Source organism: Xanthomonas sp. Leaf148 (genome assembly GCF_001423585.1).
Lineage (GTDB): Bacteria > Pseudomonadota > Gammaproteobacteria > Xanthomonadales > Xanthomonadaceae > Xanthomonas.
The window spans coordinates 173,015-229,870 of the sequence record NZ_LMOP01000013.1 but is presented as its reverse complement, the minus strand read 5'-3'; the positions used below and the strand labels follow the sequence as shown (position 1 = coordinate 229,870).

51 protein-coding genes, 1 other RNA gene and 1 riboswitch (2 of these 53 only partly in view) are annotated in these 56,856 nt (G+C 64.1%); of the genes, 13 read left to right on the top strand and 39 right to left on the bottom strand.

What is annotated here, in order from left to right; translation table 11 throughout:
* From ASF90_RS20350 to rpoN, 6 genes are all read right to left on the bottom strand, one after another.
* Positions 1–833 carry the 5' portion of a ketoacyl-ACP synthase III gene (locus ASF90_RS20350; protein ID WP_055854481.1) on the bottom strand. The gene continues 208 nt to the left of window position 1, outside the view, so only the first 833 of its 1,041 coding nucleotides appear in the window; its start codon is at positions 831–833; its stop codon lies beyond the left edge, outside the window.
* Positions 834–838: 5 nt separating this feature from the next.
* The gene (locus ASF90_RS20345; RefSeq protein WP_055854478.1) at positions 839–1,063 is read right to left on the bottom strand and encodes an acyl carrier protein; all 225 of its coding nucleotides are present in this window, start codon (positions 1,061–1,063) and stop codon (positions 839–841) included.
* A gap of 64 nt (positions 1,064–1,127) precedes the next feature.
* Entirely contained in the window at positions 1,128–2,237 is a 1,110-nt protein-coding gene (locus tag ASF90_RS20340) for a DegT/DnrJ/EryC1/StrS family aminotransferase (RefSeq protein WP_055854477.1), read from the bottom strand.
* A 117-nt stretch (positions 2,238–2,354) separates the two neighbouring features.
* The gene (locus tag ASF90_RS20335) at positions 2,355–3,839 is read right to left on the bottom strand and encodes a sigma-54 dependent transcriptional regulator (protein WP_055854474.1); all 1,485 of its coding nucleotides are present in this window, start codon (positions 3,837–3,839) and stop codon (positions 2,355–2,357) included.
* The gene (locus ASF90_RS20330) at positions 3,832–4,215 is read right to left on the bottom strand and encodes a response regulator transcription factor (protein WP_005997154.1); all 384 of its coding nucleotides are present in this window, start codon (positions 4,213–4,215) and stop codon (positions 3,832–3,834) included. The genes ASF90_RS20335 and ASF90_RS20330 overlap by 8 nt, the downstream gene beginning before the upstream one ends.
* Before the next feature lie 8 nt (positions 4,216–4,223).
* Complete coding sequence (gene rpoN / locus ASF90_RS20325; RefSeq protein WP_055854472.1) at positions 4,224–5,627, bottom strand: RNA polymerase factor sigma-54; 1,404 nt, start codon at positions 5,625–5,627, stop codon at positions 4,224–4,226.
* Between the two features lie 98 nt (positions 5,628–5,725).
* On the opposite strand from rpoN, the gene ASF90_RS23705 reads away from it, so the two are divergent.
* A complete protein-coding gene (locus ASF90_RS23705; RefSeq protein ID WP_156364991.1) occupies positions 5,726–5,899 on the top strand; it encodes a hypothetical protein in 174 nt (57 codons plus the stop codon).
* On the opposite strand, the gene ASF90_RS20320 is transcribed toward ASF90_RS23705, so the two are convergent.
* The 18 genes from ASF90_RS20320 to ASF90_RS20235 form a co-directional block, all read right to left on the bottom strand.
* Entirely contained in the window at positions 5,881–6,513 is a 633-nt protein-coding gene (locus tag ASF90_RS20320; protein WP_055854470.1) for a response regulator transcription factor, read from the bottom strand. The genes ASF90_RS23705 and ASF90_RS20320 overlap by 19 nt on opposite strands.
* 70 nt (positions 6,514–6,583) lie before the next feature.
* Positions 6,584–7,150, bottom strand: a complete 567-nt coding sequence (locus ASF90_RS20315) for a PilZ domain-containing protein (RefSeq protein ID WP_055854467.1) — start codon at positions 7,148–7,150, stop codon at positions 6,584–6,586.
* Complete coding sequence (locus tag ASF90_RS20310; RefSeq protein WP_055854464.1) at positions 7,150–7,443, bottom strand: hypothetical protein; 294 nt, start codon at positions 7,441–7,443, stop codon at positions 7,150–7,152. The genes ASF90_RS20315 and ASF90_RS20310 overlap by 1 nt, the downstream gene beginning before the upstream one ends.
* A gap of 8 nt (positions 7,444–7,451) precedes the next feature.
* Positions 7,452–7,865, bottom strand: a complete 414-nt coding sequence (gene fliS, locus ASF90_RS20305; RefSeq protein WP_055854461.1) for a flagellar export chaperone FliS — start codon at positions 7,863–7,865, stop codon at positions 7,452–7,454.
* 150 nt (positions 7,866–8,015) lie between these two features.
* A complete protein-coding gene (gene fliD / locus ASF90_RS20300) occupies positions 8,016–9,341 on the bottom strand; it encodes a flagellar filament capping protein FliD (RefSeq protein WP_055854459.1) in 1,326 nt (441 codons plus the stop codon).
* Between the two features lie 236 nt (positions 9,342–9,577).
* Positions 9,578–10,777 (bottom strand): flagellin, encoded by a 1,200-nt coding sequence (locus ASF90_RS20295; RefSeq protein WP_055854457.1) that lies wholly within the window; start codon positions 10,775–10,777, stop codon positions 9,578–9,580.
* Between the two features lie 318 nt (positions 10,778–11,095).
* The gene (gene flgL, locus ASF90_RS20290; RefSeq protein ID WP_055854455.1) at positions 11,096–12,301 is read right to left on the bottom strand and encodes a flagellar hook-associated protein FlgL; all 1,206 of its coding nucleotides are present in this window, start codon (positions 12,299–12,301) and stop codon (positions 11,096–11,098) included.
* Positions 12,301–14,175, bottom strand: coding sequence for a flagellar hook-associated protein FlgK (gene flgK / locus ASF90_RS20285; protein WP_055854453.1), 1,875 nt, complete (start codon positions 14,173–14,175; stop codon positions 12,301–12,303). Before flgK ends, flgL begins: the two co-directional genes overlap by 1 nt.
* Before the next feature lie 11 nt (positions 14,176–14,186).
* Positions 14,187–15,377: a flagellar assembly peptidoglycan hydrolase FlgJ gene (flgJ, locus tag ASF90_RS20280; RefSeq protein ID WP_055854449.1), complete on the bottom strand. Its 1,191-nt coding sequence runs from the start codon at positions 15,375–15,377 to the stop codon at positions 14,187–14,189.
* 1 nt (position 15,378) lies between these two features.
* Entirely contained in the window at positions 15,379–16,497 is a 1,119-nt protein-coding gene (locus tag ASF90_RS20275) for a flagellar basal body P-ring protein FlgI (protein ID WP_055854446.1), read from the bottom strand.
* Positions 16,498–16,507: 10 nt separating this feature from the next.
* Positions 16,508–17,200, bottom strand: a complete 693-nt coding sequence (gene flgH, locus ASF90_RS20270) for a flagellar basal body L-ring protein FlgH (protein WP_055854443.1) — start codon at positions 17,198–17,200, stop codon at positions 16,508–16,510.
* 38 nt (positions 17,201–17,238) lie between these two features.
* A complete protein-coding gene (flgG, locus tag ASF90_RS20265) occupies positions 17,239–18,024 on the bottom strand; it encodes a flagellar basal-body rod protein FlgG (RefSeq protein ID WP_006452262.1) in 786 nt (261 codons plus the stop codon).
* Between the two features lie 1,009 nt (positions 18,025–19,033).
* Positions 19,034–19,789: a flagellar basal-body rod protein FlgF gene (flgF, locus tag ASF90_RS20260; RefSeq protein ID WP_055854442.1), complete on the bottom strand. Its 756-nt coding sequence runs from the start codon at positions 19,787–19,789 to the stop codon at positions 19,034–19,036.
* Positions 19,790–19,933: 144 nt separating this feature from the next.
* Positions 19,934–21,157 carry a flagellar hook protein FlgE gene (flgE, locus tag ASF90_RS20255; protein ID WP_055854439.1) on the bottom strand — a complete coding sequence of 408 codons (1,224 nt, stop codon included), beginning with the start codon at positions 21,155–21,157 and terminating at the stop codon, positions 19,934–19,936.
* Positions 21,158–21,188: 31 nt separating this feature from the next.
* Entirely contained in the window at positions 21,189–21,860 is a 672-nt protein-coding gene (locus tag ASF90_RS20250) for a flagellar hook capping FlgD N-terminal domain-containing protein (RefSeq protein ID WP_055854436.1), read from the bottom strand.
* A 37-nt stretch (positions 21,861–21,897) separates the two neighbouring features.
* Positions 21,898–22,305, bottom strand: coding sequence for a flagellar basal body rod protein FlgC (flgC, locus tag ASF90_RS20245; protein ID WP_005914451.1), 408 nt, complete (start codon positions 22,303–22,305; stop codon positions 21,898–21,900).
* 3 nt (positions 22,306–22,308) lie between these two features.
* Positions 22,309–22,710, bottom strand: coding sequence for a flagellar basal body rod protein FlgB (gene flgB / locus ASF90_RS20240; protein WP_055854433.1), 402 nt, complete (start codon positions 22,708–22,710; stop codon positions 22,309–22,311).
* A gap of 594 nt (positions 22,711–23,304) precedes the next feature.
* Positions 23,305–24,249, bottom strand: a complete 945-nt coding sequence (locus ASF90_RS20235) for a chemotaxis protein CheV (protein ID WP_016901727.1) — start codon at positions 24,247–24,249, stop codon at positions 23,305–23,307.
* Between the two features lie 300 nt (positions 24,250–24,549).
* On the opposite strand from ASF90_RS20235, the gene flgA reads away from it, so the two are divergent.
* From flgA to ASF90_RS20220, 3 genes are all read left to right on the top strand, one after another.
* Complete coding sequence (flgA, locus tag ASF90_RS20230) at positions 24,550–25,194, top strand: flagellar basal body P-ring formation chaperone FlgA (RefSeq protein WP_055854430.1); 645 nt, start codon at positions 24,550–24,552, stop codon at positions 25,192–25,194.
* A 66-nt stretch (positions 25,195–25,260) separates the two neighbouring features.
* Positions 25,261–25,572: a flagellar biosynthesis anti-sigma factor FlgM gene (gene flgM / locus ASF90_RS20225; RefSeq protein ID WP_055854427.1), complete on the top strand. Its 312-nt coding sequence runs from the start codon at positions 25,261–25,263 to the stop codon at positions 25,570–25,572.
* 15 nt (positions 25,573–25,587) lie between these two features.
* The gene (locus ASF90_RS20220; protein ID WP_055854424.1) at positions 25,588–25,920 is read left to right on the top strand and encodes a flagella protein; all 333 of its coding nucleotides are present in this window, start codon (positions 25,588–25,590) and stop codon (positions 25,918–25,920) included.
* 228 nt (positions 25,921–26,148) lie between these two features.
* On the opposite strand, the gene ASF90_RS23060 is transcribed toward ASF90_RS20220, so the two are convergent.
* Positions 26,149–26,224, bottom strand: a non-coding RNA gene (locus ASF90_RS23060) — sX9 sRNA.
* A 132-nt stretch (positions 26,225–26,356) separates the two neighbouring features.
* On the opposite strand from ASF90_RS23060, the gene ASF90_RS20215 reads away from it, so the two are divergent.
* Positions 26,357–27,583, top strand: coding sequence for an ATP-binding protein (locus ASF90_RS20215; RefSeq protein ID WP_055854422.1), 1,227 nt, complete (start codon positions 26,357–26,359; stop codon positions 27,581–27,583).
* A gap of 135 nt (positions 27,584–27,718) precedes the next feature.
* On the opposite strand, the gene ASF90_RS20210 is transcribed toward ASF90_RS20215, so the two are convergent.
* Both ASF90_RS20210 and ASF90_RS20205 read right to left on the bottom strand, forming a co-directional pair.
* Positions 27,719–29,440 (bottom strand): EAL domain-containing protein, encoded by a 1,722-nt coding sequence (locus ASF90_RS20210; RefSeq protein WP_046964054.1) that lies wholly within the window; start codon positions 29,438–29,440, stop codon positions 27,719–27,721.
* Positions 29,441–29,443: 3 nt separating this feature from the next.
* Complete coding sequence (locus ASF90_RS20205; protein ID WP_055854419.1) at positions 29,444–31,576, bottom strand: PAS domain S-box protein; 2,133 nt, start codon at positions 31,574–31,576, stop codon at positions 29,444–29,446.
* Between the two features lie 119 nt (positions 31,577–31,695).
* Here ASF90_RS20205 and ASF90_RS20200 point away from each other — a divergent pair, with 119 nt between their 5' ends.
* Positions 31,696–34,482, top strand: coding sequence for an EAL domain-containing protein (locus ASF90_RS20200; protein WP_193552593.1), 2,787 nt, complete (start codon positions 31,696–31,698; stop codon positions 34,480–34,482).
* A gap of 452 nt (positions 34,483–34,934) precedes the next feature.
* Here ASF90_RS20200 and ASF90_RS24395 read toward each other — a convergent pair whose 3' ends face one another.
* The 6 genes from ASF90_RS24395 to ASF90_RS20170 all read right to left on the bottom strand — a co-directional run bounded on the left by ASF90_RS24395 (position 34,935) and on the right by ASF90_RS20170 (position 39,852).
* A complete protein-coding gene (locus tag ASF90_RS24395; protein WP_236699319.1) occupies positions 34,935–35,639 on the bottom strand; it encodes a hypothetical protein in 705 nt (234 codons plus the stop codon).
* Between the two features lie 295 nt (positions 35,640–35,934).
* A complete protein-coding gene (locus ASF90_RS20190; RefSeq protein ID WP_055854412.1) occupies positions 35,935–36,222 on the bottom strand; it encodes a hypothetical protein in 288 nt (95 codons plus the stop codon).
* A gap of 86 nt (positions 36,223–36,308) precedes the next feature.
* A complete protein-coding gene (locus tag ASF90_RS20185; RefSeq protein ID WP_055854408.1) occupies positions 36,309–37,499 on the bottom strand; it encodes a methyl-accepting chemotaxis protein in 1,191 nt (396 codons plus the stop codon).
* 147 nt (positions 37,500–37,646) lie between these two features.
* Positions 37,647–38,261 carry a high frequency lysogenization protein HflD gene (hflD, locus tag ASF90_RS20180; RefSeq protein WP_055854405.1) on the bottom strand — a complete coding sequence of 205 codons (615 nt, stop codon included), beginning with the start codon at positions 38,259–38,261 and terminating at the stop codon, positions 37,647–37,649.
* Entirely contained in the window at positions 38,261–39,397 is a 1,137-nt protein-coding gene (gene mnmA / locus ASF90_RS20175; RefSeq protein WP_055854403.1) for a tRNA 2-thiouridine(34) synthase MnmA, read from the bottom strand. Before mnmA ends, hflD begins: the two co-directional genes overlap by 1 nt.
* Positions 39,394–39,852, bottom strand: a complete 459-nt coding sequence (locus ASF90_RS20170) for an NUDIX hydrolase (RefSeq protein WP_055854395.1) — start codon at positions 39,850–39,852, stop codon at positions 39,394–39,396. Before ASF90_RS20170 ends, mnmA begins: the two co-directional genes overlap by 4 nt.
* 250 nt (positions 39,853–40,102) lie before the next feature.
* On the opposite strand from ASF90_RS20170, the gene clpS reads away from it, so the two are divergent.
* On the top strand, positions 40,103–40,423 hold the full coding sequence (gene clpS, locus ASF90_RS20165) for an ATP-dependent Clp protease adapter ClpS (RefSeq protein WP_016901748.1): 321 nt from the start codon (positions 40,103–40,105) through the stop codon (positions 40,421–40,423).
* Between the two features lie 142 nt (positions 40,424–40,565).
* Positions 40,566–42,848: an ATP-dependent Clp protease ATP-binding subunit ClpA gene (gene clpA, locus ASF90_RS20160; protein WP_055854392.1), complete on the top strand. Its 2,283-nt coding sequence runs from the start codon at positions 40,566–40,568 to the stop codon at positions 42,846–42,848.
* 394 nt (positions 42,849–43,242) lie between these two features.
* On the opposite strand, the gene infA is transcribed toward clpA, so the two are convergent.
* The 4 genes from infA to trxB form a co-directional block, all read right to left on the bottom strand.
* Positions 43,243–43,461, bottom strand: coding sequence for a translation initiation factor IF-1 (gene infA / locus ASF90_RS20155; protein WP_002813418.1), 219 nt, complete (start codon positions 43,459–43,461; stop codon positions 43,243–43,245).
* A gap of 79 nt (positions 43,462–43,540) precedes the next feature.
* Positions 43,541–44,290 carry a leucyl/phenylalanyl-tRNA--protein transferase gene (aat, locus tag ASF90_RS20150; RefSeq protein WP_055854391.1) on the bottom strand — a complete coding sequence of 250 codons (750 nt, stop codon included), beginning with the start codon at positions 44,288–44,290 and terminating at the stop codon, positions 43,541–43,543.
* Between the two features lie 43 nt (positions 44,291–44,333).
* On the bottom strand, positions 44,334–45,452 hold the full coding sequence (locus tag ASF90_RS20145) for a GNAT family N-acetyltransferase (RefSeq protein WP_055854388.1): 1,119 nt from the start codon (positions 45,450–45,452) through the stop codon (positions 44,334–44,336).
* Positions 45,453–45,509: 57 nt separating this feature from the next.
* On the bottom strand, positions 45,510–46,478 hold the full coding sequence (gene trxB / locus ASF90_RS20140) for a thioredoxin-disulfide reductase (RefSeq protein ID WP_055854385.1): 969 nt from the start codon (positions 46,476–46,478) through the stop codon (positions 45,510–45,512).
* Between the two features lie 284 nt (positions 46,479–46,762).
* Here trxB and ASF90_RS20135 point away from each other — a divergent pair, with 284 nt between their 5' ends.
* The 5 genes from ASF90_RS20135 (at position 46,763) to crcB (ending at position 54,325) form a co-directional block, all read left to right on the top strand.
* The gene (locus ASF90_RS20135) at positions 46,763–49,117 is read left to right on the top strand and encodes a DNA translocase FtsK (RefSeq protein WP_055854382.1); all 2,355 of its coding nucleotides are present in this window, start codon (positions 46,763–46,765) and stop codon (positions 49,115–49,117) included.
* Between the two features lie 336 nt (positions 49,118–49,453).
* Positions 49,454–51,379 carry a DUF3857 and transglutaminase domain-containing protein gene (locus ASF90_RS20130; RefSeq protein WP_055854378.1) on the top strand — a complete coding sequence of 642 codons (1,926 nt, stop codon included), beginning with the start codon at positions 49,454–49,456 and terminating at the stop codon, positions 51,377–51,379.
* 57 nt (positions 51,380–51,436) lie between these two features.
* Positions 51,437–52,108, top strand: a complete 672-nt coding sequence (lolA, locus tag ASF90_RS20125) for an outer membrane lipoprotein chaperone LolA (protein WP_055854377.1) — start codon at positions 51,437–51,439, stop codon at positions 52,106–52,108.
* Between the two features lie 341 nt (positions 52,109–52,449).
* Positions 52,450–53,739, top strand: a complete 1,290-nt coding sequence (locus ASF90_RS20120; protein ID WP_193552616.1) for a replication-associated recombination protein A — start codon at positions 52,450–52,452, stop codon at positions 53,737–53,739.
* 2 nt (positions 53,740–53,741) lie between these two features.
* Positions 53,742–53,810, top strand: a riboswitch (Fluoride riboswitch).
* Positions 53,811–53,923: 113 nt separating this feature from the next.
* Positions 53,924–54,325 carry a fluoride efflux transporter CrcB gene (gene crcB, locus ASF90_RS20115; protein WP_055854372.1) on the top strand — a complete coding sequence of 134 codons (402 nt, stop codon included), beginning with the start codon at positions 53,924–53,926 and terminating at the stop codon, positions 54,323–54,325.
* 335 nt (positions 54,326–54,660) lie between these two features.
* On the opposite strand, the gene ASF90_RS20110 is transcribed toward crcB, so the two are convergent.
* Together ASF90_RS20110 and ASF90_RS20105 are read right to left on the bottom strand one after the other, a co-directional pair.
* Positions 54,661–55,866, bottom strand: a complete 1,206-nt coding sequence (locus ASF90_RS20110; protein WP_055854369.1) for an acetyl-CoA C-acyltransferase — start codon at positions 55,864–55,866, stop codon at positions 54,661–54,663.
* Positions 55,867–56,025: 159 nt separating this feature from the next.
* Positions 56,026–56,856, bottom strand: the 3' portion of a protein-coding gene (locus tag ASF90_RS20105; protein ID WP_055854366.1) for a 3-hydroxyacyl-CoA dehydrogenase/enoyl-CoA hydratase family protein. The gene runs 1,542 nt beyond the window's last position; the window shows 831 of its 2,373 coding nt (coding positions 1,543–2,373); the start codon falls outside the window, past its right edge — the gene reads right to left on this strand; it ends in the stop codon at positions 56,026–56,028.

Genomic DNA, 56,856 nt, shown 5'->3' with positions numbered 1-56,856 from the left:
AGGCCGAGCTTCTTGCGAATGGTCTCGTTGATCATCCGGTTGGCTTGATGGAACACAAAGTAATCGATCTCATCCTTGGAAACGCCGGTGTAGTCGAGCAGCTTCTGCACCGCCGGTGGAATACGTTGAGTGGAGAAGCTCAACACCGCCACGCCATCCAGGATCAGGTCGGTTGCGCGGCGCCAGGGGCCATCGGGTTCTTCGCGGAACGGAATCAGGTGCTGCATGGCAACCGGTTCGCGTTGACCACCCACCGGCAGGATGATCGCCTTATAGCCGCTGCCATCGCTGTTGAGGTCGAAATACATTGGCGGCGCATCGGCACTGAACTCCAGCGCGGTGGCGGTGCCGGAGTCGGAGAAGATCGGGTCTTCCAGGTTCGCGCTACGGTCGCCCACCAGCAGCAGGCCCTTTTTGACGCCGCCGGCAGCGATCATCGAGCCGAGCAGGTTGATGCCGAACGGGTAGGCCGAGCAGCCCAGGTTGACGTCGAACGCCACCGTGGCATGCGATAGGCCGAGCCGGCCCTGCAGGATGATGGCGGTGGCCGGAATCGGATAGTCCGGCGATTGCGTCACCACGATCAGTGCGTCGATCTCTTCGCGCTTCCACTGCAGCTTGTCCAGCAGCACTTCCGTCGCATCGAAGGCCAGGTCCGAAAAGCACTGCCACTCCGAGGCCATGCGGCGCGTCTCGATGCCGATGTTGCGCACCAGCCGCTCGCGTTCGGAGCGGATCTGCGGCCGGCAGTCGGTGAGATTGGACACGACCCGCTTGGGCACGCAGGTCGCCATGCCGGCAAAGCGGACGTTGTGCAGCGTGGAGGTCGGCATGGTGCTTACGCCTCGGTGAGTTTGTAGAGATCGCCCACGGTGACGGCGGTGGTGAGATGTTCGCCGGTGATGGTCTTGCCGTACTCCATGTCGAACATGACGATCACGCCCAGCGCGGCCAGCGAATCCCACTCCGGCAATTCCAGCAGCACGGTCTCCAGCGTGACCTCCACCGGTTCCTGGAAGTCGGTGGCGGAGAGGAAGTTCTCGATAAATGTTGCCTGGGTCATGCGATCTCGCCTGGTTGCCTGTTGAAGAGATGGAAGTCTGAAATGCAGGTGCAGCGTGTTGCGATCATGTTGCCTGTGCGCCGGCGATCAGGTCGGCGATGGTGTCGACCTGATCGCTATGCAAGCCGGGAAAAATCGGCAGGCACAACACCTGTGCGGCCACCGAGCGCGCCACCGGTAACCACGCCGGTGCCGACGAGGGCAGGGCGCGATACATCGGGAAGTCGCTGATCAACGGATAGAAGTAACGCCGTACCAGGATGCCGTGTTCGCGCATCAACTGATACAACGCATCGCGCGACAGCGGGTAGTCGTCCTGCACCAGGATCGGAAAATACGCGTGATTGGCGCTGGAATGCTGCGGCGATGCCACGCAGCGGATGCCGCGCACTGCGCTCAGCCGCTGCCGGTACTGCGCGTCGATGGCGCCGCGTTGCGCAATGGCCTCGTCGATGTGCTTGAGTTGCAGCAGGCCGAACGCGGCGCTGATCTCATTCATCTTGCCGTTGATGCCCGGTGCGACCACCGTGGTTTCGTCGACGAAGCCGAAATTTTTCAGATGCCCGATGCGTTGATAGGTTCTCTCATCAGGGCACACGATGGCGCCGCCTTCGAAAGTGTTGAACACCTTGGTGGCATGAAAGCTCAACACGCTCAGGTCGCCGTGACGCAGGATCGAACCGCCGGCATCGCGCACGCCGAACGCATGCGCCGCGTCGTAGATCACCTTGAGGTTGTAGATGTCGGCGATGCGCGTGATCGCAGTGGTGTCGCACGCGGTGCCATAGCAGTGCACCGGCATGATCGCGGTGGTCTGCGGGGTAATGGCCGCCTCGATCTTGGACGGGTCCATGTTGAGCGTCACCGGGTCGATATCCACGAACACCGGGGTGATGCTCTTCCACAGCAACGAGTGCGCCGTGGCCACGAAGGAGTAGGGCGTGGTGATGACTTCGCCGGTGATGCGCAGCGCCTGCAAGGCGGTGATTAATGCCGTGGTGCCGTTGGTCAACAGGGCCAGATGCGGCACGCCCAGGTAGTCGCACAGCGCCTGCTCGAGCGCACGGTGCATCTCGCCGCCGTTGCTGAGGATGCGACTGGTCCAGATCCGTTCCAGATACGGCAGAAAGTCTTCCAGCGGCGGCAGCAGCGGACTGGTGACGGGGATGGGCATCAATGCCTCGCTGGGACGGGTGAATGTCGGGATTCCGCCGCAACCGGTGGCTGCGGACGGACTGATCCTGTTGAAGCAAGCGCTATGCCAGAGGGCGCTGGCGAAGCAGCGGCCCGCTCAGTTCGCCAGCTCGGTCTGCTCGCGGTCGATGCCGTACTTGCGCAGCTTCTCCACCAGCGTGGTGCGACGCAGGCCGAGCAACTGGGCCGCATGCGCAACCACGCCCTGAGTGCGTTCCAGGGCCTCGTTGATCAAGGCCAGCTCGATGGTGGCCATGTGGCCACGCAGGTCGATGCCATCGTCGGGCAGACTGGCGGCAGCGGCCGGTTCGGCATCGGCCGTCTTGGGCTGCAGCGTCACCACGTTGCTCGGCAGTGCGCCAGCGTCAGTGGGCGCCGCCACAAAGGCTGGTTCCGGCGGCAGCTCGACCGGAATGGACGATGCAAAATCGCCGCGATAGCGGGCCGGCAGGTCCTGCACGCGCACCAGCCCACCAGGATGCAGCACCGCCAGGCGCTCCACCAGGTTGGTCAGTTCGCGCACATTGCCCGGCCAGTCGTAGCTGCGCAGCGCCTGCAAGGCTTCATCGGCAAAGCGCACTTCGCCGCGCCCGGTACGCGCCAGCTGGCCGGCAATCGTCTGCACCAGGATGGCCAGATCGTCGACGCGCTCGCGCAACGCCGGCATTTCGATCGGGAACACGTTGAGGCGATAGAACAGATCCTCACGGAACTGCCCGTCGCTGATGCGCGTTTCCAGGTTGCGGTGGGTGGCGGCGATTACGCGCACGTTGCAGCGGATGGTCTGGCCACCGCCAACGCGCTCGAAACTGCGCTCCTGCAGCACGCGCAACAACTTCACCTGCATCGGCAAGCTCATGTCGCCGATTTCGTCCAGCAGCAACGTGCCGCCTTCGGCCATTTCGAAGCGGCCCTTGCGTGTGGTCAGCGCGCCGGTGAAGGCGCCTTTTTCGTGACCGAAGAGTTCGCTTTCGAGCAGATCCGGCGGGATCGCGCCGCAATTGATTGCGACAAACGGCCCGTCGCGGCGCGGCGAATGTTGATGGATGGCGCGGGCGACCACTTCCTTGCCGGTACCGGATTCGCCCAGCACCAGCACGGTGGTGTCGAACGCGGCCACCTGGTCGATCAACCGACGCAGGCGGGTGACCGCCTCGCTGTTGCCGGTCGGACCGGTGTCCTGCTGCACGCCGGCCTGATGCTCGGCATCCAGGCGCTTGAGGCTGGCGCGGCGCAGCAAGGCTTCCAGCTGTGCGTGGCGCAGGGGGGTGTCCAATGCCCAGACATTGGCTTCGTGCAGGCCGTGCGTCTGCGCAAACGTGATCGGGCTGCCTTCCATCAACAGCACCGGCGGCGGCAGCTTGGCATCGGCCAGCCAGTCGAAGAATTTGTCGGCCTGCGCGGCGTCCTGCGCCGAGCCCACCATCACCGCCATCCACTCATCGTGGCGGTGACGGCCAGGATTGATGTCGGCGCCGTCGGTGACCCAGCGGGGATTGAAGTCCATGAACTCGAGCAGCGACACGGTGCGCTCGGCGCGCACGGCGTCACTGTCGATCAACAGAATGCGGGACTCACTCATTCCTGGCTCCTTCCGTCAGGCCCTCCAGGATTGGCATGACTTCCTGGATATAGGACAGCTTGCTGACAAAATTGTCAGCACCCGCGCGAAGAGCGTGTTCACGATGCTCGGCATCGTCGAAGTGGCTCGCGATGACAATATACGGCGGATCGTCCTGCGTCTTGATCAGACGCGTTGCCTGCAGTCCGCCCATCTCGGGCATGGCCAGATCCATCAGCACGACATTGGGGCGCAGCGACTCAGAGCGCTCGATCGCTTCCAGTCCATTGGCGGCACTGCCCACGATGTTGAGCCACTCCACTTTGCGAAAATGACGCATCGCAGCGTTGATGAAGCCCTCGTGGTCGTCGACCAGCAGCACGGTGAGTTTGCTCATAGTAGTCCTTATCCCGCTCGCGCAAGCAGCGGTTTGTTATTACGGCGGCGCTCGCGGGCCGGGGCGATCTCGAGTTGTTCGCGGTATTTGGCCACGGTCCTTCGCGCAATATTAACGCCCTGGCGCGACAACAGGCCGGCGATGGCTTCGTCGGCCAGCGGGCGACCCACCGGCTCGCTCTCGATCAAACGACGTACCATGGCCTTGACCGCCTGGCCGGAGACGCTGGCGCCTTCCAGTCGCACGGCGAAGAAATGCTTGAGTTCGAAGGTGCCACGCGGGGTTTGCAGGTATTTGCCGGTGGTAATGCGCGAAATCGTCGATTCGTGCATGCCAATCTCGTCGGCGATTTCCTTCAATGTCAGCGGTGCCATCGCTTCTTCGCCGCGCGCCAGGAAGGCGGCCTGGCGTTCGACGATCGCACGCGTGGCGCGCAGCAGGGTTTCGTAGCGCATCGACAGCCCGCGGGTCAGCCAGCGCGCTTCCTGCAGCATGTCGCGCAGCGGCTGCGCGGCATCGCCGGCCTCGGCCAATGCGCGTTCGTGTACCGGGTTGATGCTGACGCGGTGCGTGGTGGCCGGATTCAACGCCACGCGCCAGCTGCCATCGGCATGCCAGGCGAGCACATCCGGAATCACGCTGGCGTTGCTTTCCTGCAGCAGGTCGTCGCCCGGGCGCGGTTGCAGCGACAGGATCAGCCGCACCGCTTCGCGCGCATCGTCCACTTCGGCATCGTGCGCACGCGCCAGCAGCGCGTAGTCGTGGCTGGCCAGCAGATCCAGATCGCCGGACAGGATGCGCGCAGCCAGATGACGAGCCGGGACGCGGCCGGGCAGGGCGTTCAACTGGGCTTGCAGGCACTCGCGCAGGTCGCAGGCGGCCAGCCCGGCCGGGTCGCCGTGCAGCAGGCGCTGACGGATCGCTTCCACTGCCTCAACGGTCATACCCAGGCGGGTGGCGCCAAGCTGCTGCAGCGTCGACAGCGCCTCGGTCAGATACCCCGCGTCATCGGTCTGCTCCAACCAGAACGCGGCGGCCCCCAAAGCGGCCTCGTCCAGGTCCAGCGCCAGTTCGCGCAGGATGCGCACATGCGGGTCGGTGGACTCGCCGGCGGCCACGCGCTGCATGCGGTCGTCGTCGCCATCGTTCCAACTGCTGCTCTGCACGTCCCACATCGTGCTTTCCGGCAGCTCATCGAACGCAGCGATATCGCCGGCGCCATCGTCGTTGGTGGTGGCCTCATCCCCGTTATCGGCCAGCTCTTCCAACTCCAGCAACGGATTTGTTTCCAGGGCACGACGGATTTCCAGTTCCAACTGCATGCCGTCCAATTGCAACAGACGGATCGACTGCAACAACTGCGGGGTGAGGTGCAGTTGCTGGCCAAGCTGGGCGGAAATGGTCGTCTTCATGGAAGCGCTTCCGAAGGGCGCTGCATGCAGCAGCGATGGAACGCATCTTGCAGGACAAAGCGACGGGTTTCTAATCAGGGAGTCAGGTGAGGTGACTCATGATTTTCCTGACAGTCTGTCAGGAACTCCCTGACATGAAGGGCGAGCTCAAGCGTGCCCGCCGGAATTCCGTCACTGTTTTCGTCGCGGCGGCCCTGTGCGGGCCGCGCCGGGTACTTCGAATGACCGATACGGCGATTGCGGCTGCAATCGCTCAGACCAGTTCGTTGTGATGCTTGGCGGCGAGCAGGACCAGGTCGTTGGCGCGACGACAGCCCAGCGATTCCATCATGCGCGCGCGATGGGTTTCGACCGTTTTGACGCTGATGCCCAGGTCGGCGGCAATTTCCTTGTTGCTCTGTCCGCGGCCGATCTCACGCAGGATTTCGCGCTGACGCGGGGACAGCGCGGCAATACCGACCGGTTTTTCGCGGCCCAGCATCGGCGCGATCATCTTGGACGAGATCTGCGGGCTCAAGAACACCTGGCCCGCAGCGGCGGCACGCAGCGCCAGTTCCAGCTCCAGCGGTGCGGCGTCCTTGACCACGAAACCGACCGCGCCGCGATCGAGCGCATCGCGCACGTGCACCGGGTCGTCGTGCATCGACATCATCACCACATGCGTGCGCGGCGCAGCGCGCAGCACGTCGGTCATGGCATCAAGACCGCTACGGCCGGGCAGGGACAGGTCCATCAGCACCAGATCCGGGCGATGCAGGGATGTCATATCCAGGGCTTGTTGCGCGTTGCTGGCCTCAGCGACGACATCGATGCCGGCGAAGGTTTGCAGCAGCCTGGACAGGCCTGCACGGACAAGGGTGTGATCGTCGACGATGATGACTCGCACGGCGCAGATGAGACCTTTTTTCGGTATGGGGCACCTTAGCCGACCCGGCGTCTGGCGCCAACTAGCGGGATCAGCGCTGGCGGCGGGCGTCGGCGATCTGACGGCGATGTAAACGAAACAAATGACGTTCCAGGGCGTCCTGCAAACCCGGCGACAGGGGCGCGAACCGCAGCCACAGCCACTGATCGTGACCATCGCTGGCGCTTGCCAGCACCTCGGCAGGAAGCTGTACCAATTCAGGAAGCCAGTCGGATGGCTGCAGGCAGACACTGCCCGCGGTGCCCGGCGCATGGCTGGTTGCGCAATTCAAGCGGATGCCGCGGACCGACCAATGCACCACATTCTGGATCAGGCCACTGTCGCCCTGGCGGACCAGGCGGCCGATCAGTGCCAGCATCAGATCGAGCTTGGCATCCATGCGTTGCACCAGCAGCGGCAGTTCGCCCCGGTCTTCGCTGGTTTCTTCGCTACGCAGGTCTTCGACCTGGCCTAGGCTGCGCAGCAGGGTTTCTGCGGCGCTGTGCGAGCCGGCGTCGGCACCGGCATGGAACCCGGCCGGCAGACGCAATTCGCAACTAAGCGTGTCGGCAAACAGCTCGGCATCGGCGGATGGCGCGAGTGTGCCGAGCGCGGTCATCAGATCCGGCCGACCCGGGCGTAGGCGAGGCTGGCCGACGACGAGGTGCGCTGCGCGCGGATCAGGTCCAGCAGCTTGCGGCGACGGTCGAGCATCATCCGCATCAAGTCCTGCTGCATCGTCTGCAAGGTCTGCAGCGCGTCGCGGTCCTGGCTTAGATCCACGTGCTGCGCATACTCGCGCAGGTGCAGGTCATGGCTGTCGAGCAGGAACGGCATCGCCTCGAAGTCCTCTTGCGCCATGGCGAGGCGGAGATCGGCGATTTCGGCTTGAAGGCTTTGCGCGTTATGCATGGCTGGACTCAGGAAACCGCAGCGAGGCCGCGTTGTTCGAGGGGGATGGAGTTCCACGCCGAGTCGATTTCGCTGAGCAACTCCAGCGCTTCGGTCAACGCAGTCTCGTCGTTGTGCAGGTTGGCGGCGGTCAGACGCTGCATGACGTAGTCGTACAAGGCCGACAGGTTACCAGCGATCTCGCCACCGGCTTCGTGATCGAGCGAGCCGTTCAAATGACCGACGATCGCGCAGGCTTCGCCAATGGCCTTGCCCTTGCGCGCCTGGTCGCCCTGCGCCAGGCAGGCCTGAGCCAGACGGATGCGCTGGCAGGCGCCAGCGAACAGCAGCGACACCAGCTTGTGCGGGTCGGCTTCGGTCACGCTGGTGGACACGCCGACCTTGCGGTATTGCTCGGCATATTGACGATTGGAACCGTACATGGATGACTCCTCAATGGGCTGACCTTCGCTGGTCCCGGAGCGCTGTGCTCCTGCGACGACGCTCCTGCCAGAAGGCAAGGCCGAAATCACGATAGGCCCTTCTTGTATCGGCAAGACCCTTGCGGGACTTGAGGATCGGCATCACGGAAATCAGCTGTTCAACAGACTGCTGAGCGAACTGGCGCTGCTCTGCAGCTTGCTGATCATGGTTTCCATCGCGGTGAACTGCGCGGTGTAACGATCGGTCAGCTTGGTCATGCGTGCGTCCAGATCGTCCAGGTCGGCCTCATAGCCCTTGATGGTCTTGTTCAAGCTGTCCGAGCGCAGGGTCAAGGTGCCGTTGTTGGCGTTGACGTTGCTGTCCAGCAGCTTGGTCATGCCGGAGCCGAACTTGCTGTCCTTGCCGAGCACCTCGGCGGCAGCGCCGCCGTCGGAGGCGATGGCGGTGTCGAACTTGGCACCGTCGAAGCTCATCACCCCATCCTTGTCGATGGTCAGGCCCAGCGACTTGAGCTCGTTGACGTTGCCGCTGACCTGGCCGCGCAACTGCTGCTGCAGGCCACGCACAAGTGAGTCGCCGGTCAGTGCCGAGGCGGTCTTGGTGGTGGCGTCGTAGGCGCTGCTCTTGGCCAGCAAGGTGTTGGCAGTGTTGTAGGCGGCGGCGTACGCAGTCAGATTGGCCTTGAGGCCGCTGGTGTCGGCGGCGACGCCCAGGTTGAACTTGGTGCCTTCGGCGGCCTTGGTCAGGTTGAGCACCACGCCTGGCACGATGTCGCTGATGGTGTTGGAGCTGGAGGTGCGCTCGAAGCCGTCCACGCGCACCAGCGCGTCGGCGGCGGCCACCTGCTGTGTCAGGCCGCCGGTGACACCGGCGCCGAAGGTGAGGCTGTTCAAGCTCGGGTCGCTGGCACTGACGGTCAGCGCCCCCTTGGTGCCGGAGTCGACCGCGTTGAAGACCAGGTGCTGGCCATCGTTGGCGGTCACCACGCTGGCGGTGACGCCCTTGCCGCCGGCGGCCTTGTTGATGGCTGCAGCGATGTCGGTGAGCTTGTCGGTGCCGCTGATGTCGACGGTAACGCTCTGGTCGCCGTAGCCGATCGTCAGCGTGCCGCTGCCGACCGTGGCATCGGCGGTGAATGCGCCGGAGGCCAGTTTCTGCGACGCGGCCAGCGAGACCACTTCCACCGAATAGTTACCGGGCGCGGCCGAGCTGGTGGTGGTGGCGGTGAAGCCGGCATCGGTCGGGACCGTCGCCTTGTAGGCGTTGGTATCGGCACTGCTGACAACCTTGTCCAGCGCAGACTTGAGCGTGGTCATGCTGCTCTTGATCTGACTGATGGCCGACAGCTGCGTGGTCGCTGCGGTGCCGGCCTTGTTGATGCGCGCCTGCTCCGGATCCTTCTGACGGGATACCAGGGTGGACACCACGGTGGGGATATCCAGCCCGGAGCCGGACGTACTGATCACCGATGCCATGTTGCATTCCTCGTCTGGGCATCCGGACAGCGGATGCATGGGATTACGAGACGGGTATCGGCCGCATCCGGGAGGACTTTAGCGGCGCCGACGCGTCTTGTTGACCACCAAGCGGATGCAACTTCCGTGCCGGCCGCGCCAAACGACCGGCGTCAAAAAACCCGCACCCACAAAAAAGCCCCTCCGAAGAGGGGCTTTTAATTTGCTGCGAAGCGCTTCTGAACGACTGCGGCAAGTTACTGCAGCAGGCTCAGCACGTTCTGCGGAACCGACTTGGCCTGGGCCAGCATCGCGGTACCGGCCTGCTGCAGGATCTGCGTGCGGGTCAGCTCGGCGGTTTCCTTGGCGTAGTCGGTGTCGCGGATACGGCTACGCGAGGCCGACAGGTTTTCCGAGGTTGCGCTCAGGTTGGCGATGGTGGAGGTGAAGCGGTTCTGCACCGCACCCATGTCGGCGCGCGAGGAGTTGACCGCGGTCAGCGCCTTGTCGACGATTTCCAGGGCCTTCTGCGAGCCGGAGAACGTGGAGATATCCAGGCTGCTCAGGGTCGAAGCGGTGGTGCCGGAAGCGGCCGAGGCGGTGGTGATGCCGGAGCCGACGGTGATGCCGGTGGCGCTGGAGGTACCAGCGGACAGCGACGTGAAGTCCTGGCCGGCCTTCAGCGATTCGATCTGCACCGAGCCGTCGCTCTTGATCGAGGCATACATGCCGGTCTGGTCCAGCTTGTCGTTGATCGCCGCAGCAACCTTCTTGTTCACATCGGCAGCGGTGTCGCCCGAAGCGACCTTGACGTCGGCGATGGTGACGCTCTTGGCCGAACCACTGGCGTCATTGAACGACAGGCTGATGCCGCTGACCGAACCAGAAGCGGTGGCGGTACCGGTCACGCCGGCGGCGGAGACGGCGGCAGCGAAGTTGGCCTTGCCCAGCGAATCGACATTGGCGTCGACGATGCTGTTGATGCCGATGGTCTGGCCAGCGTCGGCGCCGACCTGGAACAGCGCGCCGGAGAAGTCGCCGTTCAACAGCTTGGTGCCGTTGAAGTTGGTCTGGTTGGCAACGCGGTCGATTTCAGCGGTGAGCTGCTTGACTTCGGAGTTCAGCGCGTCGCGGTCGGTGGCCGAGTTGGTGGCGTTGGACGACTGCACCGACAGCTCGCGGATACGCTGCAAGTTGCTGCCGATTTCGACCATCGCGCCTTCAGCGGTCTGGGCCAGCGAGATACCGTCGTTGGCGTTGCGCGAGGCAACGTCCAGGCCGCGGATCTGCGTGGTGAAACGCTCGGAGATCGCCAGACCGGCGGCGTCGTCCTTGGCGCTGTTGATGCGCAGGCCCGACGACAGACGCTGGATGCTCGTCGACATGCTGGCGCTGCTGGTGGTGAGGTTACGCTGAGCGTTCAGCGACATTACGTTGGTGTTGATTACCTGTGCCATTTTGATTTCTCCTAAGCGATTTTTCCGGCAAGGGGGACTTGCCCGGAGCCTCCGCAGGGGGGCCATCAAGTTGGCCGTTGCCGCTGCTGAGATGAATAACGGCGTTGCGTCGGGAACCTTTAGCGAAATTCAGTATTTTTTTACTGTTTTTCTGCTGCGGGACGAAATGCGTAAGCGTTGTGTATCAAGGGGTTTGGTTTATTCGGCAGCACCCCTTAAATCTTTAGCGTTGGTATAACTCTTTGAAAAATAAACTCCGTCCGCCTGCGCAAGTGCTCACGCGCAGGAGCGAAGAAAACGCAGGTTTTCTGCTGCAAATTAGCGGATCATGTTGAACAAGGACGACGACTGCATCTGCTGAAAAATGGTCTGAGCGGCCTGCAAGGAGGCCTTCTCGAGTTCGTACTGCCCAATCGCCGAGGCGTAGTCCAGATCGCGGATCGACGACAGAGTGGTCTTGAGCGTGACTTCGTTGGATTCGAGCAAGGAGTTGGCATTGTCGATGGCCGACAACTGCGCGCCGCCAGAGGCGCGCGCGTCGATCATCTTCGACGAGGCCTGCGCGATGTCGCGCATGGACGTCTGCAGCGTATTGATCATCGCTGCCTTCTGCGGCTTGGTCAGCGTGTCGGAATTGAGCGCGCCAACCAGATCGTCAATGGTGGAGAACACGTCCTTGGTGGTGGAGGCGCCGATCTGGAAACTGTCGCCGACCGCCGGTGCGCCGCTGATGCGCATGCGCACGCCGGCCGCAGTGATGTCGTCGCCATCCTTATAAGTACCAGTGCTGACCACTGCATTGGTGCTGTCGCGCACCTCGTAGGTGTCGGCGGCGGTGAACTGCACGCTGTAGCTGCCGCCGTTCCAGCTGCCGGTACTGGCATCGCGGCTGAAATCCAGCAATAGCCCGGTGCCGGTATTGGCGTTGGAAGGGTGCGCGTCCACGGTGCCGTCGCCGGTGCGGATGCGCATGAAGATTTCGCTGCCGGGCAGGGTGTCGCTGACAAAGGTGTCCGGCGCCACTTCGACCTGCTTCTGGGTCTGGTCGCCGTTATAGACGACGCCGCCATTGCTCTTGATAAACGGTGCGCTGCCATCGGCGCTGCCGCCGAACAGATAGCGCCCGGTGCCGTCGGTGCTGTTGGCCAGGCTCACCATGCTGTCGCGCAACGCGGTCAGTTCCGATGCGATCGCCTTGCGGTCGTCGGGGCTGAGCGAGGAGTTGTTGGCCTGCACCGCCAGTTCGGTGACGCGCGCCATTTTGTCGCCGGCTTGCGAGAGCGCGTTTTCCTGCAGGCCCAGGCGGTTCTGCACGTTGTTGGCGTTTTCGCCGAAGCGGGTAATCGCGGCCAGCGCGCGATCCAGGCCCACGGCAGTGCCGGCGGCGACCGGATCGTCCTTGGCGGTCACCAGGCGCTGCCCGCTGGACAGCTGCGATTCGAGCTGGTTCAGCCGCGTCTGCTTGGCGCCCATCGAGGCGATCGACTGGCTGTACATCATGCTGGTGGAGATACGGTCGGTCATCAGCGTACGGCGCCCAGGATGGCTTGGAAGATGGTGTCGGCGGTGGAGATCATCTGTGCGGCCGCCTGATAGGCCTGCTGCAGCTTGAGCATGTTGGCGGCTTCCTCATCGAGGTTGACGCCGGAAATCGAATCGCGACTGGCCTGCGCCTGGTCGTTGATGACCTTCTGCGCGTCGGCGGCGTAATCGGCCGCACGCGCGGCCGAGCCCACCGAGGTGGTCAGGCCCGACAGCGCGCCGTTGAGCGTGACCGTGCCGCCGCTGAGCGCTTTGGCATCGTCGATCTTGGCCAGCAACTTGGCATTGCCGTTGTCGCTGGAGCCGGCGCCTGTCGGACCGACGCCAAACGTGTCGCCAGCCTTGGGCGCGCCATCCAGCGCGAAGCTCCAGCCGTTGGCGCTGATGGTCTGGCCGGGGGTGTAGGCGAACGGGCCGGCGCCGTCGATGGTGTATTGGTTGGCATCGATGAACTCCACCGACGACGGTGTCAGCAGCGCCGGGTTCTGCGCATTGGTGATCTTGACGTCGCTGATCTTGCCGGAGCCCAGGTTGGCGACGGTGGCGGTGGCCTTGACCGGCGTCGCTGCAGCAATGCGCGACGGGTCGGTGATGGCCACCGCCACGGTGCCGGCCAGCCCGGAAGTGGGCTGCAGCAGGAATTTGTCGCCGCTGGCCGGCGTGCCGCCGACCACCATGCTCACGCCATTGAGCACCAGCGGGTTGGCAGCGGTCCCGGTGCCGGTCATCGGCACGGCCGCGCCGGTGCTGGCGCTGGTGGCTTTCCACGCGGTGCCATCGAAGCTGAGCGTGACGTTCTGCCCGTCCACGGCCGACATGTTGCTGAAACTGGCGGTCAGCGAAGCGGTGCCGGTATTGCTCGGGTTGGCCGCAGTGGTGGGCGAGCCGATGTTGAAGAAGTTGCCGCCCATCGCGCCGTACAGGTCCATACCCTGGGCGTGACCGGCGTTGAAGGTGCTGGCCATGCCCACTGCAAGGCGGCCCAGTTCGGCCTGGGTCGGCTCCAGCACGCTGCTGCGGAATTCCAACAGGCCGCCGATCTGCCCGCCTAGCGAATTGGCGCTGAGGCTGACGTTCTGCCCCTGGGTCTGCATCGCCACCTGCAGCTTGGTCGGCTGGTACGGATCGGCGACGGTGGTGAGCTTGGACGAGGTCGTCCCCACCACCAGCGCTTGGCCGCCGGCGGTGAAGACATTCATGAAGCCGCCATCCTGGATCACCGCGGTGCCGCCGGTGTAGCCCACCAGTTTGCTCACCAGCGCATCGCGCTGATCGAGCATGTCCGGCGCAGCGTTGGCCGCGCTATTGCCGATGGTGCCGTTGAGCTTGGCGATCTGCTGCGTCAAACGGTTGACTTCGTCCACCGAGGACGTCAATCCGCTGTTGACCTCGTTGCTCAGGCTGTCCATCTGCCCGTTGAGCTGCTTGAAACGCGTCGCCAGCGAGTTGCCGCTGTCGAGCATGCTCTGGCGCTCGGCGGTGGAGGAGGCATTGGACGACACCGCGCTGGTGGAATCGAAGAAGTTCGACCACAGCCCGGCCACGTTGGTGGCAGTGTTGGAATACAGCGCGTCGACGCGGTTGGACAGCGACGACAGCTGCTGCAGGCGCGAGAGTTCGCCGCCGCTGTCGAGCAGGCGCGAGATGGCCAGCTGGTCCGCCACCCGGCCTACATCGGTGATCTTGGCGCCATTGCCCACGAACGCGTAGCCCATGTCGGTGGGCGTGCGCGTTGCAAATTCCACGCGTTGGCGGCTGTAGCCTTCGGTATTGATGTTGGCGACGTTATGGCTAACAGTCGACAACGCCCGTTGGAAGGCGATCAGCGCGCTGGTCCCGGTGGACATGATGGACATGGGCGTTTACCTCAACGACGGATGGTGCCAAGCCCGGCAGGCTCGGCGGTGCTGGCGTAACGGTTGGACAGATCTGCCGCTGCGTTGCCGATGGCGGCGACCGCACGGTCGATGGTCGGGCCGTTGGCGATCGCCGCGATCTTGGCTGCGTAGCCCGGATCGGTGGCGTAACCAGCCTGTTGCAAGCCGCGTGCAAAACCCTTGATATCGGTGCCGGCCTGCAACGCGGATTGGTAGCGGCTGTTGTTTTTCAGCAGGCGCACGTAGTCGGCAAAGCTCTCTTCGGCCGAGCCATAGGCGCGGAAGTCAGCGGTTTCGGTGGTTTTGACGCCGTTGACGTATTCGTGGGTGCCGGTGGTGACCTTGTTGCCACTCCAGCCGGTCGCCTTGATGCCGAACAGGTTGTTGGAATCGCCACCGTTGCCGATGCCGCGCCGCCCCCAGCCGGTTTCCAGCGCGGCCTGTGCGACCAGCGCACGCGGGTCCACACCGAGTTCGCGCGCGGCTTTCTGTGCGTGCGTCCAGATCTTGGCGACAAAGCCTTCCGGCGTGCGCTCGCCCAGGCTGGCAGCGGCAGTGCTGGCCGCGCTTGCGTTGACGGCGGTATTGGCGTCGGCGGCGTCGCTGGCGGCCACATCGGACCAGCGATCGTTGGCCGACGGCCAGCTCAGCGCGGCCGCGTCGTCGCTTCCAGCATCGCTGCCGCCGCTGCGCCCGGCGATCAGATCCAGCACCTGGCTCATGCCGATACCGGTCAGGCCGCCTGCGCCGATGCCTGCCGCGGCGCCGACAGCTGTGCCGAGGCTCGCACCGACGCTGGTTGCCGCGCCGTCGCGGGCAGGCAATGGCAGCGATGCATCGCGCTTGCCGGCGACCAGGGCATAGGCCTTGGCCGCTTCGGCGGTGCTCAGCGAGGTGTTCAACGCCGGGCCGCCAGTGTCGCCACTCAACTGCTTGGAGATCATCGCCGACAGGCCCAGTCCCTTGCCTTCGGTCAGCGCCTTGGCCATCTGCTGGTCGTACATCTCGCGGAACATCTGGTTTTCGCCAGGAAACATCGGGTCGCCGGAGCTGGCATCGCGCATGCTCTTGACCAGCATCTGCGCGAACTGGCCTTCGAGCTGACGTGAGACCTTGTCGATCTTTGCGGGATCGGCCTTGGTGCTCGGGTTGAGATCAATGGGCGAGGCTGCGATACGCATGTCAGATGACCTCTAGCTCCGCCGTCAGCGCGCCAGCCTGCTTCAGGGCTTCGAGAATGGCGACCAGGTCGCCGGGAGCCGCGCCCACTTCGTTGACCGCGCGAACGATCTGATCGAGCGTGGTGCCGCCTTCGAACTTGAACATGCGGCTGCCTTCGGAGGTCGCCGTGATCGTGGACTGCGGTGTCACCGCCGTACGACCGCCACTGAAGGCGCCCGGCTGGCTGACGTTGGTGTTTTCGCTGATGGTCACGGTGAGCGAGCCATGCGCGATGGCGGCCGGCATCACCCGTACCAGCTGGCCGATGACCACGGTGCCGGTGCGTGCATTGACCACGACCTTGGCCGGTGCATCGCCCGGCGAGAGTTCGACATTTTCCAGCCGCGCCAGCAGGCCGATACGCGCGCCCGGGTCGGTAGGCGAGCGCACCGCCACGGTCACGCCATCCACCGCACGCGCGGTGCCGGCACCGAAGCTGCTGTCGATCGCTGCGACCATCCGCGAGACGGTGGTGAAGTCGTTCTGGTGCAGGTTGAGGGTGATCTCGCCGCTGCCGGCAAACACATCCGGTAATGCGCGCTCAACGGTGGCGCCGTTGGGGATACGGCCGACGCTGGGAATATTGACCGACACCCGCGAGCCATCCTTGCCCTGCGCGCCGAAACCGCCAACCACCAGGTTGCCCTGGGCCATCGCATAGACCTGGCCATCGGCGCCTTTCAGCGGTGCCATCAGCAACGAACCGCCACGCAGCGACACCGCGTTGGCGATTGAGGACACGGTGATGTCGATCGGCTGGCCCGGCTTGGCGAACGGCGGCAACTCGGCGTGGATCGCCACGGCCGCGACGTTTTTCAGCTGCGGGTTGACGTTCGCCGGAACATTGACGCCCAGCTCGCCGAGAAGGTTTTTCAGGCTCTGTACGGTGAAGGGCGCCTGGCTGGTGCGGTCGCCGCTGCCGTCCAGGCCAACCACCAGGCCATAGCCGACCAGCGCGTTGCCGCGCACGCCGCCGACCTGGGCGAGATCCTTGATGCGTTCGGCCGATGCCGGTGCGGCAATCGCGCACAGCGCGACGGCGGCGGCGAGCAAACGGAAGGGCAGGGATGACAGATTCATGGTCGCAGGCTCAGTAGGGCGACAGACGGGAATTGAAGAAGCGGCTCAACCAGCCCATCGCGTTGGACTGCGCGATCGCGCCGCGGCCGCCGTAGGCGATGCGGGCATCGGCCACCTTGCTCGACGGCACGGTGTTGTCCGGGGAGATGTCGGCGGCGCGCACGATGCCTTGCACTTGCACCAGCTCGTCGCCCTGGGTCAGGCGCAGATTCTTCTGCCCCTGGATCACCAGATTGCCGTTGGGCAGGCGCTGCATCACGGTGACGGTCACGCTGCCCTGCATGCGGTTGCTCTGCGCGGTGTTGCCCTTGCCGGCAAAGCTGCGGTCGCCATTGGTGGAGTTGCGCAGCACGTCGGTGCCGTTGACGGTGAGCGGCACACCAAGCAGCGTGGGCGTGCTCATGTCGACGGTGTCGGCCTTGCTGATGCTGGTGTTGGCGGTGGACGAGGCGGTGGTGCTTTCCACCAGGTTCACCGTCAGCAGATCGCCGACGTCGCGGGCGCGGCGGTCGCCATACAGGTTCAGCCCCGGGCCGGCGGCATAGATCGCACCGGCGCTGGGCTGCGCCACCGGCGCGACCACCGGCACGATCGGCGCCAGTTCGGCGAACGGCCGCACATCGCCGGCTGCCACGCAGCCACCCAGCAGCGCGCTGCAGGCAATGGCAAGAGACAGCGAAGAGAGAGAGGGCAGGCGTGACATGGCGTGGATTCCTGAGAGGGCAGCGACCGGCAGGCCGATCAGACGTTGTTGTTCAAGTAACCGAGCATCGAGTCGGTGGTGGAGATCGCCTTGGCATTCATTTCGTAGGCGCGCTGCGTCTCGATCATGCTCACCAGCTCTTCCACCGTATTGACGTTGCTGCCTTCCAGCGCGCCCTGCACGGTGGTGCCCAGGCCATTGAGGCCGGGGGTGCCGTTCTGCGCGGGACCGGAGGCGGTGGTTTCGACGAACAGGTTCTCGCCCTTGGACTGCAGACCCGAGGGGTTGATGAAGTCGGTCAGCGTCAACGCACCGATTTCCTGCGCTGCGGCCTGGCCGGCCAGGGTCACGCTGATGGTGCCGTCGTTGCCGATGGTCAGCGACTGCGCGCCTTCGGGCACCTGGATGCCGGGCTGCAGCGGGTAGCCGCTATTGGTGACGACTTCGCCCTGCGCATTGATCTGGAAGGTGCCGTCGCGGGTGTAGGCGGAGGTACCGTCGGGCATCTGCACTTCGAAGAAGCCGCGGCCGTTGACCATCACGTCGAGCGCGCGGCCGGTCTGCTGCTGGCTGCCCTGGTCGAAGCCCTTGAAGGTGGAAACCACCCGCACACCGGTACCCAACTGAAGGCCGGTCGGCAGCTGCGTCTGCGCGGAGGTGGAACCACCCGGCGCACGCACCTGTTGATAGAGCAGGTCTTCGAACGCGGCACGGTCGCGCTTGAAGCCGGTGGTATTGGTATTGGCCAGGTTGTTGGAAATGACCGACATGCGCGTCTGCTGCGCATCCAGTCCGGTTTTGGCGACCCACAAAGCCTGATTCATGACCCGATTCCTCGTTAGACCCGGGGATGTGTTCCGGGTACGGCTGGGTATATGCACGTGCTGTGCCAAACCCGCGTCGGAATCTTGCCGGCTGTGCGGTGGATCACGCGGCGCAGGGCCGAGACGCGGCGGCCGGGAGACGATGCATGGTTGCGCTGGAGGGGCCGGACAACCGCAGGGATGTAGCGGGGTGCAGACAGCAAGCCAGTGAACGTTGATGCCTTCCGCGATTGCTTGCCGATCAGCAGTGGCCAACCGTGGAAGCGCGGCGTCGTCTCCGGGGGCGGGACCGTGTAGCGGCATGGATGCCGCTACCGAGCCTCCACGGACGGATTCACGGCGTGTCCCGCTCCCGGAGACGGCGCCGCGCATCGACCAACCCGCTTACTACAGCTGTCCGGTCACAAGCTCTCCAACCATCACCGCTGCCAATTTGCGCGGATGCGTCGGTCTGCTGAGGGCGCTTGCACGCGTGTAGGCGTGGGACACGCCGTGAATCCATCCATGGAGGATCTTATGCGGCATCCATGCTGCCTAAGGTCCCACGCCTAAACGCGCGCAAGCACCGCCGGTTTTGGTCGGTGACTGAGATAAATGCGGCGTTGATAGGCGTGGCGTTTGAATCAGGTGCCGTGCGTTGACGGATGTCTTCGCTGGCGAATGGGTGCAACGGCTTGGAGCGACTCCATGCGCACTGTGCACTGAGCGTTTGGACCGCTTGCAGGCCGGCCGCTTTCAGGCCTGACGCCGAAGACGGCAGGTACGATCAACGCCCAGCAATAACGCGGTCGTCGTGCTTCAAGCAGCCGAAACACCGCCATAGGCACCCGCCTGACGGTGCAATCGCTTCGGCGATCACGTTTAGAACATCTGACGGTTTTAGAACATCTGACGGTTACTGGATGGCCAGCAGACAAGCGCATCCGGTGCCCGGAATCGGCAGGTATCGCTGCGTACTCGGGTCCTCCGCGCCGGCCGCACCCGCGTGGCCAACGCCCGCCAGGCGTTGTTAGCCGCTGACCCGCAGCAACGAATTGGCCGATTGCGCGTTGTCGTCGCCGTTCTTGATGATCTTGACCTGCATTTCGAACTGGCGCTGCAGCTGGATCATCTCCACCAGCGCGCCGGCGGCATCCACGTTGCTGCCTTCCAGCATGCCGCTGTTGACGGTCTTGCCGGTGGCCACCGCAAACGCCTGCGCCGGGTCGGTGCTGGTATTGCGCATCAACCCGTCCGGGCGCCGCGTCAAACGGTCGGCGGGCGCATCGACCACCTTCATCTTGCCGACGATATCCATCGCCTGCGGGCCTTCGCCCTGCGGGATGATGGAAATGCTGCCGTCGCTGCCGATTTCCATCGCCTGGTGCGGCGGGATGGTCATCGGGTTGCCGCCTTCATCCAGCACCGCGTGCCCGTTGGCGGTGACCAGCTGGCCATTGGCGGTGAGCGCCAATTCGCCGTTGCGGGTGTAGGCCTCGCTGCCGTCGGGCGACTGTACGGCCAGCCAGCGGTCCTGTTGCAGCGACACGTCCAGCGGGTTGCCGGTGACTTTCTGATGGCCCTGGCTGCGATCGAAGCCCTGATCCACGTGCAGCGCATCGATCCGCGACGGATACCCCTTGCCCTGGATCTTGAAGGCCTCGGTATTGGCCAATGCGGCCTTGAACCCCACCGTATCGACGTTGGCAAGGTTGTGCGACACGGTGCTCTGCGCCTGCAGGGAGGCACGGGCACCGGTCATTGCGACGTAGAGGGCTTTGTCCATTTGACACCGGGAATCGAGAGTGGGGAATCGGGAATCGTAAAAGCGGAATTGCTGGAGACTGGGAGAGGGGAGGTAAGGCCGTTGTCCGCTAGACGTGACGCCGGCTCTTACGATTCCCTATTCCCGATTCCCTATTCCCAGCCCTTAACGAATATTGATGATCGTCTGGGTGACCTGATCCTGGGTCGAGATCATCTGCGAGTTGGCCTGGAAGTTGCGCTGGGCCACGATCATGTTCACCAACTGCTCGGTCAGGTCCACCGTGGAAGCTTCCAGCGAGCCGGATTCGATCTGGCCCAGGTCCGAGGTGTCCGGTGCGCCAATGCGGGCGGCGCCGGAGGTGTAGCTTTCGGCCCACATGTTGTTGCCCTGCGACTGCAGACCCTGCGGATTGACGAAGCTGCCCAGCGCGACCTGGCCCAGCGGCTTGTCGGCGCCGTTGGAGTAGCGCGCGAACACCACGCCGCTGGTGTCGAAGCTGATCTCGTTGAGCTTGCCGCTGGCGTAGCCGTCCTGGCGGGTGTCGCGCAGCGCGAAGGCTTCGCCGTACTGGGTCGAGCCGCTAACGTTGAGCTGCATGTTCAGCACGCCGGCACCGGTGCTGGGCGTGAACGGGTCCATCGCGATGATGCCGTTGGCCGGGGTCGTCAGCGCGCCGGTGTCGGAGAACTGCAGCGTGGTCGGCGCACCGACTGCCGTGCCGTCCACATAGTTGTGCACCTGCCATTCGTTCGGATTGGCGGTCTTGACGAAGTAGGAGGTCTGCACGTGGCTGACACCCAGCGAGTCATAGACATTGATGCCGCCGGTGGAGTGGCTGTAGGTCTTGTCGTCGGCCGGGCTGAACGGGGTCACCGTCGGTGCGGTGGCGTTGCCGGGCAGGGTGAAGGCCAGGTTGACCGTGGAGGTCGACTTGGGCGGGCTGTCGGTGGTCAACAGCTGCAGGTCCGACAGGCGGCCCACGTCGAAGCCATTGCCACTGGGATTCGGCGCGAACACCTGCAGGCGCGCGCCCTGCGGATTGACCACATACCCGTTGGCATCGGTCTGGAAGTTACCGGCGCGGGTGTACATCTTGGCGCCGTTGGAGGACACGGCGAAGAAGCCTTCGCCGGAGATCGCCAGATCCAGGCTGCGCCCGGTCGGGTCGATATTGCCCTGCGAGAACTGCTGCGCCACGTTGCTGACCCGCACGCCCGAACCGACCGCATTGCGCGACAGGCCGTAGCTGGTGCTCTGGAACATGTCGGCAAACTCGGCGCGCGATTCCTTGAACCCTGTCGTGTTGACGTTGGCGATGTTGTTGGAAGTAACGTTCAGATCGGCATTGGCTGCGTTGATGCCGGACAACGAGGTATTGAAAGCCATGGATGAGTTCCTTTAAGTGTCGGTTGCCGGCTCAGCTGACGCGGAGCACGTTGGCGAGCGGGGAAGTGCCTAGCCCGGTCAGGTTGAGATACAGGCCGTCCGAGCCGATCGTGACGCTGTCCACCGGTGCGTCGACATAGGTGGACAACTTGCTCTTGGCACCGGCGGTGTCGGTTTGGGTTGCGGTAATGCCGTATTTGCCGGCGGCCATGCGGTTGCCGTTGGCGTCCGTGCCATCCCAGGCGAACGACACCTCACCGGCGGCGCTGGCCGGCACGCTGATTTGTTTGACGAAGGCGCCGTTGGCATCGGTGATTTCAAAATTGACGAAGCCAGCCGAGGTTGCGGCGACCACGCCCTTGGCCGAGCCGGTGGCATCGATGGCGACCTGCGCCGAGGGCACCAACACGTTGTGGCCCACCAGCGCGGCGCCCTTGAGCACCTGGTCGGCGTTCATCGAATCGGAGAAATTGCCGACCTTGGTATTGAGGTCGCCAATGCCCTGCACGGTGGAGAACTGCGCCAACTGGCCTAGAAACGCGCTGTTTTCCATCGGTTTGAGCGGGTCCTGGTGCTGCAGCTGTTCGGTCATCAACTTGAGGAAATCGGCTTGGCCGAGTGCTTCTTCTTTCTTCTTCGTCGATGTGGCGCTGCTGGAGGTCAGGCCGAGGCTGGTGTAGAGGTCGCTACCGATCGTGCTCATTGGAAAGGGTCCGTAGGAAAAAGGTCAGCAAGGAGGGTCAGCGACCCATGGTCAGGGTCGCGAGCGCCAGTTCCTTGGCGGTATTGAGCATTTCCACGCCTGCCTGGTAATTGCGCGAGGCGGAAATCATGTTGACCATCTGCGAGACCGGGTCCACGTCGGGCGAGAACACGTAGCCGTCGGCATCGGCCAGCGGGTGGCCGGGCTCGTAGCGACGGATCGGCGGCGCGTTGGTGGTGGTGATCTCCTTGACGTTCACCGAGGTCAGGCTGGGGTCCTGACGGCTCTGCTGGGCCTGGAAGATCGGCTCGATCGGCTTGTAGGTCGCTTCTGCAGAACCGGCCACCGAATCGGCGTTGGCCAGGTTGGAGGCGATGGTGCTCAGGCGGACCGACTGCGCATGCAGCGCCGAGCCGGCCACATCGAAAATGGGAAGGTTACTCATGACTTATTGGCCCGTGATCGCGGTGAGCATCGAGCGCACCTTGGATTCGAGGAAGCTCAGCGACGCGCGGTATTCCAGCGCGGCGCGGCCGTAGGCGGCGCGTTCTGCATCGGGATCGACGGTGTTGCCGTCCAGGCTGGGCTGATCGGATTCGCGGGTGATCTGGAACGGGTTGAGCCCTGCGCCGCCGCCCACTTCGTAATGCTTGGCGTCGGTGGCCTGCATCAAGCCGCCATCCTGCACGCCCTGGGCCGACTTCAGGGCCGCTTCGAAGTTGAGATCCTTGGCTTTGTATCCAGGGGTGTCCACATTGCTCAGGTTGCTGGCAATGAGCTTCATGCGCTGCTCGCGCAGCGACAATGCGTCGCCGTGGACGCCGAGGAAGGACGAGAAGGGATTGGACACGGTGCTCTCCCGCGAAGTGTTGCCAGAGAAGAAGCAATGTTTGTGCCAAATCAGGGGTCCTGCTGAACCCGTCGATCGGGTAGGGCTGCTGGAGCGCCCTGGCGTGGCCTTGATCGGCCAAGGCCGCGGTTTCAGCCAGGAAGGTGAACCTGGACGACCGGTTCAGGGCTCTTGGGCTCTATCGGACTAGCTGATGCAAGTCCTGTGCGAGGCGCTGCTTGGCTAGCGGCTGCCGCCAGCAACGGTCGTGACTATCTAGACCGGGACCATCTGGAAGGGGCAGGTGACAGCGGCAACGGCTCGCAACTCTAGAAATGCGCTGCGCCCAATGTGGGCGTCTTGCCTGACGAGATTAGGTGGGGAGTGTTGCGAAGCCACTATTGACGGTAATTCACGCCAACAGGCTGCCAATCCATTTCCATTCAATGCGCGTCGCCAATCTACTCAAGGCGCGTCGCCAAGACAGCTTGGGTGTCGCCGGAGTTCTACGCCGGGAATGCCTGCAAGGCATTCCTTCTCATTGTCATCGGCACCTGCACGCGGCCGGCGCTGCGAACGACCCGCCGCCGGCGAACCGGTCAGTCGACCTCTTGCTCAGGCCGCTTCGGCAACCACTTTCAAGCGTGCCAACACGTAGTCGGCCAGCTCGTGCGCGCTGTACTTGGCCACGAAAGCATTGGCGCCCACCTGCTCGACCATGGCGTTGTTGAACACGCCCGACAAGGAGGTGTGCAGCAGCACGTACAGGCCTTGCAGGCCCGGCGTGCGCCGGATTTCCGTCGTCAGCGTGTAGCCGTCCATTGCCGGCATTTCGATATCGGAGATCACCATCGCATAGCGGTCGGCCGGGTTTTCGCCCGACGCCGCCACCTGCAGCAAGTGATCCAGCGCCTGACGGCCGTCGGACAACAAGGTTGCCGACACGCCGAGCTGGTCGAGCACGCTGCGAATCTGCTGACGCGCCACCCGCGAGTCGTCCACCACCAATACCTGGAACTGACGGTCGTAGGCCACCAACTGCAGCGACGGATCCAGCTGCACGTCCTTGCTGACCTTGGCGATGTCGGCCAACACGCTTTCTACGTCGATCACCTGGATCAGCTCGCCCTGGAACCGCGTCACTGCCGTCAAATAAGTGGCCTCGGCGCCTAGTTCCGGCGGCGGGTGGATATCTTCCACCGCAATATTGACGATGCGCTCCACGCCGCTGACCAGAAATCCCTGGACCGAGCGGTTGAACTCGGCCACCACCAGGTAGCCGGGCCCATTTTCGGAGTGTGCGTCGCGTTCCGGGTGGCCGATGGCCAGGCCCAGATCCAGTACAGGGACCGAGCGCCCGCGCACGTCGGCAACGCCGGCGAATTCGGTCGGCAGTCCGGGCACCTGGAACAATTCCGGGCGGCGCAGCACTTCCTGCACCTTGAAGACGTTGACGCCAAAAAGCTGGCGCCCGCCTAGCCTAAACAGCAGCAGCGCCAGTCGATTGTGGCCAGCCAGTCGGGTGCGCTGGTCGATGCGGTTGAGCAGATCGTGGGTCATGGGGCAGATATCGACAGCGCCGCCTGGAAACTTGAGGGCTTTGTGGTTGGTCGGAGCGCTGTCGGGAATGGGGAGTCGGGAATGGGGAATCGTAAAAGCGAGGGATGAAGCTTTCCGCAGCAAGCCCGAGGCGAAGGGCAGTGACTTTGCCTGCTGATAGCTTTCCCCCAGTAAATCGCACGGCAGCAACGAAGGCCGACCATCTTTCAGCCACCAACCGATTCCCCATTCCCGATTCCCTATTCGAAAACAGGCACACCGCTTGCATGAGCTTCCGCGTCTTCCTACGGATCTGGTCCCATGCGCCTGCTCCTGCTTGTCATTTTGTTGGTCGCCGCCCCCGCCTGGGCCGATGGGTACCAGTCGGTCGATTCCATTCGCGCAGCGGCGCTGGCCACGGTTGGCCCCGATGCCGAAGCCGAGGCCACGCTCGATCCGGGTCTGCGCATGCCGGCCTGTCCCATCGCCCTGCAAGCCCAGCCCACCGGCACCAACACCGTCGAAGTGGCCTGCCCGCAGCCGGCTGGCTGGCGTTTGTTCGTGCCATTGAAGGTGCGTCGCAACCAGGATGTCCTGGTGCTGCGTCGGGGCATCAGCGCTGGAGAAACCATCTCGTTAGCCGATATCAGTATCGAGAAGCGTGACGCCGCTCGCATCGTCGGTGCGGTACTGGCCGACCCGGTGGCCGCAGTGGGCAAGTCCGCCCGCCGTGTCCTGCCGGCCGGCTCGCTGCTCTCGGCCAATGATCTGGTGACGCAGCGGCTGGTCCGGCGCGGCGATACCGTCCCGCTGGTGTCGCGCAACGGCGGTCTGGAGGTGCGCATGAGCGGTCGCGCGCTCTCCGATGCCGGCGAAAACGAGCGGGTTTCGGTCGAGAACTCCTCGTCCCGCCGTGTGGTGCAGGGGATTGTTGAAGCGAGCGGAACCGTTGTGGTCTCCAGGTAAAAATTTTCTATAAAGTTTTTTTTCTGGGTGCCGTTATCCCCTACGACCTGTAGAGGAGTTCCTGACATGACCCAGAAAATTGAAGGCAATCTACCGACCGCTGCCACCCTTCGCACCGCGGCCACGAGCAGCAAGATCGTTCCGGCCGGTGAAGATCGCGCGTCCCCGATTGCAGCCTTACCGCCCACCGACAGCGTCAAGCTGACCGGCGAAGCCACCAATCTGCAGAACCTGCAGCGCGAGCTGTCGCAGTCCTCGGCGATCGACACCGGTCGCGTCCAGGCTGTGAAAGACGCCTTGCAGAACGGCAGCTACTCCATCAACCCGGATGCCATCGCCAGCCGCATGATGGATCTGAATCAGCAACTGGCGGGTTGATTCCCGACTAAAAGGATGAACGTGAACGAGTTCCTGCAACGTCTCAGCGATGCGCTGGCCGGCGAACGCCAGGCATTACTCGAGAACGACATCGACGGGTTGATGCGGCACACGCAGGACAAGCTGTCGGCGCTGCGCGCGCTTGAAGCGCGAATGCCCGAAGGCGAAGAAGAGCGTCTGCGTGAGCTGGCCGAAGCCAATCGCGCCAATGGTGCGCTGCTGGCACGCCGCCGCCGCGAAGTGAACTGGGCGCTGCGTCACCTGGGGCGAACCGAAAGCGCGCCCTCGTACGACGCCAAGGGCCAATCCAACGTACTGCGCGGCGGACGTTCGCTGGCAGTCGCCTGAGGTAGCCGTCACTGCAGCGGGAGCGGGCGCACGCACCCAGGTGCTGCGCGCACGCAGGCCACGCAGGTTTGCTACGGTCGACACTGCCGGCTGGCAGACACCGTGCGCAATCGACCGACGGGAAGGGACGGCGTGGAATCACCGCTGTTCCAATGCACGCACGCCATGCCGATCAGCGGTCGCGCCTGGCAACTGCCAATCGAGCAGCTTTAATACGGCTACAAGAGCGGCTAACAAAACGTAGCGAGCAGTCGTTTGGTGTGTGTCGAGGGCGGGGAGGAACCGGACTGTACGAACGGTACATGCCGCACCGAGCACCGGCCGCGCCCGCCTGGTAGCCGCACAGTCCTGTTGCTGGCTGCTCTAAGACCAAGTGGCGATATGGCCGCCCTATGGTTCGGCGTATATTGAAGCGTCCCTGCTGCCGCCGTGTCCCGTGACCGCCAAGTTTTTTCTCAATCAAGCATTGTTGCCGTCTTCGACCATCCTGCGCGCATTCGGCGACCAGATGCTTGAAGGTGTTCTGCTGTTCCGTGCCGATGGACAGCTGATTCTGGCCAACGCGGTTGCGCGTCAGAGCCTGTGCAAGGAAGACCCCGCCGACGATCGCAATCTGGGCGAGCGGATTTCACAGGTGCTGCCCTCGGATGCGCTGAACCAGGCGCGCAGCAAGGGCAGCTGGACCGGCAGCCTGCCGGTAGCCGACCGCGTGGTCATCGCGCACTTGTATTACAACGAAGAGCAGGGCGTCGGGCATTTTCTGGCGTTGTTCCACAACATCGAAGGCCAGCAGGATTACGAGCGCGAGCTGCAACAGCGCCACGCCGAACTGCGCCAGGCCTACATGCGCTTGAACGGTGCGCAGGACAAACTGCTGCAGTCGGAAAAAATGGCCTCCATCGGCCAGTTGGCGGCCGGCGTGGCGCATGAGATCAATAATCCGATCGGCTACGTGCACTCCAATCTCGGCAGCCTGCAGGAGTACCTGCGCAGCCTGTTCACCCTGATCGAAGCCTACGAGCGCGCGCTGCAGGCGCCGGACCCGAAGGCGTTGATTCCCGAGATCGACGAAATCCGCAACCGTGCCGATATCGACTTCATCAGCCGCGATCTGCCGCAGTTGATGGCCGAATCGCGCGAAGGTATCGAGCGGGTTACCCGCATCGTGCGCGACCTCAAGGATTTCTCGTACTCGGACCGCTCCGAGTCGTGGAAGATGGTGGACCTGCATGCCGGCCTCGAATCCACGATCAACATCATCTGGAACGAGCTCAAGTACAAGGTGACGCTGGAGCGCAATTATGCCGAGCTGCCGTTGGTGGAATGCCTGCCATCGGAGCTCAACCAGGTCTACATGAACATGCTGCTCAACGCCGGCCAGGCGATTGTGGAGCGCGGCACCATCACCGTCACCAGCGGACGCGATGAAGCTGAAAACGTCTGGATCCAGTTCCAGGACAGCGGCGCCGGCATCGCCCCGGACCTGCTGCAGCGCATTTTCGACCCGTTTTTCACCACCAAACCGGTCGGCAGCGGCACCGGCCTGGGGCTATCGATCTCCTACGGCATCATCAACAAGCACCACGGCCGTATCGACGTCGAAAGCGTGCCAGGGCAGGGCGCCAGCTTCCGCATCGTGTTGCCGATCCGGCAGCCGAAGTAGCGCTGACGCGCTGGGAATGGGAAATCGGGAGTAGGGAATCGGGAGCGCGGCATGCGCTGGTGCTTTGATTTTGAGGCACGATTTGGCACGTGGAGAATCAAGCGGTAGATATCTGCTCTACCAATTCTCTATTCCCTATTCCCGGCCGTTGCGTAGCTCGTCATGGGTGCGGAAGGCCTGGCGAATATGCTCGCGCAGTTCGTCGTCGTTCCACGGCTTGGTCAGGAAGCGGTAGATCGCGCCACGGTTGATCGCCTCGGTCACCGTGGCCAGGTCGGTATAGCCGGACAGCACCAGGCGCACGGTATCGGGATAGAGCATTTTGACGCGGCCCAGGAACTCGGTGCCGCTCATATCCGACATGCGCTGGTCCGACAGAATCACCTGCACGTCGTTGGTGGCCAACAGGTCGAACGCATCGCGTACGTTGCCGGCCGCCAGGATGCGGTAGCCGTCGCGGCGGAACAGGCGTACCAGCGAGCGCAGCACGTTTTCTTCGTCGTCCAGCAGCAATAAGGTGCGGTCCGGGCGGCTTTCGGCGAACGATTCCGGACGCAGATAGCGCCGACGCAGTGCCATGCCGGCGGACTCGGCCGACATCGGTTCTCCGAACAGATAGCCCTGGAAGATGTCGCAATCGTTGCGCCGCAGAAAGCCCAGTTGCGCTTGCGATTCCACGCCATTGGCGATCACCGTCATGCCCAGCTGGTGGCCCATCGCAATGATGGCGCGCGCAATCGCTGCCTCGCGGCTGCCGGCCGGCGCGCTCTTGATGAAGCTGCGGTCGATCTTGAGCCGGTCGACCGGGTAGCGCACCAATGCGCTCAGACTGGAATCGCCGGTGCCGAAGTTGTCCAGACTCAGGCTGATGCCTTCGTTGCGCAGGTTGGCCATCGTCTCGTGGACGAAGTTGACGTTGTTGGTCAACGCGCTTTCGTTGATTTCCAGCGTCACGAACTGCGCCGGCACGCCCGCCGTTTGCAGCATGGCCATCACTTCGTTGAAGAAGCCCGGCCGCAGCAATTGCAGCGTGGAGACATTGACCGCAATGCTGAAATCGTCGAAGCCCTGGTCGCGCCACAGCCGCGCCTGGCGCACTGCGTTCTGCAGCACCCATTCGCCGATCTGCACGATCACGCCCAGCCGCTCTGCGGTGCGCATGAAGCGCTCCGGCACCAGCATGCCCAGCGTGGGCGATTGCCAACGCAGCAGCGCTTCCATGCCGACGATGCGGCCGTCGCGTGCGCTGACCAGCGGTTGGTAGCGCAGGCGCAGTTCACCATGCGGGATCGCATCGACGATCTGCCGCGCAATGATGCTCTCGCTGTGCGCGTTGGTCGCCGAATTACGCGTGTACAAGCGCACCGTGTTGCCGCCTTCGCGCGCGGCCTGATAGCTGGCTTCTTCGGCGTAGTCGAGCAGGATGGAGAGCGAGGTCGAGTGTTCTGGGCACAGGCTGATACCGACCTTGCCGGTCATGAACAACGTATACGGCAGCACCGACAACGGCAGTTCCAGCTGCTGGCGAATCTCTTCGGCAAAGTCTTCCGGCAGCGGCGTGTCGTCGCGGCGCACCGCCACGATGATCATTTCGTCGCTGCCGTGGCGCCACAACTTGCCGCGCGTGCCTAAAAACTCCTGCAGACGGCGTGCGGCCAGCGTCAGTGCCTGATCGCCGACCTCACCACTCATGTTCTCGTTGATCGAGGCAAAGTGATCGATGTCGACATGGAAGATCATCAACGGCTGGCCGCCGGATGCGGCCGCGTCGACCAGATGCAGTAATTCGGGGTTGCCTGCGCCCAGGCGTGTCGGTTTGACGATTTCCAATCCGGGCGGGATTACGGGGCTCCACATGACTCAACGTCCACCATCTTCGTGGACGGACTCGCCGGCCGGGTGATAGGGCAGGCGCAACGTCACGCGCGTGCCTGCTCCGGGTGCTGAGTCTATCGCGAGCACGCCACCGACGGTTTGCGCACGCTCACGCATCACGATCAGTCCAAGTCCGCGCGGGCCTTCCGGCTCGAAGCCATCGCCGTCATCGCTGACTTCCAGACGGAACGTCTCGCTGTCGATCGATTGCAGACTCATGCGCACTTCGCCGGCGCATGCGTGTCTCAAGGCATTGGTCAGGCTTTCCTGCGCAATGCGGAAGCAGGCCTGTTCGATTTCGTTGCCGGGGCGGACGTCGAGCGCCTGGATATCCAGCTCTAACCGGACCTGCGAGGCGCGGAACAGCATCGAGGCCTGCCAACGTAACGCTGCTTCCAGACCCAGCGCATCGAGTTGCGGCGGACGCAACAGCATCGACAGATTGCGCAGCTTGTTCACCGTGGAATCGGCCAGCGACACCACTTCCAGCAGATCTTCGCGGCGCGCGACCGGGTCGAGTTCGTCCAGCGCCGCATGCGCGGACAACTTCATTGCAGTGATCGCCTGGCCGATGTCGTCGTGCAGATCACGCGAGATCGCACGGCGTTCGTCTTCCTGCAACGAGAACAGCCGCTTGGCCATCGCCTGCAACTCGGCATTGCTCTCGGCCAGGGCATCGCGCATGCGCTCGGGCTCGCTCAGGTCACGTACCACCAGCAGCTTGCAGCTGCGCCCGCCGTAACGGATGTCGCCCGCCGACAGGCCTGCATAGAACGTGCTGCCATCGCGACGGCGCATCGCCCGTGCACTGGACACCGGCTCATTACGATCGCTGCCGGCACGCAGATACTCGCGCACCACCGATAAATCGGAATCGCCGACCAGCGTCTGCAGCGGCTCGCCCAGAATGGTTTCGCCCTGAAAACCGAACTGGGCCGAGCCTGCCGCATTGGCGTACATCACGTGCTCGTCGGCGAGGATCAGCACGCCGTCCGGCAGCACCCGCACCAGCTCGCGGAACTGTTCTTCGCGCTCGCGCAGCAGACGCCGCGACTGTTCGCGTTCGCTGACATCCTGCAAGGTGCCATGCACATGGCTTGCGCCGCTGGGCAGGGTCACGCTCTCTGCCCGCAGATGCACGGTGCGCGGTTGCGAATCGCCACCGGTGAGCGGCAGCAGCACATCGATCTGTACCTCGCCGCCGGTGCACATGTCTTCGATCATGCGTTCGATACGCGCCTGGGTGGCGGTATCGGATGCGGTCAGCAGCTCTTCCAGACGATGTTCGCGCCGATGCATCGGCACGCTGCGTCCCAGGATGCGATACACCGCCGCCGAGTAGCGGCCCAGGCCGGTGGCGCGATCCAGTTGCCACGAACCCAGTCGCGCGATGCCCTGCGCTTCTTCAAGGCGTTCCAGCGCTTCGTCGCGCAGATGCTGCGCCTGGCGTTCTTCGCTGCGGTCTACCGTCACCACCAGACGGGCAGGGCCGCTGGCCAGATGCAGCTGATTGCTGCGCACCTCGACATGCCGCAGTCCACTGCGGGTCAGCAGATCTTCGTTCAAAACGCAGGTGGTGTCGCCCTTGCCGCGGATCTCCGTGATGATGTCTTCCAGCCGCGCGCCATCGGCGTTGGGCCAGACCGCCTGCAGCGTCTGCTGCAGGAATTCGTCGCGTTCCCAGCCGAAGAATTCCAGCGCCGCCGGATTGGCGTCGAGAATGCGCATGGTCGCCAGGTCGTAGATGAAGGCCGGGCTGGGCAGGGCCAGGAACTTGGCCTGCAGCAAGGCTTCGGACTGCGCCAGTTGCGCATGTTCTTCCACGATCAGCGTCATGAAGCGCCGCAGCACCAGATGGATCACGATGCTCGACACCAGCAGAAAGCTGGCATCGGACCAGCGTTCAGGCACTGCCGCGCCAGCCAGATTGAGCAATCGGTTACCCAGCAGCAGCCACACCACACCGATCAGCAGGTACAGACCGGTCAGCGTCCACAGGCCTTGCTGCAGGCGTTCGGCCAGGCGAAGTCGGGACACGGGAGGGGACGAGAACGCGGGCGCGGCGACAGGTTGGTGCATGGGTCCGCGGACGACCTTTGGAGCGGGCGATGCGGCCATCTTAGCCGTAAGTCGGCCCGGTTCGGTTGCGCTCGAAACACTCGCCTCAACTAATCCGCTGGACGGCCGTTATCCATTGCGACCCCGAGGCAGGGGTCGATCCTTCGGAGTGTTCCAGAGTGGACTCAGGCGTCATTGCAAGCATGCTGCAGCACCCGCTGACCTCAGCGGTGGTGTTGTTGGATGCGCATGGCCAGCCCCTGGCGGCCAATAGCGTTGCGCAGTCCCTCGGGCTGCCGGCAACCCTTGGTGCGTATGCCGAAGTGCTGGAGAGCAGTCGCGCCCAGGTGGCCGACAGCGGCGGCATGGCGGCCTGCGTGTTGCCGGGAACGGGCGGCGGACGGCTGGAAGGCTGGCTGCGCGCGGTCTGCGACGAGCACGGCAAGGTCATGGCCTTCACCCTGAGCATTCCCGAGCCGATGGGCGCCGATGGCACCAGCCGCTGGGAAATGGGCCTGGACAGCGCCGATCACGGGTTGTGGGATTGGGATATTCCCGCCGACGTGGTGTACCGCTCCGAGCGCTGGACCCGCATGCTCGGCTACTCCGAGCAACCGCTACCGAACAATCTCACCGCGTTGTCCGGGTTGATTCATCCCGACGACCACGCGCAGGTCAGCGCAGCCGTCCAGGCGCATCTGGATGGGCGCACCGATACCTATGTAGCCGAATTCCGGCTGCGCCAGCACGACGGCCAATGGCGCTGGATCCTCGATCGCGGTCGCGTGGTCTCGCGCACCGCCGATGGCCGCCCGCTGCGCATGGTCGGCACCCATACCGACGTGCATCACCACAAATTGCTCGAGCAGCAGCTGCGCGAGCAGCAGGCCCAGCTCGAAGAAGCCCAGCGCATTGCCAGCATGGGCAGCTGGAGCTGGGATTCGCTGAAGGACCAACTGTGGATATCGCAGGACTTCCTGCAGCAGCTCGGCATGACCCAGCTGCGCCTGCACGGCGTTCGCGACCTGCTGCGTCTGCTCGCACGGCCTTCGGTGGCGCAACTGCGCGGGGCCTGGCGTAAAATCAAGCACGAAGGCCTGCCGGTGCATTTCGAGCTGGAGGTCAACGGCCTGCTCGGCGTCAATCCGCATCATCTGCGGGTCTGGGCGCAGCCGGTGTTCGATGGCGATGGCAGCATGGTGCGTGTGCTCGGCCAGTTGCAGAACGTCACCGAGCAGCGGCAGACCGATGCCCTGATCCGTTGGCGTACCGAACTGCTCAATCGCGTGTCCGCGTTGGGCAAGATCGGCGGTTGCGAAATCGAGGTCGATACCCGTCGCATGCAGTGGACCGAGGAGTGCTACCGCATCCACGGCTTGCGCAAGGAAAACATCACCCTGGAGCAGGCGCTTGCGCTGTACACCCAGGATTCGCGCGACGCTTTCGAAGCGGCGCTGCTGCGCATTTCCGATGGCGGTCTGCCCGAGCAGCTGGAGCTGTGCTTCTATCGCAACTCCGGTCAACGCATCTGGGTGCAGGTGCTGATCGAGCTGGATCGTCGTGAAGGGCTGCCGCCGCGGTTTGTCGCCCTGTTCCGCGATGTCACCCGCGAGCGCGAAGCCAACGAACGCATCGAGCTGCTGGCGCACTACGACCGGTTGACCGGCCTGCCGAACCGTTTTTTGCTGCGCGAGCAGGCAGAAAACGCGATCCGCGAAGCGCACGAGCGCGGCCAGGTGCTGGCCATGCTGCTGATCGATCTGGATGGCTTCAAGAGCATCAATGATTCGTTCGGCCATGCCACCGGCGACAACTTGCTCAAGCTCGCCTCGGCGCGCCTGCATCAGCATCTGCGCAACAGCGATCTGTTCGGCCGCTTCAGCGACGACGAATTCATCGTGCTGCTGCGCGATCTTTCCGAGCCGGAAGATGCCGGCCACGTGGCGCGCAAGTTGATCAGCGCGCTGGGCGAACCGCTACGCAAGGACCATATCACCCTCAAGCTCGGTGCCAGCATCGGCATTGCGCTGCAGGGAGAGGGTCTTTCGGACTTCGACAGCCTGCTGCGCGCCGCCGATGCGGCGATGTACGCGGCCAAGGAATCCGGTCGCAACACCTTCCATTACTACAGCCAGGATGTGCTGCTGCGTGCGCAGCGCCGGCTGGAGCTCGAGCATGCACTGCAAGGTGCGCTCGAGCGCGAAGAGTTCACGCTGGTCTACCAGCCGCTGGTCAACACCGTGGGCGACGCATCGCCGGCGATCGAAGCGCTGATGCGCTGGAATCGCCCAGGCCATGGCCCGTGCAGCCCGGTCGAATTCATTCCGATCGCGGAAGAATGCGGCGAAATCGTGCGTCTAGGCGAATGGGTGATCGGTGAAGCCTGCCGCCAGGCGGTGGTCTGGGATCGCGCCGGGCTGCATTTCAGCCGCATCGCGGTCAATGTCTCGGCCGTGCAGTTGCGCGAACGCGGCTTTGCCGAGCGCGTGCTGGAAATCTGCCGCGACAACGGCTGGCCGCCATCGCGGCTGGAACTGGAATTGACCGAGTCGGCGCTGATTCGCGATTCGGATTCGCTGCGCCGTTGCTTCGAGTTGTTCGAGCAAAACGGCGTGCTGCTGGCGGTGGACGACTTCGGCACCGGCTTCTCGAACCTGCATTACCTCAACCGCTTCCCGGTGCAGCGCCTCAAGATCGACCGCAGCTTCGTACAGGGCATGCTCGACGACGCCAACACCGCCGAGGTCACCCAGGCCATCGTGCATCTGGGCCACGCGCTGGGCATGCAGGTTGTCGCCGAAGGCGTGGAGACCGTGCAGGAAGATGCCTTGCTGCGCCAGCAAGGCTGCGACGAGATCCAGGGCTATTTCTACTCGCGCCCGTTGTCGCCGCGCGACATGGCGCAGTGGCTGCGCGAGGCCGAAGCCGGCATGCGGCTGGGTGCGCGCTTGGTGATCGCCAGCTGAGGCGCTGGTCTGGCTGGCACCGTCAGTCTTGATGCTGCGGCATGGCGCGCAGGGCGTGTAGCAGTTTGATACGCCGATGCGGCGTGCCGTCATACAAAAGGTTTGCAGCTCGCGTAATGCAAGCGACTGCGTGGAACCACAAGAATCTTCCATGCCATTTTCCCAACGCAGCGGCAGACGCGCGTTCCGCTCAACGTCGCATACGCCCGAATGCGCGCCTCGCGATGTATGACGCTGCTATCCGGCGACGCATCACGGATTCCCGTGCGGAGCGTCATGGACATCTGCGACATCTTCCCAATACATCATCAGTCCGGATCTGGCTGCGACGCCGCGCCAACCGCCAGGGCTGATGTCCGGCACGTTCAGTGATCGCATCTGCATGCAGCCCTGTCGTCAGTGGTGCACGTGAGGTCCGCAAGCCAGCACGCTTAACCGCTCTGGTGCAGTTTTCATTCCGGCGCAAATGAAAGCTCGCGCCTCCAGACCAGCGGCGTTTTTTCTCTTTGTTTGTCAGGGAAGAAAAGCGATAAATAGCCTGCCGCGATGGCGCGGTCGCGGAGTTTCAGACCGACGCCTTCCGCGGTCACTACGGATACGTCGGTCACCGTGCCTTGCGCATCGACCCTCATGTCCCACACAAGGCGGCCGCGCCACTGGTCCGGTGGAATCGATGCGTCATAGTTCGGTCGGCCAACGACATAAGGCGTTCCAGGGTCGGTGGACAGTGGCGAATCTTCGAGTTTGGCATTGACCTGGATGGTGCTTTCGCCAGTGCGCCCATCGCCTGTTTGGGCTTGAAAAGTCCATAAGCCAGGCGCTCCGCTTTGGCCCAGGTCGGCGCCGTAACACTGCTTTGCACCACGATACTCAGGGTATTGGTGGCTCGATACTTCCCGCCCGGATGCGTCGAAGGCCTTCAACATCAACCCGCCCACATCGGTATCGGCAAAATTGGTTGCGACACAGATCTGATGATGGTGCTGATCATCGGTCAGGAATTGGATGGTTTGCTGGCGCGTAATCGAATGCGGCGGCCGCGCCTCCCAGAGGAATTCGAGATACACACTCTCGTTCGCCGATGCTGCGGCAGCTGCCGCGGATGCCGCGGACTGGAGCGCTGCTGCAGCCAATAAAACCAAGCGACTTCCGTTCATGGATATGCAGCACGTTCAACCTAAGGACGAACGCAATCTTCCCATACTGATCGGCAATGGGCCGGCACTCCGGGAGTGATGAAAACGGCGTCGTCCCTGTGGCTGACAACCCCTGGGGCGTGTTGGCGTATTGGCCAGGGCGGGGGAGTTGTGTGCGCGCGGTCCGCGTAGTGCCCTGTGGCCCAGGGTAACTGACAGCCGGCGAGCCTGAGGCGGTTGGCTGGAAAGCCTGAGATCGGGCAGTTCAAAACAACCGGCGGGGCGCCTGCCGAGGCACGCCCCGCCGTTGCAGGGATCAGCGTGTCGACGCGCCGACGGCGGCGCCGTCCAGGCCTAGGTCCCACGCCACGGTCGCGAACAGCAGGTCGGTTTCGCTGCAATCGCGGCGCGGGTTGATCAACGCCTTGATTTCCGCGCGGGCGGCAAGCTCCAGCCGTTCCAGTGCGGCCGGCAACCGTACCCGCCGCAGCACCGGCCTGGCCGCTTCGCTTTGCGCGATGCGCTCGGCATGGGCGGTGGCCAAGGCTGCTGCCTGCAATGCGGCAGTGGGGTCGGTATCGATGGTGGGGGCAAGGAGCGTCATGAGCGGAACACCGGGTCGTTACGGAACGACAAATCCCCGGAAAGCCGGGGAATGTCGGGATCAGAAGCTGCGGGCAGACATCGGTCTTAGAACAACTCGACCGTGCCGGCACCCATGCCCTGCTGTGCGACCGGCTTGTGCGGCGGGCGTTCCCACTCCACACGCATGTCGCGCAGACGGCTGGACACCTTGGCCAGCGACGCAACCAGGTCGCTGTCGTACACGCCGCCATTGCGATGCAGCAGTTCCTGCAGCGCCACCGCCTCACGGTTGATCGCGGTGAGGCGATCGAGGTGGGTGTGGATGCCGCTCAACGTCTGCGTGGCAATGTCCTCGAACTGCAGGGCGCGGACGGCTTCGGCCACGCTGCCATCGATGGAACGAGCGCACTCGGAGATTTCGCGCATGCCATCGCCCAACGAGGCGTTGATCTGAGCGACGTTCTCCAGCATGGCGGCCGATTCATGGCGCGCCTCGCGGGAGCGGTCCATGTGACGCGATGCCAGCTGCGAGACCGTTTCACGCACCTTGGCGATCGATTCCTTGGAGCTGTGTGCCAGCTTGCGGATCTGTTCGTTGAAGGTGGTGGAACGTTCGGACAGGTTACGCACCTCGTCGGCGACCACCGCGAAGCCACGACCGGCTTCACCGGCACGTGCTGCTTCGATGGCGGCGTTCAACGCCAGCAGGTTGGTCTGGTCGGCGATCGACTTGACGTCTTCCAGCAACGCGAAGATGCCATCCAGATGCTGTGCCATCTCATCGATGTGATGGACGGTGTTGGTGCTCTGGCCGCTCACCTGTTCCAGCGCTTCCACCAATTGCTCCATGCGGGAGCTGGCGTGCTGGGCGAAGCGGGCGACGTCGACGCCGGCACTGCCATCGTCGCCTGCGCGGTCGACGATGCGGGCCAGTGCCTGGCTTTGCTGGCGCGACTTGCGGTTCATCGATTCGAAGCTGCCACCAAGACCGGACACGGCCTGGCGGATCAGTTCGCGGGCACGCTCGACTTCCGAGCGCGAACCATCGACTTCGTTGCTGACGAACGTACGCAGTTCGTTGAGCAGTTGGTCCTGCTCGCGCAGGATGCGGGTCTGGTCCGGGTTGCGCCGGAACTGGGAATACGTCACCCAGGCAGCGAAAACCAACCAACTAAGGGTCATGGTCGCCAGGATCGCCCAGCGCACCGAGGCGGGCCAGTCGAATCCGACAGCGAAGGGAAACAGCAAGGTCAGAGCCAAAGGAGCGGCTAGACGGATGAGTGGACGTGAATACATGGGCGTTCTCGGCAGAGTCACGGTTGCTGTATCGGCAATACCCCCGTTGTCTTTAGCGACGATCGCCATATCGTCTTGCCCATGCGCTTGCGGCCGGCGCACGCTAGCGCCCGTTATAGGCGCCTGAAACCGCCTTGTTTGCGCTACTCAGCGCAGCACGCGGTCCACCGCTTCGCTCATCGCGCGTTTGGCGAACAGGAAGTCCCACAAGCTGCCCCCCATCTGCCGCCACAGGACCGCCGAGCGCACTGCCGCCAGCAACAGTGCGCGGATTTCCGCGACCACGCCTGCCTGGCCCAGGTAATGCGGGTTGCCCTGCACCATGACTTTGGGGCGCAGGTGGCTGATGGTCTGCGCATACAGCCCGCCCAGCGAACTGAGCACATCCGGATGAGCGCTGTCGTTCAGGTTCTGCGCCTGGCGTGCGGCTGCCTCGATGCCGTTGGACACCGTCGACACGGTGGTGGTGTCGCGCACGAAACGGCGCTCCAGTTGCAGCACCGCCAGCGCCAGGCGCGGCAGCACGTCGTCCTGAGCCTGGTTGCGGAAGTAGTTGTGCAACAGGCGCAGACCGGGCGCCACCGCCTCAGCCGAGCCGTAAACGGCCTCTGGCGAGGCCGCATCCACCCGGAACACGCTGTCCATGGCGGTGCGCACCGTCGCCGCTTCCGAATGCCCGGTTTCGGCGATCCGCCGCACCTGCTGCAACGCCTGGGCGACGCCGGCAAGCGCCAGCACGCGGTATTCCATGGAAACACTCATCAAGCCACACCCTCAGAGGAAAAAGAAGATCCCGCCAGCTGGCGTTCCAGCGGCGCATCGGTGGCGGCAATGACCGCGCCGCCCAGGCATTCCTCGCCGTCGTACAGCACCAGCGACTGCCCGGGCGTTACCGCCCGCTGCGGTCGCTCGAACCACACCTGCACGCTGCCATCGTCCTGCACGTCCACCGTGCACGGCTCGTCCGGCTGCCGGTAGCGTGTCTGCGCAGTACAACTGAAGCGGCGCGCAGGCGGTGCGCCGGTCACCCAGTGGGCTTGCTCGGACTGCAGCCAGCGCGATTGCAGCAAGGGGCTGTCGCGGTCCTGATCCACATACAGCACGTTGCTGGCCACATCCTTGCCCACCACGTACCAGGGCGCTGCTGCCCGGCCACGCACGCCGCCGATGTTCAGGCCTTCGCGCTGACCCAGGGTGAAATAGAACACCCCCGGATGGTCGGCAATGCGCTGCCCCTGCGGGTCGCGGATCTCACCGGTGCGGGCGGGCAGGTAGCGCCCCAGGAATTCGCGGAAGTCGCGCTCGCCGATGAAGCAGATCCCGGTGGAATCCTTTTTGGCGTGGGTCGGCAGACCGGCGTCCTGGGCGATACGGCGCAGCGTGCTCTTTTCCAGATCGCCGATCGGGAACAGGGTCGCGGCCAGTTGGGTCTGCCCCAGTTGATGCAGGAAATAGCTCTGGTCCTTGCCACGGTCCGCCCCACGCAGCAGCCGCCAGCGTCCGCCGCTGTGGGCCACCTGCGCGTAATGGCCGGTGGCGATGCGCTCGGCGCCCAGCGCCTGGGCAGCGTCCAGGAAATGCTTGAACTTGACCTCGCGGTTGCACAACACATCCGGGTTGGGCGTGCGTCCGGCGGCATATTCGGCCAGAAAGTGCTCGAACACACCGCTCCAGTATTCGCCGGAAAAATCGCGAAAGTGGAACGGAATACCCAGCACGCCGCACACCGCCACCGCATCGCGACGGTCGTCTTCGGCGCGGCAATCGCCACTGCCGTCGTCGGCCCAGTTCTGCATGAACAACCCGGCGATCGGCTCGCCTTGCTGCGCCAGTTTCCATGCCGCCACCGACGAATCCACGCCACCCGACACGCCCACCACGATACGCGGCGTACTCATGCGACGTGCTGCACCAACGCCAGCGGGTGACGCTGCCCGGCCAGAAAGTCGGCCACCACCTGCCACACCAACGGGCTACGCAGCCGCTCGGTCGCGTCGCGCAATTCATCCGGTGTCATCCATAGCGCGCGCACCACACCGGTATCCAGGCGGCGCTCCGGGTGATGGGTTACCGCCTCGCCAACGAAGGCGAAGCGCAGGAAGCACTGGCCGCTCGGCGCCACCCACTGGTAGGTGCCGATGAAGTGGGTCAGCCGCACGTCCCAGCCGGTCTCTTCCAGGGTTTCGCGCACGGCTGCGTCCAGCAGGCTTTCGTCGGGCTCCAGATGGCCTGCGGGCTGGTTCAACAACAGCTTGCCGGCGATGGTTTCTTCCACCTGCAAGAACTTGCCGTCGCGCACCACCACAGTGGCCACGGTGACATCCGGGCGCCAGCGCTGTTCGGGCGTACTCATCGGTCGAGCGCCTGGGCGGGCGACAGGCCGGCCATTGCATCGGTCACCGCATCGGTGCACGGGCGGGCGGCGCAACACCGCAGTGCAGGCAGGGGCGCGCGGGCATGCAGGGATGCTGCAGCAGACGGCGCCTGTCGCAGCGCGGTCGGGGTATCGGTCATCAAGGGCCAGCCGGGGAATCGGAGACAAATTGTGCGGGCCGCGGCGCAAATCGTCCAATGCGCGCGGCGATGAACCGTATAATGACCGGATGCCCCGGAAGACATCTCACGAACACGATCATGGCCTCACGGTCGAAGCCAGCAAGCCTGAAGTGGCGCCACCGCCGCGGTATCAGGTGCTGCTGCTGAACGACGACTACACCCCGATGGACTTCGTGGTGACCGTGCTGCAGCAGTTTTTCAACCTCGATCTGGAGCGGGCCACGCAGGTCATGCTGCACGTCCATACCCGTGGACGCGGCGTTTGCGGGGTCTACAGCCGCGAAGTGGCCGAGTCCAAGGTGGCGCAGGTTAACGAGTTTTCGCGCATGAACCAGCATCCGCTGCTGTGTACGATGGAACAGACCTGAGCTGGCAGCGGGATCATTCCAGCAGCGCAACAGTGTGGCTGCAATCACGTGCTAACGCCGTCTGAACATGCCTATCCGATAGGGTTGTGGAAAATCCCAACAAAAGCCGCATATTGTTGGCAACAGCCGTTCGGAGTTACCAATGTTCAGCAAAGACCTAGAGCAAACCATCGGCCAGTGCTACAAGCGAGCACGCGAGGCGCGTCATGAGTTCATGACCGTCGAGCACCTGCTGCTCTCGCTGCTGGACAACCCTTCCGCGCAAGCCGTGCTCAAGGCCTGCGGCGCGGATCAGCTGCGGCTGCACAACGACCTGGAACAGGCGATCGAGGCATCGGTCTCGCGTCTGGCCGAAGACGATGGCCGCGACACTCAGCCGACCCTGGGCTTCCAGCGTGTGCTGCAGCGCGCGGTCTACCACGTGCAGTCCTCGGGCAAGAAAGAGGTCACCGGCGCGAACGTGCTGGTCGCCATCTTCGGCGAAAAGGATTCCCACGCGGTGTATTTCCTGAATCAGCAGGACATCACCCGCCTGGATATCGTCAATTACCTGTCCCACGGCATCGCCAAGCTGGGTGAAGACGGCGAGCAGCCGTCTGCGTCCGACGGCGAGCCCAAGAGCGAGGGTGGGGAGGGCGAGGCCAAGGGCGATGCGCTGGCCGAATATGCCACCAACCTCAACGAGCAGGCGCGCAACGGCAAGATCGACCCGCTGGTCGGCCGCGCCGACGAGATCGAGCGCACCATCCAGGTCCTGTGCCGCCGCCGCAAGAACAACCCGCTGTACGTGGGTGAGGCGGGCGTGGGCAAGACCGCGATCGCCGAGGGCCTGGCCAAGCGCATCGTCGACAACGACGTACCGGAAGTACTCGCCGACGCGGTGATTTTCTCGCTGGACCTGGGCGCGCTGGTCGCCGGGACCAAATACCGCGGCGACTTCGAAAAGCGCCTGAAGGGCGTGCTGACCGCGTTGAAGAAGGTGCCCAATGCGGTGCTGTTCATCGACGAAATCCACACCATCATCGGCGCCGGGTCGGCCTCGGGCGGCACCATGGACGCCTCCAACCTGATCAAGCCGGCGCTGGCGTCGGGCGAGCTGCGCTGCATCGGCTCGACCACGTTCCAGGAATACCGCGGCATCTTCGAAAAAGACCGGGCGTTGGCGCGGCGCTTCCAGAAGATCGACATTGTCGAGCCGACCGTCGGTGAAACCTTCGAGATCCTGCAGGGCCTCAAGCCCAGGTACGAGGCGCACCACGGCGTGACCTACGCCGATGATGCATTGCAGGCGGCGGTGGACCTGTCGGTCAAGCACATTGGCGACCGTCTGTTGCCGGATAAGGCTATCGATGTGATGGACGAGGCCGGCGCGCGTCAGCGACTGCTGCCCGAAGGCGTGCGCAAGGAGCTGATCGACATCGAGGAGATCGAAACCATCGTCGCCAAGATGGCGCGCATTCCGGCCAAGCAGGTCAGCGCCACCGACAAGGACGTGCTGCAGCATCTGGAGCGCAACCTCAAGATGGTGATCTTCGGGCAGAACCCGGCGATCGAGACGCTGGCCGGCTCGATCAAGCTGGCCCGTTCTGGTCTGGCCAACCCGGAAAAGCCGATTGGCAACTTCCTGTTCGCCGGCCCCACCGGTGTAGGCAAGACCGAGGTGACCAAGCAGTTGGCATTGCAGTTGGGTATCGAGCTGGTGCGTTTCGACATGTCCGAGTACATGGAAGCGCATTCGATCAGCCGCCTGATCGGTGCGCCTCCGGGCTACGTCGGCTTCGATCAGGGTGGTTTGCTGACCGAGAAAATCGTCAAGACGCCGCACTGTGTGCTGCTGCTGGACGAGGTGGAGAAGGCGCATCCGGACATCTTCAACATCCTGTTGCAGGTCATGGACCGCGGCATTCTCACCGACACCAACGGGCGCGAAGCCAACTTCAAGAACGTGATCCTGGTGATGACCACCAACGCCGGTGCCACGCAGGCATCGCGTCGCTCGATCGGCTTCACCAAGCAGGATCATTCCACCGACGCGATGGAGTCGATCCGCCGCGGGTTCACGCCGGAGTTCCGCAACCGTCTGGATGCGATCGTGCAGTTCCAGGCGCTGGGCTTCGACCACATCCTGCGCGTGGTGGACAAGTTCATCATCGAGCTGGAAATGTTGCTGCAGGAAAAGCACGTCTCGCTGTCGGCCACCCCGACCGCGCGCGACTGGCTGGCCCAGCACGGCTTCGATCCGCTGATGGGCGCACGCCCGATGTCGCGCGTGATCCAGGAGAAGATCAAGCGTCCGCTCGCCGACGAGCTGCTGTTCGGCAAGTTGGTAGAGGGCGGGCGGGTCAATATCGACGTCAAGGATGGCGAACTGGTGGTGGAAGCGCATCCGGAGCCGGAGCGCTTGTTGCCGGCAACCGTCGACTGATCGACGCAGTTGATTCATGCGTTCTGGAATAAAAAAGCCGCTCGAATGAGCGGCTTTTTTATGTCCGGGAGAGGGTGCGCGATGCTGTCTGTGCGAGCAGCCAGTTAGCCCCAACGCCCCATAAGCCGTCGAGCGCCTCGCATCTGTTGAACCCCGCAATACGCTATGGCGAGCAAGAAAACGGCAAGGGTGCTGGTGTATCGGCGCACGCCCGAGTTTGACGTGCGAATGCCTGCGCGCGCGTGGTCGATGCGGGTTCGTGGATACGCACGTCAGCGGATTGCAGCCCGCGCCACATCGTGATGAGTCGCAGCACTGCCACCAGCAACCTGCCAAATCACAGGCACGACAAAAAGCGGCCATTGGCCGCCTTGCGTCTCAGCACCAGAACCGCTTACTTCATGCGGTAGGTAATACGGCCTTTGGTCAGGTCGTACGGAGTCATCTCAACCTTGACCCGATCGCCGGTCAGGATGCGGATGTAGTTCTTGCGCATACGGCCGGAGATGTGGGCGATGATTTCATGCCCGTTTTCCAGCTTGACCCGGAACGTGGTGTTGGGAAGCGTCTCGCTGACGCTGCCTTCGAATTCAATGGAGTCGTCTTTCGACATGTAATCCTGGCAATCAAAGCTGGCCCGGAGGGGCCGTAAGGGACGGCATTTTACGCTCCATCTCCCCGTGGTGCAAATTTTATGTTAAGCGGGCTTCACCCAGCGCCGTGACGGGCCGCTCGCCGTAGCGTTCGGACCAGCTGCCGGCCGGTTCCACCAGGGCAACCTGGCGCTGCACGTGTTGCACGAACTCCGGGCGTGGCATGTGTTGCGCACCCAGGCTGAGCAGGTGCGGGTTTTCCACCTGCGCATCGAGCAGCGGCCAGCCGCGCGCATGCAGGTCGGCGGCCAGGGCGGCTAACGCCACTTTCGAGCCGCCGCTGACTGCGCTGAACATGCTTTCCCCGAAGAACATCCTGCCGACTGCCACGCCGTAGATGCCGCCGACCAGACGCGCGCCATCGAACACTTCCAGCGAGTGTGCGTGGCCGCGATGGTGTAACTCCAGATAGGCCGCCTGCATCTGCGCGGTGATCCAGGTGCCGTCCTGTCCGGGACGCGGGCTGGACGCGCACGCGGCAATGACCTCTGCAAATGCGGTATCGGCACGCAGGGTCCAATTGCAGTTGCGCAGCTGCCGTTTGAAGCGCGACGACAGGCGCACGCTATCGGTGCGGAACACCATGCGCGGGTCCGGGCTCCACCACAGGATCGGTTGCCCTTCCGAAAACCACGGAAAGATGCCCTGCGCGTACGCGTTGAGCAGGCGTTGCGGGTGCAGGTCGCCGCCGAGGGCGAGTAGGCCGTCGGGGTCGCGTAAAGCGTGTTCGACCGGAGGAAACGGACTGGCGGGGTCCGGTGACAGCAAGTGGGGCAGGGCGCGCGACATGGGTTGAGTCTAGCGGTGCGGCATGCGGGTGGCGCGCATTGGGTCAGTCGCGAAACGGGCTGTGGTCTGCCAGTTCGAGCGCGTGCCGCGCGACGGCCTCGCGCTCGTCGGCGCACCATTGCGCCAGTGGTTCGCGGAAGCCGGGGTCGGTGATCCAGTGACGGCTGCGCACCACGGTCGGCAGAAAGCCGCGCGCAATCTTGTGCTCGCCTTGTGCGCCGGGCTCGAAGCGACTCAGGCCTTCGCGCAGGCAGTATTCGATGCCTTGGTAGTAGCAGGTTTCGAAGTGCAGCCCGGGCAGGGCTTCGCCGCCCCAGTAACGGCCGTAGAGCGTGTCATGGCCGCGCAGGCACAGCGCACCGGCAATCGGTTGCCCATCGAGGTCGGCCAAGAACATCACCAGCTGGCGCGGCAGGTGTTGCGCCAGGTGACGCAGAAATTCGGGAGTCAGTGCCGGCGAATTGCCGTACTCGTTGAAGGTCTTGAGATAGAACCCGTACATGGCGTCCAGGTCGGCCTCGCTGGCCTCATCGCCATGCACCACGCGCAGCTGTATGCCGGCGCGCTGCACCTTGGCGCGTTCCTGGCGGATGTTCTTGCGGCGCTTGTGGTCCATCGCGGCCAGAAACGTTTCGAAGTCGCTCCAGCCGCTGGTGTTGTGCCAGTGGTACTGCAGATCGTGACGCTGCAGCCACTCGGCATCGAACGCGGTGTCTTCGTCGGCCAGATGAAAATTCACATGCGCCGAGGACAAGCTGCTGCGCTCCACCAGCTCGCGCATCGCGGCCAGCAAGTGCCCGCGCCACTTGGGCGCACCGAGCAGGCGCGGGCCGGTGACGGGCGAGTAGGGCACGCCGCACAGCCACTTCGGGAAATACTCCTGCCCGTAGCGCGCATACGCATGCGCCCAGGCATGGTCGAACACGAACTCGCCGTGCGAATTGTTTTTCAGGTAACCCGGCGCGGCGGCGACCAGCGTGTCGCCGGTCCACAAGGTCAGGTGCAGCGGATTCCAGCCCCAGTCCGGGCGCAGGCAGCCTTCGCGTTCCAGGCCTTGCAGAAATGCATCGCTGACGAAGGGGTGGCTGCCGTCGTGCAGCGCATCCCAGGCACCGGCAGGAAGCTCGTCCAGCCGGCGGCACCAGCGGGCCGTCACGCTCATGCGCGCGGCCCGTTGGTGCTGCTGTCCGCGCGGCGCGGCCGGCGGTCAGCAGCCATCTCAGGCGCTCTTGTCGAGGTAACGCTCGGCATCCAGCGCGGCCATGCAGCCGAAACCGGCCGAGGTGATGGCCTGGCGGTAGTGCTGGTCGGCCACGTCGCCGGCGGCGAACACGCCGGCCACCGAGGTCTCGGTCGCTGCGCCGTTCAGGCCGGAGCGGATTTCCAGGTAGCCGTTGTTCATCGCCAGCTGGCCGTCGAACAGCTGCGTATTGGGGTGGTGGCCGATGGCAACGAAGAAGCCGTGCGCGTCGATGTCGCGGGTGCTGCCGTCGAGGGTGGACTTGACCCGCACGCCGGTAACGCCGGCATCGTTGCCCAGCACTTCGTCGATGGCGTGGTGCCAGACGGTTTCGATCTTGCCGGCGGCGACCTTGGCGAACAGCTTGTCCTGCATGATCTTTTCCGCGCGCAGGGTGTCGCGGCGGTGCACCAGGTACACCTTGCGCGCGATGTTGGACAGGTACAGCGCTTCTTCGACCGCGGTGTTGCCGCCGCCGACCACCACCACGTCCTGGTCCTTGTAGAAGAACCCGTCGCAGGTGGCGCAGGCGGAGACGCCGCGGCCCTTGAAGGCCTCTTCGCTGGGGATGCCCAGGTACTTGGCGGTGGCGCCGGTGGCGATGATCAGCCCGTCGCAGGTGTACTCGGCGCTATCGCCGATCAGCCGGAACGGCCGCTGCGACAGATCGGCAGTGTGGATGTGGTCGAAGATGACCTCGGTCTCGAAGCGCTCGGCATGCGCCTGCATGCGGTTCATCAAGTCCGGGCCCATCAGGCCGTGGGGGTCGCCCGGCCAGTTGTCCACCTCGGTGGTTGTCATCAGCTGGCCGCCCTGCTGCAGGCCGGTGATCACCACCGGCTTGAGATTGGCGCGGGCGGCGTAGACCGCGGCGGTCCAGCCGGCCGGGCCGGAGCCCAGGATCAGCAGGCGGGAATGCTTGGCGGGACTGGCAGATGAGGCGCTCATGTATACTCGCGGTCTAGGAATTGGTAGGGACGGCGCTGATGAATTGCGCCCCCGTGGCGGCATAGAGTGGCGGTCCCCACCCGGTGAATCAAGGCGGCACGATGGAACTGCTTGAACCGCAGATGGCATGGTCCGCCCGCAATGCATGTTCGACGCCGCCTTGTGCGGCGTTTTTCATTGGCGGCCGGGCGCCCCGGAAGCCGGTGCTCATTCAACTGCTGAAACCGTGGCCTCAGTCGTTTATTATCAACCACTAACAGCATTTTTCTAAGGTCTGGCTACAGGTGGCAAAGCAGGTTCCCGAACGCAGCAAGCCCGCAGAGGGCAAATCGTCGTCGCGCAAGACGGCGGTGGCGGACAATCCGCGTCGGCAAAAGCTCTGGCGCGATCTGGCATTGATCGCGGTGGCGCCGTTGTTGCTGTATCTGCTGGCCAGCCTGTTGACCTATTCGGCAACCGATCCTGGCTGGTCGCGCACCGGCAATCTGGTCGCGCCGATCCACAACATGGGCGGCAGATTCGGCGCGATGGCGGCGGATGTGTTGCTGCAGCTGTTCGGTTATGTGGCCTTCCTGCTGCCGGTGATCCTGGGCGCGGTGGCCTGGATCGCGCTGATCGGCGAGCGCGAGGAGCAGAGTCAGAGCGATCTGGGGCCGGCGCTGCGGCTGGTCGGCATGGTGGGCTTTCTGATCTCTTCGACCGGCTTTTTGCATCTGCGCCTGTTCCAGGGCGAGGTCGCCGAGGCCGGCGGCATTCTCGGGAAGCTGGTCAGCGGGTCGCTCAGTTCGGGCTTCGGTGCCCTGGGCGCCAATCTGTTCGTGATAGTGCTGCTGCTGGTATCGATCACATTGGCGACCGGGTTGTCGTGGTTTGTGGTGATGGAGCGCATCGGTCAGTGGGTGCTGGCGCTGGGCCCGTTGATGCAGCGCAAGACCCATCAGGCGACCGAGTGGCAGCAAACCCGCGTGATGCGCGAAGAACGCGAGGAAGTGCGCAAGGTCGATGCGGTCAAGCAGGCCAAGCGCGAGCCGGTCAAGATCGAGCCGCCGCCGGCACCGGTGGTGGAAAAGAGCGAGCGCGCCAAGCGCGACACCCAGATCCCGATGTTCCAGGGCGTGAGCACCGACGGCTCGGATCTGCCGCCGCTGGCATTGCTGGACGATCCGAAGCCGCAGGCCAAGGGTTATTCGGAAGAGACGCTGGAAACGCTGTCGCGGCAGATCGAATTCAAGCTCAAGGATTTCCGCATCGAGGCGCAGGTGGTCGGGGCCTATCCCGGTCCGGTGATCACCCGCTTCGAGATCGAGCCGGCGCCGGGCATCAAGGTCAGCCAGATCAGCTCGCTGGACAAGGACATCGCGCGCGGCCTGTCGGTCAAGTCGGTGCGTGTGGTGGACGTGATTCCGGGTAAGTCGGTGGTGGGTCTGGAGATCCCCAACGTCACCCGCGAGATGATCTTCCTGTCCGAGCTGCTGCGTTCCAAGGAATACGACAAGTCGGCCAGTCCACTGACGCTTGCGCTGGGCAAGGACATTGCCGGCCGCCCGACCGTGGCCGATCTGGCGCGCATGCCGCACTTGCTGGTGGCCGGTACTACCGGCTCGGGCAAGTCGGTGGCGGTCAACGCGATGGTGCTGAGCCTGTTGTTCAAGGCCTCGCACAAGGAACTGCGGATGCTGATGATCGACCCGAAGATGCTCGAATTGAGCGTCTATCAGGGCATCCCGCACCTGTTGGCGCCGGTGGTCACCGACATGAAGGAGGCCGCCAACGGCCTGCGCTGGTGCGTGGCGGAGATGGAACGCCGTTACAAGCTGATGAGCGCGGTGGGCGTGCGCAACCTGGCCGGCTTCAACAAGAAGATCAAGGACGCCATCGACGCCGGCCAGCCGATGATGGACCCGCTGTTCAAACCGAATCCGGAGCTGGGCGAAGCGCCGCGGCCGCTGGAGACGCTGCCGTTCATCGTCATCTTCATCGACGAATTCGCCGACATGATGATGATCGTCGGCAAGAAGGTCGAAGAGCTCATCGCACGCCTGGCGCAGAAGGCGCGTGCGGCCGGTATCCACTTGATCCTTGCCACGCAGCGGCCGTCGGTGGACGTGATCACTGGTCTGATCAAGGCTAATATCCCGACCCGCGTCGCCTTCCAGGTCAGTTCCAAAATCGACTCGCGCACCATCCTGGACCAGTCCGGCGCCGAGGCGCTGCTGGGCAATGGCGACATGCTGTATCTGCCGCCGGGCACCGCGCTGCCGGACCGTGTGCACGGCGCCTTCGTCAGCGACGAAGAAGTGCATCGGGTGGTCGAACACCTGAAAGCCAGTGGGCCGGTCTCCTATGTCGAAGGCGTGCTGGACGAAGTGCAGACCATGGGCGATGGCACCGTGGTGGGCGCAACCGGCTTGCCGGAGAGCAGTGGCGGCGGTGGGGATGAGTCTGACCCGCTGTATGACGAGGCACTGCGCATCGTCACCGAAACCCGGCGCGCATCGATTTCCGGTGTGCAGCGTCGCCTGAAGATCGGCTACAACCGTGCTGCGCGCTTGATCGAGGCGATGGAAGCGGCCGGTGTGGTCAGCCAGCCTGAGCACAACGGCGATCGCACCGTGCTGGCGCCGCCGCCGCCCAAGTAAGCGCGGCGGCTTTCGTCGCTGTGCGGTGCGGTGCGGTGGCACGCGGCTGCGGCAGTCGCTGCGCGGTACGGTGGCTGGAGGCGCAGCGAGAGGGCGAAGGGCCATTGCCTGGATTCGGCGTGTGCAGGACGCGTTTCGATTCTCGTCCAGTTGCGCCCACGCGCCGGCGCAAGACCCCATATTGCGCGTCTGCGTGGACTGCGGCGTGTGAGTTGCCTCAACGAGCGCTGCCGCACGCATCAATGCGGCATTGTTGGAAGTCGATACCTGTCATTGCCGGGCACACCGGCTACCCTATCGGACAACGGCCGCTCCGGCCTGTCGTGATCTAGACCCATGCTGCGTCGTCCTGTGTTGTTGCTCGTATTGTTGATCTGCGCTCCGCTGCTCGCCCAGGCGCAACAGCGCCCCGCGCCTGCCGCGGCGGCGACGCGGACCCAGGCCGATACCAACTACAGCTTTGTGCGCTACCGCGCCGACTACGAAGTGCGCGCCGATGCCAGCAGTGTGGAAACCGACGAGTACGAAATCCTGCTCAAGACCAAGTCGGCGGTGGAGCAGTTCAGCCAGGTGCGGTTGAGCTATAGCGAAAAGATGGAGACGCTCGAAGTGCTGGAGGCGTACACCGTCACCGCCGAAGGGCTGCGCCAGGACGTGGCGGCCGACAAGATCTACACCCAGGAAAGCTATTCCAGCGCGTCGGCGGCGATGTATGCCGACCGCAAGGTCAAGGTGGTGGTGTTCCCGAATCTGGCGCCGGGTGCGCGCATCGTCTATCGCGTGCGACGCGCGCAGAACACGCCTTACTTCCCAGGTTATTTCAGTCTGTGGGAAACCTTCAGCGTGTTCGCGCAATACGACGATGCGGTGGTCACCTTGGTTGCGCCCAAGTCGTTGCCGATGCATTTGTCCGCACGTGGTCTGCAGGGCAGCACCAAGCCGGTGGTGCGTGGCGATCAGGCGCGCTGGGAATGGCGCTACCAGCGCGCCACGCCGATGAAGAACCAGAACTGGAGTGCGGCGACCTGGGAATTCAGCCCCACGCTGATGGCCAGCACTTTCGACAGTTGGTCGCAGATGGGCCTGGCGTATCACGTCAAGGGTGGGCGCGCCGCTACGGTCACACCCGCGATCCAGGCATTGGCCGACCAGGTGACCAAGGGAATCGATGAGCCGCGTGCGCAGGCGGCGGCGTTGTATGCCTGGGTCGCGCGCAATATCCGCTACGTGGCGGTGTACCTGGGCAATGGCGGTCTGGAGCCCAACAGTGCCGACAGCATCCTGGCCAATCACTATGGCGACTGCAAGGACCACACCGTGATTCTGGAAGCGCTGCTTGCGGCCAAGGGCATCGCCAGCACACCGGTGCTGATCGGCGCGGAGGGGGGGCCGACATTGCCGGCAATCCCGGTGCTCGGGCGCTTCAATCACGCCATCACCTACATCCCGGCCTTCGACCTTTACGTCGATTCGACCAACCCCTACGCGCGCTTCGGCCAGTTGCCGGCCGGCGATCTTGGCGCGCCGGTGGTGCATACGCGCGACGGCAAGGTCACCCAGACCCCGCCGAACGATCGCAAGGTCAACCGCTATGTCGCCCGGACCGAGTACCGCTTCACGCCGCAGGGCGGATTGCAGGGCCTGACGACCCTGGACAGCGGGCAGACCGGCGAAGTGGGCTTGCGCGCGATGTTCGTACAACTCAATGCGCAGAACCGTAACCGTATCGAGGAATCGATCATTGCCCAGTCCGGCTTCGTCGGGACCGGCGATCTGCTGATTCAGGGCGATCCGCTGGATCTGGAAACGCCGTTCAACTATCGCTACAGCTTCCAGGCCAACGATGCGGTGGATTTTTCGGTGGTCGGCGGTATGACCTTGCCGGACATGCCGGGGGCCGAATCGACGCGCGGGATCTACGCCACCACCTCGGCCGAAGACAATCTGACTCCGTTCTACTGCAACGACAGCGTGCGTGAGGAAACCTACGTGGTGACCTTCCCCGAGACGGTGCCGATCATTGCCATCCCGCGTAGCAGCAAGTTTCGCAATGCGGCTGGCGAATACGTGGTGGACTGGTCGCGCCAGGGACAGACGGTCACTGCGGTCCATCGCCTGCAACGCGCGGCGGTGCATGGGCCGCAGGCCTTGTGCCAGCCGCAGGATTACCGTGCATTTCGCGAGTTGTATCAGCAGGTGCGACGCGGCTTTCGTGGGCAGATCGTTTACGGCGATCTGTCCAAGGTGCAGACCAATGATTGAGGCAACCCGCTGCCGCTGCATGAACGCGTGCGTGCAATAGCGCTCGCCCATTCATCTATGAAGCTTCAGAATTGGCGTACTCCTTTCTGGAAGACCGCGATGCATCGCCAGCTCCGTTATGCCGTCCTCGCCACCGCTCTGTTTGCCGGCACCGCGTTTGCCGGTGCGCGCCAGGAGCTGGACACGTTCACCCGTGGCCTGAAAGGCCTGGATGGGCAGTTCGATCAGCAGGTCGCCGATGCCAACGGCCGGGTCAAGGAGCGTTCGAGCGGGCGGGTGGCATTGTCGGCACCGCGTCAGTTCCGTTGGGAATACGCCAAGCCTTACAAGCAATTGATCGTGGCCGACGGCAAGAAGGTGTGGGTGTTCGACCCCGACCTGGAGCAGGTCACCGTGCGCGCGCAGGGCAACGAAGAGCAGAACAGCCCGCTGGTGGCGTTGATCGACCCCGCGCGTCTGGACAAGCAATACGACGTCAGCGAAGAAGCGGCGCCGCGCGACGGCCTGCAGTGGCTGTCGTTGACGCCCAAGGTCGACACCGAAGCCAGCTTCCAGATGGCTTCGCTCGGCTTCGGCAAGGACGGCCTGGCCAAGATGGAGGTGGTCGATGCGGTGGGTCAGCGCACTGCGATCAGCTTCAGCGGCTGGAAGCGCAACCCCGCGTTTGCGGCCGACACCTTCCGCTACACCCCGGCCAAGGGGGTGGATGTGGTGGGCGACGCGCAGTAACGTCATGCCCGATGGACGGCGACCGATTCACTCGGGGCGCAAGGCTGCACGTTGCAGCTTGTCAGCAGATGCGTTGAGGCAATATTGCAGACGCCTTCCTACGGGGAGGCGTCTTGCGTTGTGCCTTCTGTGATCCAGCTGCGCTCGCCAACCGGCATCGTCGCTGCGGTGGCCTTCCGGAACGTGAGAGATCTGCCGCTTTCGCGCGGCAGCTCACCGCTGCAATGCGCTAACGCCCCGGCGCGATAGAATGGGGTGTGGCACGAACCAGATCCACCATCGATAGCACCGCCGATCTGCTTAGCGTGGACGCAGACCATCTGCGCCCGCTCGCAGAGCGCATGCGTCCGCGGACGCTGGACGAAATGGTCGGCCAAAAACGCTTGTTGACGCCCGACAGCGCATTACGCCGCGCGGTGGAATCGGGGCGCGTGCATTCAATGATCCTGTGGGGCCCGCCAGGATGCGGCAAGACCACGCTTGCCTTGCTGCTGGCGCACTACGCCGATGCCGAGTTCAAGGCGATTTCCGCAGTGTTGTCGGGGCTGCCAGAGGTCCGTCAGGTGTTGGCCGAGGCCGCGCAACGGTTTGCCAGCGGCCGACGCACGGTGTTGTTCGTCGATGAGGTGCATCGCTTCAACAAGGCGCAGCAGGATGCATTTTTGCCGCACATCGAGCGCGGCACCATCCTGTTCGTCGGCGCGACCACGGAAAATCCGTCGTTCGAATTGAACTCCGCGTTGCTGTCGCGTTGCCGCGTGCACGTGCTCGAATCGGTGTCGCCGCAGGACATTGTCGAAGCGCTGCAACGCGCATTGCACGATTCCGAGCGCGGGCTGGGACAGGAGACGATCCAGGTCAGCGATGCGTCGCTCCTGGAAATCGCCAGCGCCGCCGATGGCGATGTGCGGCGTGCGTTGACCCTGCTGGAAATTGCCGCCGAGCTGGCAGGCGGCGAGGGCGGGGAGATCACGCCGCAGACGCTGCTGCAGGTGCTGGCCGACCGCACCCGCCGTTTCGACAAGAACGGCGAACAGTTCTACGACCAGATCTCGGCACTGCATAAATCGGTGCGCAGCTCCAATCCGGATGCGGCGTTGTACTGGCTCACCCGCATGCTCGACGGCGGCTGCGACCCGGCCTATCTGGCGCGGCGGCTGACCCGCATGGCGATCGAGGATATCGGTCTGGCCGACCCGCGCGCTCAGAGCATGGCGCTGGAAGCCTGGGATATTTACGAGCGTCTGGGCAGCCCGGAGGGCGAGCTGGCGTTCGCACAGTTGGTGCTGTACCTGGCCAGCACCGCCAAATCCAACGCCGGCTACGCGGCCTTCAATCAAGCCAAGGCCGATGTGCGCGCCACCGGCACGCAAGAGGTACCGCTGCATCTGCGTAATGCGCCGACCAAGCTGATGAAGACGCTGGGTTACGGCCAGGATTATCAATACGATCACGATGCCGAGGGCGGCATCGCGCTCGACCAGACCGGCTTTCCGGACGCGATGGGCGAGCAGGTGTATTACAAGCCGGTGCCGCGTGGACTGGAAATCAAGCTCAAGGAAAAGCTCGACCGGCTGCGCGAGGCGCGTGCGCAGGCGCGGGCTGACAAGCCTGGAAAGCCCACGGCATAATCGGCGATACGGGAGATGGCATTCCTCCTTGAACCGCACGCAGTCTGCGCGCTGATGATGCCTGTCCACCCCCGCCGGGGCGGCAGGCCTGTGCCCCGGCATCGCTTCTCGACTCAGGATTGATGATGCCGAACGCGCATACGTTTTTTTCGAAGACTCCACTGGGCGGTTGCGGAGTACGTGCATGAACGCACCGGTGTGGTGGCAGCAATTATTGTTGGCGATGACCGGCGGCGCATTGGGTTCCGGGCTGCGTTTTACGATCGGTGCAGCGCTGCTGCAGCGCTTTGGCGCCGGCTTTCCGTGGGGAACGTTGACGGTAAATCTGCTCGGCTCGTTCGTCGCCGGCGTGCTGCTGGTCTGGCTGGACGCGCGCGGTCCGTCGAGTTGGCCGCTGCGGGCGCTGTTGATCGTCGGCGTGATGGGCGGGCTGACCACTTTTTCGTCGCTGATGATGGAGTGTCTGGTGTTTGCGCGCACCGATCGCTCCACGATGATCGGCGTGTATCTGGCGGTGACGCTGGTGGCCGGGCTGGCGCTGATGTTTGCCGGTGCGCGTGCAGGCCAGTGGCTGGTGGCACGCTAGACCGCCACGTTGTCCGCAAGATTTTTATAGCGATTGAACTGCGCGGGCGTTGGTTTCTGCCAGCGGCGCTGCGCATTGTGCGCGGCGATCCTGTCGGGATGTGCGGCCTGGTTCGTGCGGTAGTTCCCACGATCGCGCCAACAGCGGCTGCTCAACGTTTGCACGGGCGCGCAAGCGCTGCGTTCACCTGGCGCAAACGAATCCGCATGCGATCCAGATCCGGCCGACGGCGGTTTTCAGCCGCCCAAAAAGAAGGCGTGCTCGCGCACGCCTTCGGTCGGCTCTTCCTCGCGTTCGCGAGATCGGCGCGGTGGCCGATCCCGAATGAAAACGACTTACAGCGCTTCGATAATGCCCGCCGCACCCATGCCGGTGCCGATGCACATGGTGACCATGCCGTACTTTTGCTGACGACGACGCAGGCCGTGCACCAGCGTGGCCGCACGGATCGCGCCGGTCGCACCGAGCGGATGACCGAGTGCGATCGCGCCACCCAGCGGATTGACCTTGGACGGGTCGAGCCCGCTGTCGCGGATCACCGCCAACGCCTGTGCGGCGAAGGCTTCGTTGAGTTCGATCCAGTCGATCTGGTCCTTGGTCAGGCCGGCCTGCTTGAGTGCCTTGGGAATTGCCGCGATCGGGCCGATGCCCATCACTTCCGGGCGCACGCCTGCCACCGAGAAGCTGACAAACCGCGCAAGCGGGGTCAGCCCGTAATCCTTGATCGCCTGCTCGGAGGCCAGTAGCACCGCGCCGGCGCCGTCGCTCATCTGCGAGGAGTTGCCCGCAGTGACGCTACCGCCGAACTGCCCGTTACGGAACACCGGACGCAGCTTGGCCAGGCCTTCCAGCGAACTGTCCGGACGCGGGCCTTCATCGGTGTCGACCAGGCGCTTGCGCAGTGCGATGACGTTGCCGGCCAGGTCGGGCTGGTGCGATAGGATTTCGTACGGCGTGATCTCATCGCGGAACTCGCCTGCGGCAATGGCCGCAATCGCCTTCTGATGCGAGGCCAGTGCGAATGCGTCCTGATCTTCGCGCGAGACCTTCCATTCTTCGGCGACCTTCTCAGCGGTGATGCCCATGCCATAGGCAATGGCCACGTGGTCGTCGGCGAATACGTTCGGCGACATCGCCACCTTGTTGCCCATCATCGGCACCATCGACATCGACTCGGTGCCGCCGGCCAACATCAGGTCGGCATTGCCCAGGCGGATCTGGTCGGCCGCCATCGCCACGGCCTGGATGCCGGACGAACAGAAGCGGTTGATGGTCTGGCCAGCCACGGTGTTGGGCAGGCCGGCCAGCAGCACGCCGATGCGCGCCACGTTCATGCCTTGCTCGCCCTCGGGCATCGCGCAGCCGATGATGGCGTCGTCGATCCGCGACAGATCGATGCCCGGCGCCTGCGCCACCACCGCACGCAGCACGTGCGCCAGCATGTCGTCAGGACGGGTGTTGCGGAACACGCCCTTTGGCGCCTTGCCGACCGGCGTACGGGTGGCGGCAACGATGTAGGCTTCTTGAATCTGCTTGCTCATTTGGCTATCTCCGGTAGCCGGGAATCGAGAATGGGGAATCGGGAATCGCAAGTGCGGATTCGCCTGAGTTCGCCATCTTCATCGCCCGGCAGAATTTAATGGGGAGAAGCGGGAAATCGGTGGGGCTGTTACCCATTCCCGATTCCCCACTCCCGATTCTCAGTTCCTCAACGGCTTGCCCGTCTTGAGCATGTGGCCGATGCGCGCCTGGGTTTTTTCCTGCTGGGCCAGTTCGACGAAGTGCTTGCGCTCCAGCTTGAGGAGCCATTCTTCGTCCACCAGCGCGCCGCGATCGACTTCGCCGCCGCACATCACCGTGGCGATGCGGGTGGCAATTTCATAGTCGTATTCACTGATGAAACGGCCTTCCAGCATGTTGACCAGCAGCATCTTGAAGGTGGCGATACCGACGTCGCCGGCGACCTGGATGCGACGTGCCGGCAGCGGGGCGCGGTAGCCGCCTTCTGCCAGTGCACGTGCTTCGGCCTTGGCGATGTGCAGCGCCTCGAAGCTGTTGAACACGATCTTGTCGGTAGCGCGCAACAGGCCCAGTTCCTGGGCGTTGACCGCCGAGTTGGAGACCTTGGCCATCGCGATGGTTTCGAAGGTCTTCTTCAGTTCGGCGAACACGTCGCCGCCCGGACCTGCGGCGATCGAGGCGCGCACCGCGATCTCCTTCAACCCGCCGCCGGCCGGCAGCAGGCCGACGCCGGCTTCGACCAGGCCGATATAGCTTTCCAGCGATGCAACGGTCTTGGCGCTGTGCATCTGGAACTCGCAACCACCGCCCAGTGCCAGGCCGCGCACGGCCGAAATCACCGGCACCTGCGCATACTTGATGCGCTGGCTGGTTGCCTGGAAGTTGGCGACCAGCGCTTCGAACGCGTCCACCTTGCCGGCCTGCAACAGGCCCAGCGCGCCGGCCAGATCGGCACCGGCGGAGAAGGGCTCCTTCTGCTGCCAGATCACCAGACCGGCGAAGTCCTTCTC

Bases quoted from the DNA above. Each gene is read 5' to 3' on its own strand.
- ASF90_RS20345 (WP_055854478.1), bottom strand. From the start codon at position 1,063: ATGACCCAGGCAACATTTATCGAGAACTTCCTCTCCGCCACCGACTTC.
- ASF90_RS20340 (WP_055854477.1), bottom strand. From the start codon at position 2,237: ATGCCCATCCCCGTCACCAGTCCGCTGCTGCCGCCGCTGGAAGACTTT.
- ASF90_RS20335 (WP_055854474.1), bottom strand. From the start codon at position 3,839: ATGAGTGAGTCCCGCATTCTGTTGATCGACAGTGACGCCGTGCGCGCC.
- ASF90_RS20330 (WP_005997154.1), bottom strand. From the start codon at position 4,215: ATGAGCAAACTCACCGTGCTGCTGGTCGACGACCACGAGGGCTTCATC.
- rpoN (WP_055854472.1), bottom strand. From the start codon at position 5,627: ATGAAGACGACCATTTCCGCCCAGCTTGGCCAGCAACTGCACCTCACC.
- ASF90_RS23705 (WP_156364991.1), top strand. From the start codon at position 5,726: ATGATTTTCCTGACAGTCTGTCAGGAACTCCCTGACATGAAGGGCGAG.
- ASF90_RS20315 (WP_055854467.1), bottom strand. From the start codon at position 7,150: ATGACCGCGCTCGGCACACTCGCGCCATCCGCCGATGCCGAGCTGTTT.
- ASF90_RS20310 (WP_055854464.1), bottom strand. From the start codon at position 7,443: ATGCATAACGCGCAAAGCCTTCAAGCCGAAATCGCCGATCTCCGCCTC.
- fliS (WP_055854461.1), bottom strand. From the start codon at position 7,865: ATGTACGGTTCCAATCGTCAATATGCCGAGCAATACCGCAAGGTCGGC.
- fliD (WP_055854459.1), bottom strand. From the start codon at position 9,341: ATGGCATCGGTGATCAGTACGTCCGGCTCCGGGCTGGATATCCCCACC.
- ASF90_RS20295 (WP_055854457.1), bottom strand. From the start codon at position 10,777: ATGGCACAGGTAATCAACACCAACGTAATGTCGCTGAACGCTCAGCGT.
- flgL (WP_055854455.1), bottom strand. From the start codon at position 12,301: ATGACCGACCGTATCTCCACCAGCATGATGTACAGCCAGTCGATCGCC.
- flgK (WP_055854453.1), bottom strand. From the start codon at position 14,175: ATGTCCATCATGTCCACCGGGACCAGCGCGCTGATCGCCTTCCAACGG.
- flgJ (WP_055854449.1), bottom strand. From the start codon at position 15,377: ATGCGTATCGCAGCCTCGCCCATTGATCTCAACCCGAGCACCAAGGCC.
- ASF90_RS20275 (WP_055854446.1), bottom strand. From the start codon at position 16,497: ATGAATCTGTCATCCCTGCCCTTCCGTTTGCTCGCCGCCGCCGTCGCG.
- flgH (WP_055854443.1), bottom strand. From the start codon at position 17,200: ATGTCACGCCTGCCCTCTCTCTCTTCGCTGTCTCTTGCCATTGCCTGC.
- flgG (WP_006452262.1), bottom strand. From the start codon at position 18,024: ATGAATCAGGCTTTGTGGGTCGCCAAAACCGGACTGGATGCGCAGCAG.
- flgF (WP_055854442.1), bottom strand. From the start codon at position 19,789: ATGGACAAAGCCCTCTACGTCGCAATGACCGGTGCCCGTGCCTCCCTG.
- flgE (WP_055854439.1), bottom strand. From the start codon at position 21,157: ATGGCTTTCAATACCTCGTTGTCCGGCATCAACGCAGCCAATGCCGAT.
- ASF90_RS20250 (WP_055854436.1), bottom strand. From the start codon at position 21,860: ATGAGCACGATCGGTAGCGACCTCTACACCAGCCTCGGCCTGACCTCC.
- flgC (WP_005914451.1), bottom strand. From the start codon at position 22,305: ATGAGTAACCTTCCCATTTTCGATGTGGCCGGCTCGGCGCTGCATGCG.
- ASF90_RS20235 (WP_016901727.1), bottom strand. From the start codon at position 24,249: ATGACCCACGATCTGCTCAACCGCATCGACCAGCGCACCCGACTGGCT.
- flgA (WP_055854430.1), top strand. From the start codon at position 24,550: ATGCGCCTGCTCCTGCTTGTCATTTTGTTGGTCGCCGCCCCCGCCTGG.
- flgM (WP_055854427.1), top strand. From the start codon at position 25,261: ATGACCCAGAAAATTGAAGGCAATCTACCGACCGCTGCCACCCTTCGC.
- ASF90_RS20220 (WP_055854424.1), top strand. From the start codon at position 25,588: ATGAACGTGAACGAGTTCCTGCAACGTCTCAGCGATGCGCTGGCCGGC.
- ASF90_RS20210 (WP_046964054.1), bottom strand. From the start codon at position 29,440: ATGTGGAGCCCCGTAATCCCGCCCGGATTGGAAATCGTCAAACCGACA.
- ASF90_RS20205 (WP_055854419.1), bottom strand. From the start codon at position 31,576: ATGGCCGCATCGCCCGCTCCAAAGGTCGTCCGCGGACCCATGCACCAA.
- ASF90_RS24395 (WP_236699319.1), bottom strand. From the start codon at position 35,639: ATGAACGGAAGTCGCTTGGTTTTATTGGCTGCAGCAGCGCTCCAGTCC.
- ASF90_RS20190 (WP_055854412.1), bottom strand. From the start codon at position 36,222: ATGACGCTCCTTGCCCCCACCATCGATACCGACCCCACTGCCGCATTG.
- ASF90_RS20185 (WP_055854408.1), bottom strand. From the start codon at position 37,499: ATGTATTCACGTCCACTCATCCGTCTAGCCGCTCCTTTGGCTCTGACC.
- hflD (WP_055854405.1), bottom strand. From the start codon at position 38,261: ATGAGTGTTTCCATGGAATACCGCGTGCTGGCGCTTGCCGGCGTCGCC.
- mnmA (WP_055854403.1), bottom strand. From the start codon at position 39,397: ATGAGTACGCCGCGTATCGTGGTGGGCGTGTCGGGTGGCGTGGATTCG.
- ASF90_RS20170 (WP_055854395.1), bottom strand. From the start codon at position 39,852: ATGAGTACGCCCGAACAGCGCTGGCGCCCGGATGTCACCGTGGCCACT.
- clpS (WP_016901748.1), top strand. From the start codon at position 40,103: ATGCCCCGGAAGACATCTCACGAACACGATCATGGCCTCACGGTCGAA.
- clpA (WP_055854392.1), top strand. From the start codon at position 40,566: ATGTTCAGCAAAGACCTAGAGCAAACCATCGGCCAGTGCTACAAGCGA.
- infA (WP_002813418.1), bottom strand. From the start codon at position 43,461: ATGTCGAAAGACGACTCCATTGAATTCGAAGGCAGCGTCAGCGAGACG.
- aat (WP_055854391.1), bottom strand. From the start codon at position 44,290: ATGTCGCGCGCCCTGCCCCACTTGCTGTCACCGGACCCCGCCAGTCCG.
- ASF90_RS20145 (WP_055854388.1), bottom strand. From the start codon at position 45,452: ATGAGCGTGACGGCCCGCTGGTGCCGCCGGCTGGACGAGCTTCCTGCC.
- trxB (WP_055854385.1), bottom strand. From the start codon at position 46,478: ATGAGCGCCTCATCTGCCAGTCCCGCCAAGCATTCCCGCCTGCTGATC.
- ASF90_RS20130 (WP_055854378.1), top strand. From the start codon at position 49,454: ATGCTGCGTCGTCCTGTGTTGTTGCTCGTATTGTTGATCTGCGCTCCG.
- lolA (WP_055854377.1), top strand. From the start codon at position 51,437: ATGAAGCTTCAGAATTGGCGTACTCCTTTCTGGAAGACCGCGATGCAT.
- ASF90_RS20120 (WP_193552616.1), top strand. From the start codon at position 52,450: ATGCGTCCGCGGACGCTGGACGAAATGGTCGGCCAAAAACGCTTGTTG.
- crcB (WP_055854372.1), top strand. From the start codon at position 53,924: ATGAACGCACCGGTGTGGTGGCAGCAATTATTGTTGGCGATGACCGGC.
- ASF90_RS20110 (WP_055854369.1), bottom strand. From the start codon at position 55,866: ATGAGCAAGCAGATTCAAGAAGCCTACATCGTTGCCGCCACCCGTACG.